Source organism: Aliiglaciecola sp. 2_MG-2023, from assembly GCF_030548145.1.
In the GTDB taxonomy this organism is placed as follows: domain Bacteria; phylum Pseudomonadota; class Gammaproteobacteria; order Enterobacterales; family Alteromonadaceae; genus Aliiglaciecola; species Aliiglaciecola lipolytica_A.
The window spans coordinates 288,356-346,026 of record NZ_JAUORY010000001.1 but is presented as its reverse complement, the minus strand read 5'-3'; the positions used below and the strand labels follow the sequence as shown (position 1 = coordinate 346,026).

General features: G+C 39.8%; 56 protein-coding genes and 1 tRNA gene (2 of these 57 running past the window's edge). 9 read left to right on the top strand and 48 right to left on the bottom strand.

The genetic code is table 11. The features are described from left to right. On the top strand, positions 1–627 hold the 3' portion of the coding sequence (locus tag Q4567_RS01420) for a Gfo/Idh/MocA family protein (RefSeq protein ID WP_303499071.1). The gene continues 327 nt to the left of window position 1, outside the view; only the last 627 of its 954 coding nucleotides appear in the window; its start codon lies off the left edge, out of view; its stop codon occupies positions 625–627. A 12-nt stretch (positions 628–639) separates the two neighbouring features. Here Q4567_RS01420 and Q4567_RS01415 read toward each other — a convergent pair whose 3' ends face one another. The 29 genes from Q4567_RS01415 to Q4567_RS01275 form a co-directional block, all read right to left on the bottom strand. Continuing rightward, the gene (locus Q4567_RS01415; RefSeq protein ID WP_303499069.1) at positions 640–1,692 is read right to left on the bottom strand and encodes a hypothetical protein; all 1,053 of its coding nucleotides are present in this window, start codon (positions 1,690–1,692) and stop codon (positions 640–642) included. Beyond that, positions 1,692–2,525 carry an FkbM family methyltransferase gene (locus tag Q4567_RS01410; RefSeq protein WP_303499068.1) on the bottom strand — a complete coding sequence of 278 codons (834 nt, stop codon included), beginning with the start codon at positions 2,523–2,525 and terminating at the stop codon, positions 1,692–1,694. Before Q4567_RS01410 ends, Q4567_RS01415 begins: the two co-directional genes overlap by 1 nt. Before the next feature lie 58 nt (positions 2,526–2,583). Then, positions 2,584–3,300: a class I SAM-dependent methyltransferase gene (locus Q4567_RS01405; RefSeq protein ID WP_303499067.1), complete on the bottom strand. Its 717-nt coding sequence runs from the start codon at positions 3,298–3,300 to the stop codon at positions 2,584–2,586. A 161-nt stretch (positions 3,301–3,461) separates the two neighbouring features. After that, a complete protein-coding gene (locus Q4567_RS01400) occupies positions 3,462–4,496 on the bottom strand; it encodes a glycosyltransferase family 2 protein (RefSeq protein ID WP_303499066.1) in 1,035 nt (344 codons plus the stop codon). Between the two features lie 73 nt (positions 4,497–4,569). Then, a complete protein-coding gene (locus tag Q4567_RS01395) occupies positions 4,570–5,796 on the bottom strand; it encodes a glycosyltransferase (protein ID WP_303499065.1) in 1,227 nt (408 codons plus the stop codon). Positions 5,797–5,806: 10 nt separating this feature from the next. Next, on the bottom strand, positions 5,807–8,110 hold the full coding sequence (locus Q4567_RS01390; RefSeq protein WP_303499063.1) for an HAD-IA family hydrolase: 2,304 nt from the start codon (positions 8,108–8,110) through the stop codon (positions 5,807–5,809). Between the two features lie 48 nt (positions 8,111–8,158). Continuing rightward, the gene (locus Q4567_RS01385) at positions 8,159–9,655 is read right to left on the bottom strand and encodes a CDP-glycerol glycerophosphotransferase family protein (protein WP_303499062.1); all 1,497 of its coding nucleotides are present in this window, start codon (positions 9,653–9,655) and stop codon (positions 8,159–8,161) included. Positions 9,656–9,730: 75 nt separating this feature from the next. Further along, entirely contained in the window at positions 9,731–10,189 is a 459-nt protein-coding gene (locus Q4567_RS01380; protein ID WP_303499061.1) for an adenylyltransferase/cytidyltransferase family protein, read from the bottom strand. An 11-nt stretch (positions 10,190–10,200) separates the two neighbouring features. Beyond that, positions 10,201–11,082: a LicD family protein gene (locus tag Q4567_RS01375; protein WP_303499060.1), complete on the bottom strand. Its 882-nt coding sequence runs from the start codon at positions 11,080–11,082 to the stop codon at positions 10,201–10,203. Between the two features lie 22 nt (positions 11,083–11,104). Continuing rightward, the gene (locus Q4567_RS01370) at positions 11,105–12,280 is read right to left on the bottom strand and encodes an acyl-CoA reductase (RefSeq protein WP_303499059.1); all 1,176 of its coding nucleotides are present in this window, start codon (positions 12,278–12,280) and stop codon (positions 11,105–11,107) included. Beyond that, the gene (locus tag Q4567_RS01365; RefSeq protein WP_303499058.1) at positions 12,277–13,383 is read right to left on the bottom strand and encodes an acyl-protein synthetase; all 1,107 of its coding nucleotides are present in this window, start codon (positions 13,381–13,383) and stop codon (positions 12,277–12,279) included. The genes Q4567_RS01370 and Q4567_RS01365 overlap by 4 nt, the downstream gene beginning before the upstream one ends. Then, positions 13,380–14,795 (bottom strand): AMP-binding protein, encoded by a 1,416-nt coding sequence (locus tag Q4567_RS01360; protein WP_303499057.1) that lies wholly within the window; start codon positions 14,793–14,795, stop codon positions 13,380–13,382. Before Q4567_RS01360 ends, Q4567_RS01365 begins: the two co-directional genes overlap by 4 nt. Positions 14,796–14,798: 3 nt before the next feature. Next, the gene (locus tag Q4567_RS01355) at positions 14,799–15,539 is read right to left on the bottom strand and encodes an SDR family NAD(P)-dependent oxidoreductase (protein ID WP_303499056.1); all 741 of its coding nucleotides are present in this window, start codon (positions 15,537–15,539) and stop codon (positions 14,799–14,801) included. Next, positions 15,517–15,762, bottom strand: a complete 246-nt coding sequence (locus tag Q4567_RS01350; RefSeq protein ID WP_216048262.1) for an acyl carrier protein — start codon at positions 15,760–15,762, stop codon at positions 15,517–15,519. Before Q4567_RS01350 ends, Q4567_RS01355 begins: the two co-directional genes overlap by 23 nt. An 11-nt stretch (positions 15,763–15,773) precedes the next feature. Beyond that, complete coding sequence (locus Q4567_RS01345; RefSeq protein WP_303499055.1) at positions 15,774–16,346, bottom strand: GNAT family N-acetyltransferase; 573 nt, start codon at positions 16,344–16,346, stop codon at positions 15,774–15,776. Positions 16,347–16,353: 7 nt separating this feature from the next. After that, positions 16,354–17,412, bottom strand: a complete 1,059-nt coding sequence (gene pseG, locus Q4567_RS01340; RefSeq protein ID WP_216048260.1) for a UDP-2,4-diacetamido-2,4,6-trideoxy-beta-L-altropyranose hydrolase — start codon at positions 17,410–17,412, stop codon at positions 16,354–16,356. A gap of 30 nt (positions 17,413–17,442) precedes the next feature. After that, on the bottom strand, positions 17,443–18,495 hold the full coding sequence (gene pseI, locus Q4567_RS01335; protein WP_216048259.1) for a pseudaminic acid synthase: 1,053 nt from the start codon (positions 18,493–18,495) through the stop codon (positions 17,443–17,445). Beyond that, positions 18,488–19,447, bottom strand: a complete 960-nt coding sequence (locus tag Q4567_RS01330; RefSeq protein ID WP_303499054.1) for a glycosyltransferase family 9 protein — start codon at positions 19,445–19,447, stop codon at positions 18,488–18,490. The genes pseI and Q4567_RS01330 overlap by 8 nt, the downstream gene beginning before the upstream one ends. Before the next feature lies 1 nt (position 19,448). After that, positions 19,449–20,141, bottom strand: a complete 693-nt coding sequence (gene pseF / locus Q4567_RS01325; protein WP_216048257.1) for a pseudaminic acid cytidylyltransferase — start codon at positions 20,139–20,141, stop codon at positions 19,449–19,451. Next, the gene (gene pseC / locus Q4567_RS01320; protein WP_303499142.1) at positions 20,138–21,283 is read right to left on the bottom strand and encodes a UDP-4-amino-4,6-dideoxy-N-acetyl-beta-L-altrosamine transaminase; all 1,146 of its coding nucleotides are present in this window, start codon (positions 21,281–21,283) and stop codon (positions 20,138–20,140) included. The genes pseF and pseC overlap by 4 nt, the downstream gene beginning before the upstream one ends. A gap of 27 nt (positions 21,284–21,310) precedes the next feature. After that, entirely contained in the window at positions 21,311–22,312 is a 1,002-nt protein-coding gene (gene pseB, locus Q4567_RS01315) for a UDP-N-acetylglucosamine 4,6-dehydratase (inverting) (protein WP_216048256.1), read from the bottom strand. 476 nt (positions 22,313–22,788) lie between these two features. Next, a complete protein-coding gene (locus Q4567_RS01310) occupies positions 22,789–23,097 on the bottom strand; it encodes a hypothetical protein (protein ID WP_216048255.1) in 309 nt (102 codons plus the stop codon). Then, positions 23,094–23,525 carry a flagellar export chaperone FliS gene (gene fliS, locus Q4567_RS01305; protein WP_216048254.1) on the bottom strand — a complete coding sequence of 144 codons (432 nt, stop codon included), beginning with the start codon at positions 23,523–23,525 and terminating at the stop codon, positions 23,094–23,096. The genes Q4567_RS01310 and fliS overlap by 4 nt, the downstream gene beginning before the upstream one ends. Positions 23,526–23,538: 13 nt before the next feature. Then, positions 23,539–24,999 carry a flagellar filament capping protein FliD gene (gene fliD / locus Q4567_RS01300; RefSeq protein ID WP_216048253.1) on the bottom strand — a complete coding sequence of 487 codons (1,461 nt, stop codon included), beginning with the start codon at positions 24,997–24,999 and terminating at the stop codon, positions 23,539–23,541. 19 nt (positions 25,000–25,018) lie between these two features. Then, entirely contained in the window at positions 25,019–25,444 is a 426-nt protein-coding gene (locus tag Q4567_RS01295; RefSeq protein ID WP_303499052.1) for a flagellar protein FlaG, read from the bottom strand. 92 nt (positions 25,445–25,536) lie between these two features. After that, a complete protein-coding gene (locus tag Q4567_RS01290; protein WP_216048251.1) occupies positions 25,537–26,361 on the bottom strand; it encodes a flagellin in 825 nt (274 codons plus the stop codon). An 861-nt stretch (positions 26,362–27,222) separates the two neighbouring features. Next, a complete protein-coding gene (locus Q4567_RS01285) occupies positions 27,223–28,050 on the bottom strand; it encodes a flagellin (RefSeq protein WP_303499051.1) in 828 nt (275 codons plus the stop codon). Between the two features lie 499 nt (positions 28,051–28,549). Next, positions 28,550–29,392, bottom strand: a complete 843-nt coding sequence (locus Q4567_RS01280; RefSeq protein WP_216048249.1) for a flagellin — start codon at positions 29,390–29,392, stop codon at positions 28,550–28,552. Positions 29,393–29,756: 364 nt separating this feature from the next. Then, positions 29,757–30,581: a flagellin gene (locus tag Q4567_RS01275; RefSeq protein ID WP_216048248.1), complete on the bottom strand. Its 825-nt coding sequence runs from the start codon at positions 30,579–30,581 to the stop codon at positions 29,757–29,759. 258 nt (positions 30,582–30,839) lie between these two features. Here Q4567_RS01275 and Q4567_RS01270 point away from each other — a divergent pair, with 258 nt between their 5' ends. Continuing rightward, positions 30,840–31,769, top strand: coding sequence for a hypothetical protein (locus Q4567_RS01270; protein WP_303499050.1), 930 nt, complete (start codon positions 30,840–30,842; stop codon positions 31,767–31,769). Between the two features lie 7 nt (positions 31,770–31,776). On the opposite strand, the gene flgL is transcribed toward Q4567_RS01270, so the two are convergent. The 13 genes from flgL to Q4567_RS01205 form a co-directional block, all read right to left on the bottom strand. Then, complete coding sequence (gene flgL, locus Q4567_RS01265; RefSeq protein ID WP_216048246.1) at positions 31,777–33,003, bottom strand: flagellar hook-associated protein FlgL; 1,227 nt, start codon at positions 33,001–33,003, stop codon at positions 31,777–31,779. 8 nt (positions 33,004–33,011) lie between these two features. Further along, entirely contained in the window at positions 33,012–35,108 is a 2,097-nt protein-coding gene (gene flgK, locus Q4567_RS01260) for a flagellar hook-associated protein FlgK (RefSeq protein WP_303499049.1), read from the bottom strand. Between the two features lie 24 nt (positions 35,109–35,132). Beyond that, positions 35,133–36,110, bottom strand: coding sequence for a flagellar assembly peptidoglycan hydrolase FlgJ (flgJ, locus tag Q4567_RS01255; protein WP_216048244.1), 978 nt, complete (start codon positions 36,108–36,110; stop codon positions 35,133–35,135). Between the two features lie 25 nt (positions 36,111–36,135). Then, positions 36,136–37,260 carry a flagellar basal body P-ring protein FlgI gene (locus Q4567_RS01250; RefSeq protein WP_216048243.1) on the bottom strand — a complete coding sequence of 375 codons (1,125 nt, stop codon included), beginning with the start codon at positions 37,258–37,260 and terminating at the stop codon, positions 36,136–36,138. Next, positions 37,260–37,949 (bottom strand): flagellar basal body L-ring protein FlgH, encoded by a 690-nt coding sequence (gene flgH / locus Q4567_RS01245; protein ID WP_216048242.1) that lies wholly within the window; start codon positions 37,947–37,949, stop codon positions 37,260–37,262. Before flgH ends, Q4567_RS01250 begins: the two co-directional genes overlap by 1 nt. An 11-nt stretch (positions 37,950–37,960) precedes the next feature. Then, positions 37,961–38,749, bottom strand: a complete 789-nt coding sequence (gene flgG, locus Q4567_RS01240) for a flagellar basal-body rod protein FlgG (protein ID WP_216048241.1) — start codon at positions 38,747–38,749, stop codon at positions 37,961–37,963. Between the two features lie 30 nt (positions 38,750–38,779). Beyond that, positions 38,780–39,523: a flagellar basal body rod protein FlgF gene (locus Q4567_RS01235; protein WP_303499047.1), complete on the bottom strand. Its 744-nt coding sequence runs from the start codon at positions 39,521–39,523 to the stop codon at positions 38,780–38,782. A 181-nt stretch (positions 39,524–39,704) separates the two neighbouring features. Further along, positions 39,705–41,087 carry a flagellar hook protein FlgE gene (flgE, locus tag Q4567_RS01230; RefSeq protein ID WP_216048239.1) on the bottom strand — a complete coding sequence of 461 codons (1,383 nt, stop codon included), beginning with the start codon at positions 41,085–41,087 and terminating at the stop codon, positions 39,705–39,707. A 40-nt stretch (positions 41,088–41,127) separates the two neighbouring features. Then, positions 41,128–41,814 carry a flagellar hook assembly protein FlgD gene (locus tag Q4567_RS01225; protein ID WP_303499044.1) on the bottom strand — a complete coding sequence of 229 codons (687 nt, stop codon included), beginning with the start codon at positions 41,812–41,814 and terminating at the stop codon, positions 41,128–41,130. Positions 41,815–41,840: 26 nt separating this feature from the next. Next, positions 41,841–42,263 (bottom strand): flagellar basal body rod protein FlgC, encoded by a 423-nt coding sequence (flgC, locus tag Q4567_RS01220; protein WP_216048237.1) that lies wholly within the window; start codon positions 42,261–42,263, stop codon positions 41,841–41,843. Continuing rightward, positions 42,260–42,664, bottom strand: coding sequence for a flagellar basal body rod protein FlgB (gene flgB / locus Q4567_RS01215; RefSeq protein WP_216048236.1), 405 nt, complete (start codon positions 42,662–42,664; stop codon positions 42,260–42,262). The genes flgC and flgB overlap by 4 nt, the downstream gene beginning before the upstream one ends. 106 nt (positions 42,665–42,770) lie before the next feature. Then, positions 42,771–43,607: a protein-glutamate O-methyltransferase CheR gene (locus Q4567_RS01210; RefSeq protein WP_216048235.1), complete on the bottom strand. Its 837-nt coding sequence runs from the start codon at positions 43,605–43,607 to the stop codon at positions 42,771–42,773. 29 nt (positions 43,608–43,636) lie between these two features. After that, positions 43,637–44,563 carry a chemotaxis protein CheV gene (locus tag Q4567_RS01205; RefSeq protein ID WP_216048234.1) on the bottom strand — a complete coding sequence of 309 codons (927 nt, stop codon included), beginning with the start codon at positions 44,561–44,563 and terminating at the stop codon, positions 43,637–43,639. A gap of 169 nt (positions 44,564–44,732) precedes the next feature. Here Q4567_RS01205 and flgA point away from each other — a divergent pair, with 169 nt between their 5' ends. The 3 genes from flgA (at position 44,733) to flgN (ending at position 46,421) form a co-directional block, all read left to right on the top strand. Beyond that, a complete protein-coding gene (flgA, locus tag Q4567_RS01200; RefSeq protein ID WP_216048233.1) occupies positions 44,733–45,464 on the top strand; it encodes a flagellar basal body P-ring formation chaperone FlgA in 732 nt (243 codons plus the stop codon). A gap of 150 nt (positions 45,465–45,614) precedes the next feature. Further along, the gene (flgM, locus tag Q4567_RS01195; protein ID WP_216048232.1) at positions 45,615–45,947 is read left to right on the top strand and encodes a flagellar biosynthesis anti-sigma factor FlgM; all 333 of its coding nucleotides are present in this window, start codon (positions 45,615–45,617) and stop codon (positions 45,945–45,947) included. Positions 45,948–45,995: 48 nt separating this feature from the next. After that, entirely contained in the window at positions 45,996–46,421 is a 426-nt protein-coding gene (flgN, locus tag Q4567_RS01190) for a flagellar export chaperone FlgN (RefSeq protein WP_216048231.1), read from the top strand. A gap of 25 nt (positions 46,422–46,446) precedes the next feature. Here flgN and Q4567_RS01185 read toward each other — a convergent pair whose 3' ends face one another. Then, entirely contained in the window at positions 46,447–46,911 is a 465-nt protein-coding gene (locus Q4567_RS01185) for an LPP20 family lipoprotein (RefSeq protein WP_303499039.1), read from the bottom strand. A 321-nt stretch (positions 46,912–47,232) separates the two neighbouring features. Here Q4567_RS01185 and Q4567_RS01180 point away from each other — a divergent pair, with 321 nt between their 5' ends. Next, entirely contained in the window at positions 47,233–48,411 is a 1,179-nt protein-coding gene (locus tag Q4567_RS01180; protein ID WP_303499037.1) for a flagellar assembly protein T N-terminal domain-containing protein, read from the top strand. A 144-nt stretch (positions 48,412–48,555) separates the two neighbouring features. After that, a tRNA-Arg gene (locus Q4567_RS01175) sits at positions 48,556–48,632 on the top strand. 38 nt (positions 48,633–48,670) lie between these two features. On the opposite strand, the gene Q4567_RS01170 is transcribed toward Q4567_RS01175, so the two are convergent. The 4 genes from Q4567_RS01170 to Q4567_RS01155 all read right to left on the bottom strand — a co-directional run bounded on the left by Q4567_RS01170 (position 48,671) and on the right by Q4567_RS01155 (position 54,054). Next, positions 48,671–49,120, bottom strand: a complete 450-nt coding sequence (locus tag Q4567_RS01170) for a response regulator (RefSeq protein WP_303499035.1) — start codon at positions 49,118–49,120, stop codon at positions 48,671–48,673. A 94-nt stretch (positions 49,121–49,214) separates the two neighbouring features. Next, complete coding sequence (locus Q4567_RS01165; protein WP_303499033.1) at positions 49,215–51,554, bottom strand: ATP-binding protein; 2,340 nt, start codon at positions 51,552–51,554, stop codon at positions 49,215–49,217. Beyond that, a complete protein-coding gene (locus Q4567_RS01160; RefSeq protein ID WP_216048226.1) occupies positions 51,547–52,158 on the bottom strand; it encodes a biliverdin-producing heme oxygenase in 612 nt (203 codons plus the stop codon). Before Q4567_RS01160 ends, Q4567_RS01165 begins: the two co-directional genes overlap by 8 nt. A 66-nt stretch (positions 52,159–52,224) precedes the next feature. Further along, entirely contained in the window at positions 52,225–54,054 is a 1,830-nt protein-coding gene (locus tag Q4567_RS01155) for a sodium:proton antiporter (RefSeq protein WP_303499030.1), read from the bottom strand. Between the two features lie 401 nt (positions 54,055–54,455). Here Q4567_RS01155 and Q4567_RS01150 point away from each other — a divergent pair, with 401 nt between their 5' ends. After that, the gene (locus Q4567_RS01150; RefSeq protein ID WP_216048224.1) at positions 54,456–55,070 is read left to right on the top strand and encodes a MarC family protein; all 615 of its coding nucleotides are present in this window, start codon (positions 54,456–54,458) and stop codon (positions 55,068–55,070) included. Positions 55,071–55,145: 75 nt separating this feature from the next. On the opposite strand, the gene Q4567_RS01145 is transcribed toward Q4567_RS01150, so the two are convergent. Further along, positions 55,146–57,053: a M1 family metallopeptidase gene (locus Q4567_RS01145; RefSeq protein WP_303499027.1), complete on the bottom strand. Its 1,908-nt coding sequence runs from the start codon at positions 57,051–57,053 to the stop codon at positions 55,146–55,148. 116 nt (positions 57,054–57,169) lie between these two features. On the opposite strand from Q4567_RS01145, the gene smrA reads away from it, so the two are divergent. Beyond that, a protein-coding gene (smrA, locus tag Q4567_RS01140; protein ID WP_216048222.1) for a DNA endonuclease SmrA crosses the window boundary here: on the top strand, positions 57,170–57,671 show its 5' portion. The gene runs 83 nt beyond the window's last position; only the first 502 of its 585 coding nucleotides appear in the window; it begins with the start codon at positions 57,170–57,172; its stop codon lies beyond the right edge, outside the window.

The following is a 57,671-nucleotide window of genomic DNA, read 5'->3' as shown; positions in this document are numbered from 1 at the left end:
AAGAATTTAATAACTTTTGTGACATATCAATTTAGATTTCATCCTCACATTCAGCTGCTAAAAGATTTATTACATAATGAAAACCAATATGGCGATGCTGTTTGGGCACAAGCAGAATGGTCTGAATATCTTCCAGATTGGCACCCTTGGGAAGATTACAAACAAAGTTATAGTGCAAAAAAAGAGCTTGGAGGTGGGGTACTAAGAACCCAAATTCATCCTTTAAATTATTTAGAGTATTTATTTGGAGACATTGAACACCTAACAGCAACAACTCAGAGTACAGGTATATTAGATATTGACGTAGATGATATAGCAGATATTCAGATTAGTTTTAAAAGTAAAATTAATGCCACAGTTCATGTTGATTACATACAAAAACCCCGAGTGCACAAATTAAAAATTGTGACAAACAAAGGAAGATTTCATTGGAATTGTCATTTAAATTCTTTAAAATTCATAAATTTAGAGAATAAGATAACAGAGTTTACCAATGAAAATTTCGAGAGGAATGATATGTTTGTTAAGATGCTGGAAGAATATATAGATTGCGTTAATAACAAAACGCCGACAAGTTTCTCTATAGAGCAAGCAAGCAAGGAGTTATCTTTATTGTTAGGGGAATGACCTAAAAAAGCCCTATAACTGAATAAGCTCAACAGATTTAGGCAACTTACTATAAAACAATCTCGTCACTTGACTATAATTATAAAGTGTACTTCCATAAACTTTGATATCTTGCATGTTATTAATCACCCTATCAGATGGTCGATAACATTTAAGTGTTATTTGAGGAAAGCACATATTAATTATAAAAAAAGCGGTCGATACATAACCATGAAACGTTGCGGGGGGATGTTGTTGCATTAATAACCATAATTCAATAGAAGTCGACGGTGCTATAAATTCAAATTGTGGGAACGTTGATTTTATTTCTGATTGATGGTCAGCTGACTCTCCTCGATGAGGGAAGTAAATAATTTTGCCCTTACAGTTGGAATTAATTTTATCCAGCATTTGCAAATATTCTGTTTTATCACAAAAGCCACGATCGACTATTTTAGCGCCAATAATGACCTCGGTAGACTTATCAATGTTTGTATATTGTCGATGTAATTTAGCTAAAGTATTCGGAAACACTTTTTTACCTGTAACTTTCTCTCGATAAAAAATTGTAAACAAATCAATATCAGAATCACTTTGGGGCACAATTCCATAGTTTAGTTTAATGTCCTCGGCGTATTGCCGTCTTGCCGATGTTCCAAAATTAGGTAATGCGAAAAAAGCGTTATTCGGTAAATGAAAATGAATGAATGCAAGTGTTATTGAACCATCATCAAGCATAATCCTTTTACTTTTTTGAAAACCATCAATAAGGTCTTTTTGCCATTGAACACGAAAATCAGAAAAAAAGACATACTGAAACGAGTTACGATCTATCTTACTCAATACGTCTCCATAGTAGCCTATGCGGTCTTCTAACGACTTTTTATATAAATAAGATGGCTCTAAAAAATGAATTGTTTTCTTAACGTTTTTCAAATTTTCAAGAACGCTTCGCATTTGACGACTAGCCTCTGTGTTCTCATCAGCGTGAAAAACAATATGCAATTCATTGATTTTAAAGTAATCAATAGCTTCACTTAAACAAATTATGTGAAATGGCGCACTAACAAGTGCAAATGCTTTCATTAGTCCACCTTACTAAACAATAACTCGACTGAGCGATAAAAACTAAAGTCACGAGGTAAATTAACGACTTCATAGCCAAGATTATTTAATCGAGTGATTAAGCGAGTGACTCTTAAATAGAAATCACAAAACTCTTCTAAGTTTGGACGTATGTTTTCAAACTCTGCCACAATTTGACTTGGTAAAGAAAACTCTTGCTCAAGGAGATCCTCAAGTAGAGGTAACGCAGCGCCTTCAATGTCCATTTTAAGAATATCTATTTTGTTATGACCTAACTCACTCATAATTGTCTTCAAGGATTTACAGGTCGCTTCAAATATCCCACCGTCGTGTTTAATAAACATAGAAGGGCTTCTTCCTCTATCTTTTGAATACATAAAAGGCATTTTGCTGTCTTTAATCCAAACACCAATAGGAAAAAAATGTAAATTTATATCCTTCTGTTTACTCATATACTCTGCAGCAATTGGAGCAGGATCAAACAAATAGACGTTTGTTTGAAAACGACTTATCGCAGCTTTGTCGAAAGAAATATCGGTCAAAACACCTAATGAATAAATTATTGGTGATTGCTTATATAGGATCCGAGAATCCAAGTAATAATTGCCAACTTTAACGTAATTTTCATTTATTGTGGGCAGGGACTTTTCAAATCTTTTAGCAATAACTCTAAATGGATCGAATTTATAAAGAAAGTAATCTTCAAGAGCAAAAGCAAGCTGTTGTTTTTTCAGTCGATAAAATCTCCTAAATTCTCCCTTAAGATATCGCTTAAGTCGTTTCTTTTTGGTGTAAAACTTAAGGTCTGAAATTAATCCGTGTTCAGTTGGCAAGTTTATATATCCTTCAAAAATTTAGTAAAATTAGAATTAAGAATTACTAACTCTATAACTAACTTGAGCTAACTATAAAAATTTTCTCTTCTTCAATAAAACCGAATTTGTTTTTTTTCTGAGGATATAATCTATCACTAGACTTCCAATCGAAAACTTGAACATCAAAACCTGCTTCTCGCAATTTATTTGGGTAATCTTGCCCATATAATCTTACATGGTCTTCCTGTCCAAAAGCATGTAGACGAGCCTCTTCGGTTTTTATAGTTAGATCTTCATATGTGTGTTCGCTGTTTAGAGAAATAGGTACCTGGAGAATTGCAACGCCAGTGTTATTTTTTAATACACGCTTAAGTTCATTCAACGCTTTTTTATCATCAGGAATATGCTCTAATATGTGATTAGCGATAATTAAATCAAAATGCTCTTCTGGGAAAGGAATGTCGGTCATGTCAATTGTCAAATCAACATTTCTTGCGTTTAAATCAGCTGTTATGTATTGTGAAAATATACTCTTTAATTTACGACTTAATACTGTTTCTGGTGCAAAGTGAAGAACCCTTATATTGTCACTTAAAAGAGATGTCTGGTGCTTTAAAAACATATAAATTAATCTTTCTCTATCTAAACAACCGCAGATAAAACATCGCGCATTTTCTCTTCTACCGCCGCCAACAACTTGCTTTTCATACATGACTGGCAAATCGAAGCCATAGGGCTTAAAGCTACCCATATAAAAATTACACATGGGACATTTATGTTTAAAACCACTCACTTCTTTCCAGCGTTTTAATCGCCTTATTAACCTCGCGAATTCCACTACTTTCCCTCAATATGACCATTTCTTTTAGAGTAAACTATGTTTATAAACAACTTATCGACCAATTTGTAAAATCAGTTAATTTATATGCTCAGCTAAAAAATAAATTGAATTCATTATTTCTTAAAAAAGTGTTTGACACGTCTATAGTCAAAGGCGATTGCTTGCTTCAACAGATCAAAACCGAAATTGCGGCTATTTTTCAACCCTTCAAATCCAAATAATTTTACAAACAACATTACTCCCATAAGCCCATTTCTCCATGCTTGACGTCGAAACATCCCCATTAACAATAGTCTTACTTGTTCTTGATTGTAATTCGATTTAGGCAATGCTTGTAAAATCGTTTTTATAATAGATGCAGAGCGCCTCATGTGAACTAAAGTGAAATTGAGGCTTAACTTTTGAGCTGGATATACCAACATCCTAGCAAGTACTTCTGTTTCAGCCTCGCAATCAAAGGCTTTTAGTTGAGATTGAACATTCTCTAAACACCCCTGATTTTGACGATATTTATGAGCGATAGTCTCTTGACCGCTATGCTCGCGATAAACCATTAACGGTTCCTCAACTAATCCAATTTTACCAAATTTAGACAATTCAACCCAGAATAGATAGTCGCTTGCTCCAGATATCCAGGTTCTAAATTTGATATTATTAATACGGCAAATGTCTACCCTAAACATGCTCCCAGGGTTGAAAACATAATTATAGAACAATAAGTATTCTGGGGATAAATAACTTTCAGAAACTGCAATAAGTTTTGTGTGTTGCTTGTTCTTCTTATAATAGTGACAGGTGCAATTGACATATTCTGGATGGCTATTTAAAAACCCTATTTGTTGTTCAATACGGTTCGGCTCCGCGATATCGTCAGCATCCATCCATGCGGCGATGTCTGTATCACACAATTCAAGTAATTTATTTCTACTAGCTATAATACCCAAGTTTTCAATATTACGATGGATTTTGACCCTTTCATCTTTTGCAGAAAACTGCTGGGCAATATCTAGAGTATTATCCGTAGAGCCATCATCTAAAACCAAAACAATCAAGTTTTGATAACTCTGTCTCAAAATCGACTCTAATGCTTCAGACAAGTATTCTTCAACATTAAAGCATGGTATTAAAACAGAAATGGGGACAGACATAGTTTATTTTGCATCACGAACTAGCAGAGCTAACTCATGTCCTTTTACTAACGGTTTTAGTCAACTAAATATACTAACTTAAACTATCGTTGTTTCTTAAGAGTTTTTTGTAAAGTGAAACCGTTTTATTGATAAAAACCTCATCAGAGTAAGACTCTAATGCGACATTCCTACTTGTTGTACTCTGTAGCTTTAGGTCCTCGATACGGAGCATGGCTATTTCGCTATATAATTCTTTCCAGTTTCCCGTTTTAACCAAATAGCCATTAATACCATTTGTTATCATCTCGACGATTCCTCCAGTTGCATAACCATATACAGGAGTACCTGCGGCTAGAGATTCCAATACAACGAGTGGGAAGTTATCTGCTTTGCTGCAATTCAAAAATATATCAGCCGCGTTATATAGTTTATTTAATTGCTCTTCTTCTGTCACGTAACCTACAAAGGTACAATCAAGCCCTTCAAAATGCTGTTTGTCAGTTGGTGTAACTTTACCAACAACAATAATTTGAATATTAGAGCCTAAGCTATGTAAAACTTTTAACGCATCATCGGTACCTTTAAATGGACTGTTAATGCGATACGCGATAATTAATAAAGTTAACTTTTGCGGGTTTAAGCCCAATGTTATTTTCACTTCACTTTTATCCATTGGAAAAAAGGTATTAGTATCAACACTGTTGTTAATGACTGATATTTTTTTTGGATCGACCCCGCTCAAGCTGGCTTGACTTTTTAAAAAAATAGAAGGCGAGACAAGATGTAATTTTTTACTATGTAGCCAACGTTTTAATCTTAAATGAAAGCGAGTTAAATCAAGTGTCCCTCGTACTGGCCAACTTAACTTTTGAGGACATTTTCCACAATAAGACGTGAAACGAGCGCAACCTAAAGGATTGATACAACCTCCAGTAAAAGGGGAGAAATCATGCATTGTCCAGACAATGGTAAAGTGTCTAGACAAAAGAGCTATCGTAATAGGAGAAAGCGCTGTAGTGATATCATGGAAGTGAATGATATCGATTTTCAAACGCTTCATTTCAGATTTAAGATAGGGATATTCCAACGGAACACTTTCTTGAAAGCCAAGACTTTGAAATCGATATTTAAGCCATTTAAAAAGCTTTTCATAAGGACCAAATAAATTACTTTGATTGGCCTGATAACCGTACTCAGAGTCCCTTCGAAAATGATGGCAAAAGTGGCCGTTTTGCTGCAGCAATCTAGCTAAAGTCGTTGCGACTTTACTGCCACCACCGCCTAAATTTGCTGCTTTAGAGATAATGGCTACTCGCACTGTAATTCCCCTACAAACTCAAAATTTCGAACATTTCACAGTTATTTTGGATAAATTGTTCGCGTAAATTTTTAGTAATTTCATCTTTAAACCTTTTGGAACATATAACGATTTTTTCGCAATTTGATTCTAAAGCGTGATTTAATGATACAACGTCATAACCTAAATGCTGGAATGGTCCATATACTTCAGCTTTACGGTCTATGACCATATCGACTTTGAGAGCATTTTTATTTAGGTGTGGCAGTAACTTTTCGAAGAAAACGCCAGCGCCGTATACGCTAAAGTTTGTCCATCCCCTGGCTAATATTCGTTCGGCTAAGTCAGCGGCATCATTTTCAGTGTCTAGAGATAATAACCCATGCTGTTTTTGCATAAATGTATCTGACAATAAATTCAAGATTGCTTGTGGCCAATGCAAATTATCAATTTTCCATTTAATATTTCTACTAAATTCAAGATAGGCACATTCAACCCCTAGCTGTTTAACCTGTTCGATTTGATTAGTACTAATTACGGCGTAGGCGTTACTCGAGCCAAAATTATCTTGTTGCATGATTTGGGTTAGTAGTTCAGCTTCCCCTTTAGTAGGGTATTGAACATACCGCAAGAGTATATTCATAACTTCTGCATTGCTAATGTTTTTAAAGCCTAATTGGTGATGGTTGTCCACATAGTCGATTGCGCCGTCCAAAAATGCATTTACTAGTGCGGTGTTAGCTTTTAACTTTGGGGCTAATATTGGAGTTCCAAGATGATCATCCGCGTAACGTAGCGTTGTACCACGATCACCTAATAAAAAGGTTTCAATACATTCAGAAGACCTACAAAGCAGCCTCCTTAAATTATGGCTATCGTTAGCAGCATTGATAAAACTATAATAAGCCGTCGTTTGTGAATTTCGATAAATCCTGTCGGATGAAATAAACAATAAATTTGCAGCACAACTTTGGCTAAATATCATTTGAAGATAATGCTGAATTGTCCCTCCATATCCAAAATCGACGACGGTACATTGCTCAAAAGGAGTGGAAATTTGCGAATTATAATAGGAAAAAAAGCGTTCTTTTTGCTGTTTAACAACATTTTTTATTTTGCCTATGTTCTCTTTCGCTAACTTATTTAGATGGCTAAGTAAGCTATTTCCTTGGTAATAAAGACCCTCAGCATTTTTTATAAGATCTAATTTAAATTCACCGTGCAGTGCATCCGGTGGTAGTTGAAAATCACGATAGAAATCATCAACTTTATATCCACGTCTAGAAAACATTAAGGTAACGAGTTCATTTAGCCAATTTTTTGAGTCAAAATTGATAGAGGGCCAAAGAGCAGATTTACGGGAAACAAATAGTTTCTTAACGTCTATATTTTCAATTTCTCTCTGTGAAAGTCTCAATGAGATAAGCGGGGCAAAAACTTCGGCTTCACGCATTAAACATAGAATGGTTGCGCTTTTTACTTTAATAGTTATATCTATCACCCAATCAGCGAAAGCGAAAAGAGCAGGCCCCCAAACAAAAGCACCTAACTCAAATGCTGTCCGCTCAACAACATGATCAGCGTTACTTTTTGAATAAGTTGCTACTATTTGTCGGACAGCATTTGAATTGCAGTTTAATGGAGAAATTGATCGTTCAGTTTTAAAAATTTGCACTGCACTGAGTTCGCCCGATGCATGAATAGCATGTAAGCCAACTTGTTTGGGTAATTCAAAGTCCGACTTTATATTGTCTCCTACATGTAACCATTGAGAATACTCCAGACCTAATTGTTGTTTAACATGTTTAAACAACAGTCCCGAAGATTTGTTTTTGCGATATTCTGAAGACACAAATAGTGGGACTTGGCGAATTTTTTCATCGTTATTAAGGAATGTATTTTGAATTTGCTCTTTACTTAAATACATATCAGACAAAAATATCACAAGGATACCTTTTTGACTTAGGGACTCAGCAAGTTTAACCATGGGTTGATAAAGAAAAGAATATTCAGCTTCAGTAATGAGTTCACTTTTCAATAGAGTCTGTTTTATTGACTCAGTGAACGGCATATAGTCATAAATTTCTTCTAACGTCACTTCTTTGCTGAACGACTGTTTTTTGGCTTTTCTTTCAGCAAACACTCTCAACTCTTGAAATTCTTTATTTTCAAGGCCTAAGAGCAGTTCATCTTTCACCTTGGTATACGCGAGAGAAAAAATATCAGCAGGTTTTGATACTTTCCTGAAAATTAACGTATCAAATAGGTCAAGAGAAACCACTTTAATATTATGGTTTTCAACAAAAGAATTAATGTCAGAGATCAACGAAAACATATAGCTTACCCGTTAAACAGCGTGAATAATAAAAGTCAAAGTTATTTATCAACATCGAGCAGCCAATAGCTTTAAAGCTTCATCAAAAATCACTGCAGAGCTTTTTCCGATATTGTTAGTTTCATACAGCTTTTCCTTTAGCTCTTGTCTTTTGCTTTCAAAGTCATCCTTGTCTAATGAACTTAAAATACTGGCAAATAAACTTGGTAAATCCTCAGGTTTTAGGCCGGGGGTGCTTTTCTCGAAATCGAGCATGAAGTCGCCGTGGCGCTTTACGTATTCCATTTTGTCATAAATAAAAAATACGATGGGCTTATCCAAAAGCAGATAATCAAAATAGATTGATGAATAATCTGTAATTAATAACGATGACATGGCTAACAACGGATAAATATCACTGGTACTGGGATAAAAAACAATATTGTGTTGATAGTCCGGTGTAAACTGATAATCATCATTTTCCATTGAGTCAAAAAATGATTCTGGACGAATGAATGGGTGCATCTTCAATACAATAAGTAAATCATGTTGCTTAGCAAACTTATTTAACTTGTCTAGATTGATGGGGTTGTTATCAAAAGAGTCCCCACGCCATGTTGGGGTATAAACAATCAGTTTATTATTTGAAGTTTTCGCCCAAGCATATATATCTTGATCAACCAGCGCTAAACTTTTTTTATTATCGCCTTGTTCAAATAGTACATCGTTTCTGGGATACCCAGAGTTAATAATTCTTTTATAATCAAAAATTTCTGAAAAGGCGTAATCTGTCACAAAATCTGAAGTTGATATAACTAAATCATATTTTACGGCTTTGTAATTAGCCAGATGACCAATTTTTTTAAGAGGAATACCATGCCATATTTGAATGGTTTTCGCGTCATTAATTGCGTAGCGTAAATCTTGGGTGATGGGGTTATGATCTAACACCATCAGTTTAGATCTTAGGCTGTAAAAAATGAATAACCATGAGTTAATGTCGATTATCTTGAAACCAAGAGGTTTTAACAACGCGATTTGATTTTTATTGTCGGTGGCTATTACCGCATTAATTCTTTGCTGATTTTCAAAGTACAAGTAGAGCTGTTTGATGTTAAGGTCAATGAACCCCTGCCCTAAAAATAGTACGTTGTTATCACGTTGCATGTATTTTTTAAAATGTCGCTGTAATACTAAATGGATTCCTGGCAAAGCATTACTTTTGGTTTTTTGCCACCAGAGTTTGAAGTTAGATATTTGTCGGAAACCCTCATTGTAAATCACCAACTGTCGTTTTGAATTGGCAAGGCCAATTTGTTTCAAAGCTTTGTTTATTTCTAGGCCATAATTAGGGGAAATAATAAGTACTTTATCGAACTTTTTCTGAGCTAAATCATCAGGAGAGATGATATCTTGCCCCTGCTTGCTTTTATCCACAAAACCTAAAAAATTGATACTGGAGTCTTGCTCAAGATAGCGCTTAAGCTTTTCAGACATTGGTGTAAATGGGGTAATATAAACGGACTGTCCAGGTTTGAGGCCAAGCAGCTCTATTTGTGGTGACATATTATTTCCATAACTGCTTTTTGACTCTTTCTCTTCGTCCAACATCTTGCAAAACAACAATCATTATAAAATCACCTATTCCAATGCTTTTACAATATCCAGCACACCATCCAAACCTTGTTTGATTTTTTGGATTGCTTCACTATCTATTTGTGACAGTGCTTTTTTTAAACTTGTTGTTGAAATACTAGGAGTACGTGGCAAATAAATGACCTCACACAACGTCTGAAGCTCATCAAATTTACCTTCCCAGTCAGCACCAATACCAAACACATCGACATCGTGCTGTTTGATATCCACGGCTTTTTGTGTCCAGTCATTTTCAGGTATCACTAAGTCAACGCAACGTAATGCACCGACTATTTTTGCTCTTTCTGCATACCCATAAATACATTGTTTACCTTTAAGCAGATTAAATTCATCGGTAGATACCCCGACGATGAGCTTATTGCCAAGTTCTTTAAGGCGCTCCAACATATTTACATGACCTATATGAAGGAGGTCAAAGGTGCCATAAGTTAGAATTGTTTTCACCGTAAATACCCTTAATAAACGGTAGATGATTTAATATCATCCAAGGTCCAATCTGATTTCGGGGTTTGCCAATCACCATAATGGCGACTCAAATATCCTTCGACATCATTTGGAATAAAAATTGACTTACCTCGGAAGGTAAATGGAACAACCTTTCGCATGTGGCGACTTGGCATCGAAAAGCCGCGCGATGCAATAGCATAGTCCATCACTTCTTGATCTAAATACTTAACGAAAAAGTCGATAAATGGAAGCCGACTAGAATTGTTCAAAGGTGCAAGTTTAAAACTTCTAGTCGCCCCCACTTTTACTAAACCGAATGGCTTCTCAGCAAAGTATTCTGTTATTCCCCAAGGTTGTTTAGAAACCGTCTCCAATGCAGTTAATAATGTTTTTTGCTGCTGCTTTATGGTTTCAATATCGTCACTCAATACTGCAAAATCAAAATCGTCATCCCAAGGAATAAAAGCATCATCGCGATATATACCTAACAATGTGCCGGCATCCACGTGATAGTGGATATCACATTGCGTTAACGCCTCACATAATGCCAATAATAATTGTTCTGAACTCTGTTGAATATCTTCACTGTCGCCAAAATGAAAGCGTTTTATTTGTGTCGCGTGAAGAATATTAATCTTATCTGCGGGAATATTTTCTTGCTGCTTTAACTGCTGATTAATTTGTTCAAAATACTCGCTGGCGATCATAATGAAATCATATTCAAGGCAGTGTAATTGATTAACTGAAATGATTGGGAGGCCATCTAAAACACAACCAACTTTACTTACGTCGTTATCACAAAAAGCTAAAATACAGAACTTGGACTGCAGATTTTGTTTTGCAGCAATTCCTGCTTGCCCTGCCCCAAAAATAATAACTTTCTGCTTCAAAATACTCGCCTCAACTGCTAATTCAACTAAATTCAACTGAACGTGAAAGTTGTTCAAATAAATTGTAACCATCCCAACGGCTAGAAAAATTGAGGGCGCGTCCTGCAGGTACAACCCTATCAATTCCTTGTATCGACGGATTTTGAGCAAACTTGATTAAGGCGTCTTGCTCAAGGCCCCAATAACTCAAGGTTTGTAATTTATTACTGCTCAATAAAGCAATATCTTCCAAGCTGTTGATTGGTAAAAGTAAAAAGTAACCTCCTCCCAAATGCCAATCTAGCCAATTTTCATCAAACTCGGTGACTGGAATAACGCCTATGGCACTTTGGATGATTGGAGCATCAGCTTTTGTAGTGCTTTTTAATAACTGACTAGTGACTAAGTGATCATTCAGACTATTAATCTTATGTCCACTTTGTTTTGCAACCTGATTTAACTGGCGGAATAATTCGAGCTGCAAAATAGAATCACCTAACCAATAAATCAACCTCGGTGAAGAACAAGCCAATTGGCCATGGGGCTGGGTATCTTGCCAAAGTGACTCGGCCAATTGAGGAATATTTTCAGTGGTTAATTGCTGCCCATTGATCACACAGGCTGAATACCTGTCAGCAAAACTAATATCTCGGCAACGGGGTTTGCATGGCAAGTTACGAATAGCATTCACACTGTCATCGCCACCCCAAATCACTCGAACGTCGCAGATAAGACTTAATTCAGCAGAGTACGCTGAGTGTTTATCATAATGCACAAAAAGATTGTGCTGGCCAATTTGCACAAACTCTGGTTTAGCAAAAAGAAGGTTGAGAATATTCAGCAAGCAATCTTTTATATCACTGCTTTTTGTTGCGACTCGGATAACGTTGTGATTGCCCATCAACAAAGAACAAATCCAGCTGTAAATGAACATGGTATCAACGTTTGAAGGGGTAAAATGCACTACCCAACCAAGAGGTTTTATCACCCCAGTAGGCGAAAGGCTTTGCATCTTTTTCAGGTTGGATTTTCGCAACCAAAACCCTAACGCCACCAGCTCAGGGTAGGTTTTCGCTTCGCTATTTTTTAATAACTCATTAGACAAAGATTCGATAAACGCTAAAACGTTTTCATCAAAACATCGAAAATAGGGAGTATTGTCGTTTATCACATCTAAACTGCCATTCACTGGAGCCAACATATTTAATGGCGACATCATAACTGCGCTCCATGTGTATCGCTGCACCCGCGCACTTCGGTTTTAGGCAAGCGGCCATTAATTGCAAAGTATTTCCCTTTAGCGCCGCAAGAACAGTTATCGACGCCCTTCAAAACACCGAGATCTTCGGTCAATAAACTGTGTCCTGGATAGCTACTTGGCAGTGCAGATAAGACTTGCACTAAACCTTGTTCGCCAATATTGCATTGTTTTAATGTAAAGGGATTGCGGATCAGCACATCGGCAAAGACAGGGGCATGTAAATGCCCTTTTTCACATTCCACAAAGATTGATCCGACCTGCTCCGCCATGCCGTAGAAATTGAAACAGCGTGAAATACCTGTAGTAGCGAGCAAGGTTTGTTTAAAAGTGTCATTATCAACTTGCTGATCAATCAGTTTTTTCCATCCACCGCTATGAATTAACACACCTTTGGGCAGAGAAACCCGTTTATCACTTTGTTGTAACGTTTTTAAAAAATAGAGCCACACCATAAAGGTAAAACCAAAAATCAATATCGGTTGCTGAGCGTATTTTTCACAAAATGCCTCAATCACTGGCCAGTTAGGCTGCATGTTTTCGTCTAACGCATAGGTATGATCACGGCCAAAAAATGCCAAACCTTGAATGCCCGCAGCTCGAGCGCTAAATTCCGGTTTTTTTAAAATATCGGGGGAATCAATTATCAGCATGGGCAAACGCTGTTTACCTATAGTCTGCTGGAGAATTTTCACTAGCACCTTACTTTGTCGAGCACTGGTTTGTTTATCTAAATAAATAGTCGCTGGGGTTTGACTCGTTGTGCCAGAGGATTGTAGGGTTTTAAAGACTTCTTTTTCGTTAATACTTTTTAAGTTCAAGTGTTTAAACAAACGCACCGCTAAATAAGGAAGTTCTTCAATACGTTTAGCATCAGCACTGTGCTGTTTAACAATGTTCCTGTATTCGTCGTTTTGTAATTGGTGAAGCTGATGCAATTGATTTAAAACCGGTAACAAAAGCGCTTCTTTTTTATCTTGTTCAAGGGAATATACACCGGCGCTTAGCAGGTCTTCGAACAACCTTAGGTACTCTACAAGGATTGGATTATCAGTATTTTTCATGAGGATTTTTGCAACCCCAATTTAAGCACTGCTTGATAATCTTTTTTACCATTTTCAGTCAGCGGCAAAACATCAAGGTGAATCACTTTTATAACACTCGGGTGTAGATCCAATAGTTGGCTTATCCGCCCTTTTACATCATTTGCAGATTGTTCAATACTCAAAGCGGTTGTGCCAATCACCAGATAATTATCGTTACCTGTAGTTAACCCTGTAATACCCAGTTCTAATAACTTTCTTTCAACTTCATCGAGATCAATTCGTAATCCAAATAATTTTAGAAAGCGGGATTTTCTGCCTGCAATAAAATAATCACCATCTTCATCAAAATACGCTAAATCGCCAGTGGCTAGCCATGCATTTTTAGATTGGCTTGAATCAGCGGATAATGCATTCAAATCGGTAATATTACACACATAACCAAGCATTACATTCGGTCCTGTGTAAAACAGTTCACCAACGCTATTGGCCTGCTCGATTATTTGATTTTGCTCATCGACTAATTTAAATCGTCCACCTGGAATAGCACAACCGATTGATTCAGGTTTTTGTAGGACCAGATCTGGATGTAAAAAAGCCATTCGAGGGCTTGCTTCTGTCTGACCATACATCACGAAAAACTGACTTTGATTGTTTTCAGCAAACTCACCTAAAGTTTTGACTGCATCAACATTAAGCTTGCCACCTGCTTGGGTAAAATAACGTAAATGAGGCAACTTTTTCTGATGGAAGCGCAATCTGAGAAGCATCTCATAAGTAAAAGGAACGCCCGCAAAACTGCTGATTTGATGCTCTTCAAATAACTGCCAATAATCACGACTAACTGGGCTTGCATCCGTAAAAACACAGCAAGCGCCCTTGTTTAAATGGGAATTGATGATAGACAAACCATAAGAATAGAAAAATGGCAGCGAACATAATGTTTTATCAGATGATTTTATCGGTAAATAGTCACAAATAGCATCAGCGTTAGATTGTAAATTATCCGCACTCAGTGCAACTTGTTTAGCCGTGCCGGTTGAACCAGAGGTGGACAATAGTAAGTTCGCCATACAATGGGTCAGCGAGGTTCTAGATTGATGATATTGAATAGTAGTTTGTTGCTTGGCTTCACAGCTTATGGTCACCGTTGGAGCAAACTGCTCATACAAATTCTGCAAATCTGAGGCTGCTGTATCTGGACTTAATAACATTGCACAATGGCCCTGTCTAAGCGCGCTTAAATAAGCCACTAAGGTAGACAAACCATTAAAGGCCATAATAAAAATCACACCTTTGCGGCGACCTAAATGTTGACTGAGGTCCCCTTCCAAACGTCTGCAAGCTTGTTCAAGCTGCGCATAGCTAAGTTGCTGCTCTCCTTCAATGGCAGCGATATTGTTAGCATGTTGGGAAAGTGCGTCATAAAACATGGTTTATAAGCTCAACCCACCATCAATACCGATAATTTGACCGGTAATAAATGAGGCATCATCTGACAATAAAAATCTAATTAATTTGGCCACATCTTCAGCTGAACCAGCTCGTTGCAATGAAGTAGCGGCAATTAACTCTTGGCGTTTTTGCCCTGCATAAGAAGCAGTCATGGCCGTATCAATAAACCCTGGAGCGACACCGTTCACACGAATACCTAAAGCCCCCAACTCTTTTGATAATGATTTGGTTAAACCTGATAATGCTGCTTTACTCATCGCGTAGGCTGCCTGCCCCGCGCTGCCGTTTTCACCGACGATTGAACAAAGGTTAACAATGCTTCCACTGCGATTCTTTGTCATCAGTCGCATCGCCAACTGGCTGTGGGTAAACGCTGAAACACTATTGACGGCAAATTGCGTTTGCAGCTCAGCTGACCGAGTTAGCATAAACCCACTATCCAACATACTTCCAGCGCAGTTCACTAAGCCGTGTAATTGCCCCGACTCTTTCATGATGCTTGAAAACCCTTGTTTAACGGCACTTTCATCGGTGACATCATAGGCGAGCACTTTGCTGTTAACTAACTGACTCGACAAGGCTTGCAGTTGTTCTTTATCACGCCCAGCCAGATACACAAATGCGCCTTGATTGGCGCATTCAATTGCAGTTGCCCGACCAATACCGCCGCTAGCCCCCGTAATCAATAGTGTTTTTTGATTAAGCATCAAACTCGATTTCATATTTAGCGAGAATTTCTTTTGCCTTAGCTACTGAACTCATATCTATTATATCGTCGGTATCCAACATTACGTTAAATTGGTTTTCCAATTCAGCAATTAAAATCATGTGGGCGGTGGAATCCCACTCTGGAATACTGTTATAGGCTAAGTCGTCACTCACCTTTTCCAAGGGTATAGCTAAACTGTCAGCAAATGCTTGTTTTACGAGTTGTTGGTTATTCATGTAAATTTCCTTTATGACTCCCTGTTCTTCCTAGGAGTACGAGAAAGTAAGGCTTTTAGTGTTTTGCTATCCCGTTGATAATCCTCGAAATTCAAACTAATTTCAATTAAATCACCTTGATTGACTATTTGATAACCTAATTTTAGATTGTAATTAAGCGCTGCCTGATTATCCGACTTTACTCTTGCTACTAGCTTTTTACACTTTAAGGATTCAAAACAATAATCATTAATTAATAACGTGGGAGAAAACGCGATTATGTTATTGCGATATTTTGCTGCGCCAATATACAATCCTGGCTCAATAGTGTGTGCCTGAGTAAGCGGTTTACCCAATACTCTCGATTTAATATTTAAACTACCTATGTCCTGATCTTTGTAGCCAATCATAAAATGCTGCTGGCTAGGGTCACGGCTCACTTTGCGGAACCAAGCAGATTGCTGTTCTTCGCTGATTTCTGCTTGGGAAATCATAAACTGACTAACCTCTGGGTCATTTCGCCAAGCTCGCAGTAGTGGCAGATCACTTTCCTGCACTTCACGTAAACTGACCTGATAACCTCTAAGCACCTGATTTTCGTCCATAATGATACTATTCTCCATCAAAACATAACTGCTTAACTTTTTCGATGATCCGTTGAGAACCGTTGGTGTCACTGCTTCCTAACGCCCTATTATGCATTTGAAGCAACCTATTATCATCAGACCATAAGACCAATAAACGCGCCGTAACGTCTTCAATAAGACCCAGCTTTTCGTTGTCACTTTGCATTTTGCTGAAATCCTCAGCAATACACCAACCTTGTTTTACAGCTGCTTGAGTAGCATTAAGCTGATTGTCAGCCACAGTGACTAAACAACTTGGTGTCGCAGTAGCATGTAATTCGAATTGACTGCCTCCGGCAGCGGAAATGGCCAAGCGTGTTTGCAAAAATGATTTAGCTATTTGCTGACAATCGTGTAAATGTTGAATGTCCAGCTCACTGACCTGAATACATTTATTGAGTTCTTGTAAATAAGGGTAAGCTGCGCCAGTAATCACTTTGAGCTTCCCATCAAAGCCTTTTTGTTCAATGCATTGCAACAAAGGCAGAGTCAAATTATTTGGGTCACTTCCGCCCATAATAATAGTGAAATATTCTCGCTGCTCAAATGTTTGTTGTTTGAACTCGCAAAATTCTTGGCGTAAAACCCGATAAGACTCACCTATGCACAAATGCGTGTTTGGCTGGTTGACGTCATATTTCAACTGATGTGCACTACCAGAACCATTGATGATGAGATCGGCATACAGGTTTCCTGAATTATTCATATCATCAAAGCATATTATTGGGTAATCTAATTGCGCTAACCGCTGGCGATACTGAGACGTAAAATGATAGCCATCAATCACGATTGCCACAACCGAATTGAGTCGGCAAAACTGAGCAATAAGGTCTATCTCTTGAGCATCCTCTGTGGTTTCGGGTATCACAATGGTTTGCCCTACCCAATCCTGACGAGCATTGCTAATTTTTGACGCTTCAGCGTTAAGCATAAATACAGGAGTGAGTTGATTTTTTGCTGCAGCTTGAGCCAACGCCAAACAACGCATCAAATGTCCTAAACCAGAGGACACCCCGGCATTCACTCTGAATAAAATATGCTTCATAAAGTAATTAGAAGGTTATTATGACGGTGTTCATTCAAATAAGTCCCAATCAAGGGCTGTGCCAGCAGGCAAGTTAGTTTTCGCCTTTTTACCCAACACACTATCCCAATGTTTTGGCGCAAGACCACTTGCAGGACGTACAATTCTTAGATTTTCACGGCTTAAAGTTTGGCCTTTTTTCACATCAACACTGACAAAAATAGAACGTCGATAATGCTTTGACTTTTCTTCTGCCGCACTTCCCCCATAGGTCACTTTACCCATAGCATCGAAGGCTCGCGCACTCTCCTCTACCAGCGATTTCAATTCCGCAGGCTCTAATGAAAATGCGGCATCTACCCCCCCGGCATTTCGATCGAGAACAAAATGTTTTTCAATCACAGTTGCACCTAGTGCGACTGCTGCCACCGAGACTCCGATACCAGCAGTGTGATCAGATAGGCCTACTTGTTGATTAAATGAACCTCGTAAGTGAGGAATAGTCACTAAGTTGGTATTGCTCGGTTGTGCTGGATAAGTGCTAGTGCATTTGAGCAGTATAATATCTTCGCATCCTGCTTTTTTAGCACAATCTACCGCTTGTTCTATTTCAGCTAAAGTTGCCATGCCCGTTGACATAATTAACGGTTTTCCAGTTGCCGCAGCTTTGCGTATCAACGGAATATCAGTTAATTCAAAAGAGGCAATTTTATAACAAGGGACGTCTAAGGTTTCCAAAAAATCCACCGCAGCCTCATCAAATGGCGAGCTAAAAGCTTCCATTCCAAGGGCTTTTGCACGCGCAAATAACCGACTATGCCACTCATAAGGTGTAGATGCTTTTGCATATAAACTATGTAGCGCTTCACCGTGCCATAAACTGTCTTTTTCTTGAATCACAAAATCAACCGAATCGACGTTTAATGTCATGCTATCGGCAGTGTAAGTTTGTAATTTTATTGCGTGAGCACCGGCCTTTGCGGCAGCTTCAACCATAGCAACGGCAAGTTCAAAATCTTGACTATGGTTACCGCTTAGTTCTGCAATAATGAAAGGCGGATGTGAAGGACCAATTAATCGCTCTCCAATGGCGATATCATGCATTTTCTTGGGCCTCAAATATTGACGTAATACTCTGCGCAAGTTCATTAGTCTGAGGAAACTCACTGTTTTGATCTGTTGCATAATCAGGCATCAAAATGCGAGGATCAAGTTGCCCTGGTATTAATAAAGTAGGTGTCTCAACACAACTGGCTAAAGAGAACATTGCATTAGGTAAGCAAACTAAAAGATCACTCGCTTTCAAGCCTTGTAGACGCAGCCCCAAAGTCTCTTGTTCGTCGTCTAGTATAACTAGGTATCCGTTATTTTTTAGTATTGTTTCCAGTTCATGTAATTGTGGGTAAGGATGCTGTATATCATTCAGTGCCAAATAGATAATGCGCTGACTAACATCTTGATATTTTTGAGCTGGTTTAACCTCAATATGCCAATCCATAGACATATTTTTAAAACCACAACAACGAGTCAGATAAAATTCAGGGTAGCCCCCATCAGGCAGATTATCACTTGTCCACCATTGACTATGCCAGCGGCTCATCCCCATAAACGTACTCTGCATGTACTCACCCGCGTTATTCACGTATTCAGGTTTCAAACTTTGATTTTGAATCTGTTCGAGAAGGCTTTGCAGAGGTATACTCAAATAATTACCCTGCACAGGTTCACCGGCATCTTTAAGAAATCGAGCCAAAATACAAGGCATGAATGCAGTATCTAAGTTTAGAATTTGTTCAAAGCCAAGCTCAATAATTTGCTCGGCTAAACCAATAAAAGCTTCTAAAGCATGCAGAATATTATCTGGCCAATGCTGGTCAGGTAAACTCAATATTTTCGCATTAGGGACAGCAAGTTGCAGTACATCTACACCACCGCCATGGGTCAAACAGTAGACTTCAGTATCTGGATTTTGCTGCTGAAGCTGACGAATAGTGGGTACAGCAATGCTAGCGACATCGCCCATTTCTAGCATACGGATTACTAAAACTTTACTCATGTTAAATTCCTTTGACGTAGGCTTGATACATCAATTCTGCACGTTGCCAATCTTCGGGGGTGTCAATGTCTTGAACCAAATGACGAGGAAGAACAATGGGCACACTGTGTTGCGAAAATATGCCTTTTTTAGACAAATAGTCATCGGTTCGGCCCCAATAAAATTGTCCAGCATCGTGATAAGCTTCTTCTAAATCTTGTGAACGCTTAAATATATCTTGCTTGAACATTGGTTCAACAATACCTTGTTGAACACTGATAGCTCTTTGAATAGGAAATGCAAAACTGGTGACTGCAAAAGAAAAAGATTTATCTTTATCTTGCTGCAAAGACACTAAACCTTTTTGCAAATACTCAGCTTGCAAAAAAGGCGCTGTAGCATAGATACAGCAACAAAATTCTGGTTTTTCAAAATTATCGATACAATATTGTATCCCATGATTAGTCACTGGACGCGTTCCAATGACATCATTGGATAAATTTTCTGGTCGCAGAAAAGGTACCTCTGCACCGTATTTTATCGCAATATCAGCCACTTCTTGAGAATCTGTAGATACCCAAATTTTATCAAACAAGTTTGCTTCCTGAGCTGCTTGAATAGAATAGGCAATAAGCGGCTTGCCCGCAAAATCACGAATATTTTTTGCCGGTATACGTTTACTTCCGCCTCGTGCGGGAATGATAGCTAGATTCAAGCTAATACCTCATTTAATGCTTGCACAACTCTGTCTTGATCATCGGCTGTCATGCTAGGAAATAAAGGTAAAGTTAACGCATTTTGATAATAAACTTCTGCATTAGGGAAATCCCCCTCAGAAAAACCAAGCTTTTGATAATAAGGCTGCAGATGTATTGGGATATAATGCACATTAACGCCGATTCCCCGTGCAATTAACCCATTATAAACTGCACTTCGGTCGTGCTGTTTAACTTCAATCATATAAACATGCCAGGCACCATAATCGGCATTATCCATGTCTGGTAATTTTAGTGGTAAATGTTTCAACAAGTCTTGATAACGATGGGCTAGATTCTGACGTTTTGTAATAAAACCGTCTAATTTTTTGAGTTGCGATAAGCCTAAAGCTGCGTGTAGATCACTCAAGCGGTAGTTATACCCGAGTTCTACTTGTTGATAATACCAAGGTCCATCAGATGGCCCTTGCATTTGTTTCGGATCCCGAGTTACCCCATGCTTAGCGAACAGTTTAGCGCGCTCATGCAATTCTTCATTATTTGTCAGCACAGCACCGCCTTCAGCGGTGGTAATAGATTTAACCGGATGGAAGCTCAAAACCGCCAAATCAGAGTATTGGCAACTGCCGATTTTGTAATTCTGATAACTTCCCCCCAAACCATGCGCCGCATCTTCAATAATCTGCACTTTGTATTGCCTACAAAGTTTTGCAATTTCTTGCATCGGGCCACTCGCGCCAGAAAAGTGTACGACGACAATAGCTTTGGGTAATCGATTAACGTTTGCAGCTTCTGCTAATTTGTTTTCAAGGGCTTCAACGCTGATGTTTCGCGTCGCACTATCAATGTCCACAAAATCAATTGATGCACCACAGTACAAAGCACAATTTGCACTGGCAACAAAGGAAATGGGAGAAGTCCAAACAACATCTCCTTTTCCAACGCCAAGCGCTAAACACGCCACATGCAGTCCAGATGTACCACTATTCACTGCAGTGGCATATTTGGCATTAGTATAATCGGTTAATGCTCGCTCGAATTTAGGAACAACACAGCCTTGGGTTAGGAATTGGTTTTGCAGGACATCAATTACAGCAGCAACATCGTCGTCATCAACAAAGTGCTTACCGTAAGGAATCAAATCATTTGGATTATTCAATATTGGGCCTTAATCTAAAGTTAACTTATCTAAGGCTTCAAGTTCTTTAACGGTTAAAAAGTGTGGGTTGGTACCAGAGTGATATTCAAATTTATCTTGTACTGGCTGCCCTTTTTCCCCCAATTTGTTTAACCGATAATCGACGGTTTTATCAAAAAACTTAATTGCAGGTGTAATCACATAATGATCGTCAAATTCAAGGGAATGATGGGCCATTTCTTCAGGCACCATAACTTCATGCAGCTTTTCTCCAGGCCGAATACCGATGGTTTCGTAATCACGACCTCCACTCATGGCTTCGACAAGATCCAAAATGCGAATCGAAGGGATCTTAGGCACAAAAATTTCGCCACCCTGCATACGCTGGAAGTTGGTAATAACAAACTGAACGCCTTCATCTAGGGTTATCCAAAATCGCGTCATTTCATCATGGGTTACTGGTAGCTTGGTTTTACCTTCGGCGAGCAACTTACGATAAAATGGAACGACCGAACCTCGGGAGCCCACAACATTACCGTAACGTACTACAGCAAATCGCGGCCCAGTTGCACCGGAGATATTATTTGCGGCAACAAATAATTTATCAGACGCTAACTTGGTGGCGCCATATAAGTTAACTGGATTGGCGGCTTTATCTGTAGACAAGGCAATAACTCGGCGAACATCAGTCTCAATGGCGGCATCAATTACATTTTGCGCACCATAAATATTGGTTTTGATACATTCATTGGGGTTATATTCTGCCGCAGGAACTTGTTTTAAAGCAGCAGCATGAATAACGTAATCCACATCTTTCATCGCTGATTTTAAGCGGTGCTTATCTCTTACGTCACCAATAAAATAGCGCATACAAGGAGCATCAAATTGCTGCTGCATTTCAAATTGCTTTAGTTCATCGCGGGAATAAATTATGATTTTTTTAGGCTTTTCGTTTTTCAATAGATGTGAAACAAAACGCTTTCCAAACGAACCTGTTCCACCGGTTATCAATATAATTTTATTTTCAAACATTTATCTTGTCTACCTAACACTGTTGAAACGCGAAAAGATGTAACTGCGTTTTTGCTTGTAATTTTATGTTGGTTTATATGTGTTTCTAGCTATATGTCTATTTAGTTTTTCAACCGCTAATAAACGCAGCAACGACTTAATTGATTTAAATGTAATCACTATTTGGTAGTTTGCAATTCAAATCCAATAAGTAACGTCAAACTTTTGAAACTATACCTCTATATAGTCATAACAAGCAATTTCCATTCCTATTGGTTTAAGTGACACAACCTAAACTCAGAGCTATCAATTATGAAAAATGATTATCTAATACTGCGTTCAAAAATCCAGTATAAGTAATATATTAGCTTATGAGAATTGCGGCATAACTAAAATGTTTCGGAGATTATTAATAACGAAAGGTTTTATAATTGACTAACTTTGCAGGCTGAATTTTTAACGCTATTTGGACAGTAAAGAACATTGATATTAGTGAATTATTTGTATTTGTTGACTATTTTCTTGCCTCTAATTAATCCACTTAATTGTGTTAAAGATTCTTTAAGTTGGCTTTCTACTATCGTTGAAAGCGTATTGTTAACTATTATTTCATGCTCAGCAAAAACTTTTTCATTGTCTCGCTCTAGGGATTTAAGGTGATTTGTGACCACAACATCGCGTTTTATAATTAGTTGCTTGAGCAACTCATTATCAAGTTCTTTAGCGTCTAAAACAGCTTCAATTTGGCCATTGATATCTTTAAGGTTATCTGGTGTAAATCGATGATTTAAGGTTAGTTTACTCACACGACTGCAGTACGTTTTTGCCTTTGCGCTTCATAAGCTTCTTGTTTCGCATCTTCGGGGATACTCGCCCAGGCATTCTTAATAGGTAACAACAGATTAATCACTTCATCCATGATCTTCAAGTCATTCTGAATATTAGCGTCAGTTACGCGCTGGATCATGTAGTCATACAAATTAAATAAATTCTGACTCACTTCACTGCCGATTTCTAAATCTAAGGTATCCCGAAGATTCATTAAAATAGCGGAGACTCGAGATAAGTGCTCTGACTTACCTTCAAAATCTCTGCGCTCAATGCAGCCCTTACCATAGGCCATGCGGTCTAAAGCGCCCTGCATCAACATCAGGGTAATTTTGTGAGGATCCGCAGATGCCACATCTTGTTTTAAATTGCCTTTTTTATAAGCATTGATGCCTTTAAGCGCCATAAATTACAACTCCTTATGCTTGACCTAGCGATGCCAATAACGCACTACCGGTTTGGTTCAGTTTAGTTACAGTTTGGTCAAGATTTAAATATTTATCACGTAAAATTTCTTCAAAGCCGAGCATGCGAAGCTCGAATTGTTCTCGCTCATCAGACAACAGATCTTTTTCATCTTTTGCTGAGCGCTCTCGAGTAGCTAACAGCCCACTAAAAGTAGTGTATTCTTTAGTATAGTCGTACAATCTAGCGGCTATACCATCCTCATCATCTGTAAATAGTGCTGCGATATCATCAAAATTATCTTCCAATGCTTCAGCCAGACGATCTTCACCGCTACCTAGTCCAAACTCATCATATGAACTAATTTCCAATTTACCTTCAGAATTAAGCTCTACTCCGATTGCGAATAAACCACCCAAAGCAGATGATTCCACACTAGAGCCGATAATACTCGTTAAGCCAGAAGTAATGCTTCGCGCCATAAAATCACCGGCCAACACGCCGTCGTCTTCTAGTTCAGAGGTACCATATTTGGTGAGCGTATCGATCTCTTTGGCAAGTGCATTAAAGTTATCGACAAAATCTCGAATTTTTTTATCTAAACCTTCAGTGTCGTAACCTATTTTTAGAGTGGAAGTCTGAAATTCCCCTAAAGAATCTTTAGTGGAGAGCGTTGATGCTTCAAACGAAACACTTGAAATAGTATTTTCAAATTCGTTAGTACTGGATTCCACCGCAATGCCGTCGATCGTCGCTTTCGCATTTTGTGCACTTACCACGGGCTCTAGATAGGTTGCAACTTCAGTAGAATCTGTGGTGGAAACTCTATCCAAATCGGCCAAATTATCATTATTGACAATGACTAAATCATTTCCTTCACCTGTAGTTGATGAAGTTAAAACCAGCTTAGCGCCACCAGATGCAGTACCAGTATCAATAATACTGGCGTTAATACCGAAATTATCATCTGAGCTATTGATTGCATTGGCAAGTTGTTGGAGGGTTTGACCCGCAGTAACATTAATATCGAAACTATCGCCGCTGCTATCAACTTTAAATGTAAGACTACCGCTACCTGAGGATAAAACAGAGTCGCTTTTGCTTGCAAAGCCGCCATCACTTGCATCCGCAGTTTCTAACCGGCTACCACTAGCTAATTGAGTAATAGCTACTTGATATTCGCCTTTAACAGCACTATTGGCAGCTTCAGCAGTAAAAGGCTCGATGCTATCATCTGGGTTGGTAATCTTAGGCTCACGCCCTTGCAAATTATTATCGCTGCGCAATTCATCTACGGTGTCTAAAAAGTCACTCATTTTGGATTTTAGCTGGCCAATACCAGAAATTTCCGCGTCTAAGGCCTCTTCTTTGTCGTCTAAACGAGTCTGTTTTGGTGCTCGCTCAGCCGCAATTAGCTGAGTGACTAAATCATCTAACGCCAGCCCAGAACCTACACCTAACGATTGAATAGTCATAACGAACCTCTTTTAAAAACTAAGCTTGTTTGTTTAATAATACCCCTACTGCGCTGCCAACGTCAGACTGGAGATCTTTGATTCTCTCAGACAAAGCAAGTACTTCTTCAGAGGGGATTTGTCTAATCACTTCCCCAGACTCTGAGTCGGTTACTTTAACCACTTGTCGTTCACTCTTTTCATCAACAGAAAACGACAGTTGACGATTAGTTGCCTGTAGAAAATCACTTATTTCACTAACCGCACTTTCAATGTTCAAAGAACTTTCATTGTTTGATGCGTTGTTATCGGCCTGCCTTTCTTTTTCTTGACCATTTTGCGCAGACTCGGCGACCGCTTTCTGTTCGTTTCTGAGTTGATTTTGTTCAGATACGTTTACAGAAACAGGTGTTGATACCTCTTGCTGTGCAAAATTCTGGCCATACTGTGAAAAATTGACATCCATCTTCCACCTCCACTTAAAAGCAATTTGCCACTAACTGTATAGAGTATAGTGGCATTATCATTGTTAGACTAACCTTAAAAAAGCTAATCAAATTATCCTAGCAAAGACAACGCCGACTGAGGTCGCTGATTTGCTTGGCTAAGCACAGACAAAGAGGCCTGTTGAACAATTTGATTACGGGTTAGTTCAGCTGTTTCCGTTGCAAAGTCTGTATCACGAATACGTGAACGTGCACCGGCAATGTTTTCTGAAATATTGCTAAGGTTACGAATGGTTGATTGGAAACGGTTTTGCAACGCACCTAAATCGGCTCGCACAGCACCCACTGTTGATATTGCATTATCAATCGAAGTTAGTGCACCAGATGCACCTGCGATAGTGGCAACTGAAAGAGAACCTATATTCAAACCAGAAGAACCGTAACCGCCAGAGCGAGATAAGTTCACGGATATAGTTTGTCCGCCATTTGCTCCAACTAAGAAAGCTGCCGAGAAAGATCCCTTCAAAATATCAACACCGGCGAATTGTGAATCGGTTGAGATACGTGAGATTTCCGTTTTCAATGCAGAAACTTCTTTTTGCAGTGCTAAACGGTCAGCAGATGTATTAATCCCGTTTTGAGATTGTACCGCCAGAGTACGAATACGTTGCAATGATGATGTAACCTCACCTAATGCACCTTCAGCTGTTTGTGCTAGTGAAATAGCATCGTTTGCATTACGTACCGCTTGGTTTAGACCTTGTACCTGAGTAGTAAGACGATCTGAGATTTGTAAACCGGCCGCATCATCTGCTGCTCGGTTGATACGAAAGCCTGACGACAATCTTTCAAATGATGTGCTAAGTGCCTGTCCTGAATCAAACAACTGGCGCTGCGCATTCAAAGACGACACATTGGTGTTTACATATAAACCCATATTTACCTCCTGAGAACTACCTATTAACTGATAAGGTAATTCGCCTCAATTTTGACTTCCAAGAAATAAATCTTGTAAGCCTCCTCTCTTTGTTTAAGAATCAGCACCTCTACCGATTCTCAACATAAAATTCTTTAAAAAGAATTCCCCTCAACTAATGTTATCGACCGCTACTTGAAGATCTTTAGTTTTTTTATTATTTTTTCGTTAAATGTAAATAATTGAAAAATAACAACTTTTATATAAAGATGAAAAATAATGAATATTTATTTTAAAAAGATAAGTGAATAGCAGGAGATAAAAAGGTGTTTAGGCTGGTTTTATGTAGGAAGCCCAATGTTTATTTTTCAACGCCCATTTAATTGGTTTGAACTAAATATTGCGCATTGAGTCAGAGTCACCTCAAGGAAGCAAAGTTAAATGCGATTTGGTTAACGTAGGTGACCGCCAACTGAGCAATATTACTTTGTTGTAATTTAAATGTGTTTGTTACTTTGAATATTTCACTTTTAGACTTGAGCGAGTTTTGGCACAGCGATTGCTAAGTTATGCAAGTATAAACGTGAGACAAAATAGAAAAGCCATTTTTTTGGCATAAGAATAAAAAAAGGCCAGATCAAATGACCTGGCCAACTTGCTCACGTTAGGAGTACGAGCAAATACTGTTTCTGTCCGGCTGGCAGGGTTAGAGAATGAATACTGGCCTCTCAACCAAACTTCTACACTCTCAGTCCTGTTAGTCGGCTTTTTATTTAGGTGGTGCCGACACCACCGCCATCCCTGGCCTATCTAGACACATTTCCAATGTGCCTCTGGGTTGGCCTCTCATTTCCTACCCTCAGAAATTTGATTATCTCTATATTACCCGAGCAACTGTGATGCAGCCTGAGGCCGTTGATTAGCCTGGGACAAAACAGTTAAATTGGCTTGCTGTAAAATTTGTGCGCGGGTAAGACTTGCCGTTTCTGTGGCAAAATCTGTATCTTGAATACGCGATCTTGCCGCTGATACGTTCTCAGATATATTACTTAAATTACGAATAGTGGATTGAAAGCGATTTTGAATCGCCCCTAAATCAGCCCGCTTAGCATCAATAATGGAAATCGCTTGGCTTACTCTGGTTAACGCCGCTGAAGCCTGAGCTTCTGTTGCAACCGAAAGATTAAATCCGGCAAATAAACCCGAAATACCATATCCACCCTCTCGGGATATATTGACACTAATCGTTTGACCAGCATTGGCCCCGACTAGAAATTTTGAAGAATAAAATCCATCGAGTAAGTTTACTCCGCCGAACTGACTGTAGCTGGCAATACGGCTTATTTCAGTTTTTAATGCCGACACTTCTTTTTGCAGGGCTAAGCGATCCGCTGAATTATTAATCCCATTTTGAGATTGTACGGCTAAAACTCTTATACGTTGAAGCGCTACCGTGCTTTCTGCTAACGCTCCTTCTGCAGTCTGGGCTAAGGAAATGCCATCATTTGCATTTCTCACCGCCATATCCAAGCCTAAAATTTGTGTGGTTAGACGATTAGATATTTGCAGACCGGCTGCATCATCTTTAGCGCCATTAATTCTAAAGCCAGACGATAAACGTTCAAAAGCGGTACTTAACTCATTATTGGTGGTAATTAATTGCCGCTTGGCATTAATTGATGAAATATTTGTATTCACAAACAATGTCATTATCCACACTCCTAAACTTTAACTAACTTACTGTTTATCAAAAGTTTTATAATAGAATAAGTGTAGGCAACTCAGTTAAATGTAAATTTGGCACACATAATGCTAAATCCATATTGTCAGTCATTACCATGGCTGACAGTTTTGCCAAACAATTACGTTTGACGAAGCTGTACAAAAAGCATGAGCGAAAGCTCAAGTCGACGGGCGGGATTGATGGCCTATACCTCAATACCCCTCACTACCTCCTGGCTTCTTTTCTGCCCAGTCGACTGCCCATTAAAAAAGCCTAAGGCTTTATTATGGAGTGAGAATTCGCCCGCGCCTTTGCATAGCGTGAGTTATCTAATTGTTCTAGTAAAACGTTCCTTCTTCGGTCGGTTGCAGCCTGCCCCCACAATTTGCAATCCGACCGTTTTCTTTTGTTCAATCAATCTTCAATGTTGCAGCCTGCCCCTTTTGCTTGCTCAGCATCATATTTCATGATTTTTCTCTACTTATATTATTGCAACAGTTGCAATGCAGCTTGAGGACGTTGATTCGCTTGTCCCAACACTGTAATACTGGCCTGTTGAATTATCTGCCAGCGGGTTAGTTCAGCGGTTTCAGCCGCAAAGTCTGTATCGCGGATACGAGATCTCGCCGCTGAAACATTTTCTGAAATGTTGCTTAAGTTTCTGATAGTTGATTGAAATCTATTTTGAATCGCACCTAAATCAGCGCGTTTAGCATCGATAATAGAAATTGCACCTAATACAGCCGTCATAGCACGAGACGCATCGGCCTCAGTAGCAACAGATATTAAATTTGCTTCAATACTCTGAGAACCGAATAAGCCGGAAGTCCCGTATCCACCTGCTCTAGAGATATTGACACTGATAGTTTGACCTGGATTAGCACCCACCAAAAAGGCGGACGAATAGGCACCACCAAGAATATTAACGCCACCGAATTGCGAAGTTGCGGCAATTCGACTTATTTCTTGTTTTAAAGCATCTACTTCTTTTTGTAGTGCTAATCGATCTGCCGATCCATTAATACCATTTTGAGATTGCACCGCTAATACACGTATGCGTTGCAATGCAGATGTAGTTTCGGCCAATGCACCTTCTGCAGTTTGCGCAAGCGAAATACCATCATTTGCATTTCTTACAGCCATATTAAGGCCCAGAATTTGCGTGGTAAGTCGATTGGAGATTTGCAGTCCGGCGGCATCATCTTTCGCATTGTTTATGCGCAAACCTGAAGATAAGCGTTCAAACGCTGTACTTAAATTATTGTTCGACGTGAATAGCTGACGACTCGCATTCAACGACGACACATTTGTGTTGACGTATAAAGACATTTTTTTCTCCTAACGATTTAAGCAATCCGCCAAACCTATTATTATTATTAGTGGTTTTTGCGGTGATTCTAAGTGCGCTATTATTAGTTTTATTACGTCACTTATTTAGGCGTGTACTTATTATTTTTTTATTTTGTACATCGCTCTTGGAATCTTTATCGAACAGGATCGAAAAATCCTTTAGCATAAATTTAAGCTAAATTATTATCCCTATTAATATCAATTAGTTAGGTTGAGAAAAAAGCCGACTAAATTAGTCGGCGAAGCGCTCTCACGTTAGGAGGGAAAGAGCGCACTCTCTACGTTATGGGCCATTAAAAGCAGAATCACTACCCCCTGGCTTTAATTTCCCAATCGTATTCTATTAACCTAGAAGCTGAAGCGCTGATTGTGGACGCTGATTAGCCTGAGACAAAACAGTTAAACTTGCCTGTTGGATAATCTGATTACGTGTCAATTCAGCAGTTTCTGTAGCAAAATCTGTATCACGAATACGTGAACGAGCTCCAGCAACATTTTCAGATATATTACTTAAGTTTCTGATAGTTGATTGGAAACGGTTTTGCAGAGCACCTAAATCGGCACGTACAGCTCCTACAGTTGAAATTGCAGCAGTAATCTCTGTTAACGCTGCAGATGCAGATTCAATACTCGCAACTGACGTAGCAGCGATACCTAGGCCAGAAGCCCCAAAACCACTAGTTCTAGACAAATTAACAGAAATAGTTTGACCACCGTTTGCACCCACTAGGAATGCAGCTGAAAATGCCCCATCAAGGATGTCGACACCGGCAAACTGTGAAGTTTGAGCAATACGTGAAATTTCAGTTTTAAGTGCTGAAACTTCTTTTTGTAGTGCTAAACGGTCAGCAGAGGTATTAATACCATTTTGTGATTGGACTGCAAGAGTACGGATACGTTGAAGTGAGTTTGTAACTTCTCCTAACGCGCCCTCAGCAGTTTGTGCTAAAGAAATCGCATCATTGGCATTTCTTACAGCTTGGTTAAGACCTTGAACCTGGGTGGTTAAACGGTCGGTAATTTGCAAACCAGCAGCATCATCCGCTGCACGGTTTATACGGAAACCAGAAGACAAACGCTCAAAAGACGTGCCTAAACGGTTAGATGAATCAAATAATTGACGTTGCGCATTCAAAGACGAAACGTTGGTGTTAACGTATAATCCCATGGGATATCTCCTACACTCTCAGTCCAGCGTTTCGCTGGCAACCGATAAAAATCGGTGGTTAAAAAACACATTCAAGAACATCAATCTTAGTCAAAACTAGATCGGTGTTACTGGCTCTCTCAGATAGGGTATCGACGGGTTAAAAAATCCCTTTAACTAAATTTTGCCGTTTTTTATAAAAACGGCAAAAAATTTCCGCTTTGCAAATTGTAATTAATTGAGATTCAATAGCTTTTTAGATAAAAATAAATTTTAAAAATGATGATTAATTGGACTAATTCGATTTGGAAAACATCTAAACACAGCGCTTTTACCGATCTTTGTGAGTTTGCTGACAAACTATTTGTTAGTTTTAGAGAAGCGTCAGATCACATGAGTCAAGATGGTGACATACGCATCGTTACTTGCGACCTATTTGGTAAAAAAATTAACAGCACCACCCTTAAAATGGCAAATTGTGATTTGCGAGATCCTAAGTTAACGGTCATGCCCGATGGCAAATTACTGATGACTGCCTACGCTCGTTGTTATGATGAAACTGGCAAGTGGCGGCATAGTCGTTCGTTGTGTTGGTTTTCCCAAGATGGATTAAGTTGGTCGAGTCAACATTGGTTTGCAGAAAAAAATTGGTGGGTTTGGCGAATACGCTGGCAAGGAGAACAAGCCTATGGATTTGCTTACAAACGTGCTCAACAACAACTGAACCTATATAAAGGTAATCCATTACGCACCTTTGATTGTGTAAAACCTAATGTGCTTAGTCTAGCCAGTCACGGACTTGGTTATCCTAATGAAAGTGATTTGTGTTTTATGAAAAATGGCGATGCTTATGCCGTGGTTCGCAGAGATGCTGACTCGTTTACTGCGCAATGTGGCTTTTCAAAACCTCCCTATAACCGTTGGCAGTGGTTTGATTTGCAACAATATATTGGTGCTCCTGTTATCATTTCACATGGTCCGGAAAATATATTGATTTGTGGTAGGGCTTGGTTGAATGGAAAATTTAAAACTGCGCTTTGGCAAATGAACATTGAAACTAATAAGTTGATCCTAAAGGTTGTTCTACCCTCAGGTGGCGACTGCAGTTATGCGGGCATGGTGCGCTATAATGAAAAAATATACGTTAGCTATTATTCAAGTCATATCGACAATCAAAGTCACATCTATTTAGCGCAGCTAAACCTTTGATCTAAAATTAAATATAGTCAAATAACGTTAGTCCAGTTACGCGCGAAAAAGTTGCTTGAGCTGCTTGCAATGCGGTTTCTTGTTTACTCAATTCAGAAACGGCCTCTGCATAATCCACATCTTCGATGTTCGCACGGGCTGTTTTATTGGCGATTTCAAGATCCAAATTCGATTCATAAACCGACTCGGCAACATTCATGCGGCCACCTAAGGATGAAGTTGCATTAGCTAACGCCTTTGAACCATTATCAATACCCACCAGTGCATCGGCTATGGCTTCATTAAGTCCTTTATCAGTCAAATCGCCATTATTCAGCGCCAGATAAAAGTTGTTTAATGTTTCGGCTATATTTTTCTTTTCTGGCTTATCTAATTCAAAGTCAAAGGTATTACCGACACTTCCTTCAACATTAAATTCAATGCCATTAAACACTAGGGGTTCCCCAGAAATAAAATTAACTGTAGCAATTGTATCGCCGCTACCCAAGTTATCAATTTGCAGTTGATTGCCCGCTAGTATAGTCGCTTGAAACTGGTTGTTCGCCGGGGTCACAGCATCGTAATTATTTTTATGAAATTTATCGAAAGCAGCTTGCTCAGTAATAACAGAGGAAATTGACGATATACCAACGTCTCCGGTGACACTAAAATTAAGCCTAGCTTGTACATTTTCAAAAACAGATTTTCCAGAGCTATTAGACTGAATACTCAGCGCGTCGGAGACTTGGATTTTTTTCACTCCATCATCCCCAGAAAACGTATACTTTTCACCGACCGCTGAAGGATTATAAGTAAACGCTTCGGTTTGAGATTGATAACCGGCGAAAATAAATTCACCATTGGAATTTTGGGTATTCATCAAACTAAATACTTCGTCTCGAATCGCACCAATTTCAATTCCAATCGCTTGTAAATCAGATTCGTCGTAAACTCCATTGCCTGATTGAACCATTAATTGCCTTGCTTTATCCAAAGCACTATTAATATTCCTTAGGACAACTTCTTCCTGCTGCAATGAATTGGCCAGCAAATCATTATTTCGTTTGAATTGGGTGATTTTGTCCAGGTCTTCGGTTAATCGAACAACTTGAGCGGCGCCAACTGGATCATCAGAAGGTCGTAATAGTTTTTTCCCTGAAGACAATTGCTGCTGCACATCAGACAAGGTTCCCTGGTTCTGCGTAATAGTATTAATGCTTCTGTCATACAACTGATTAGTGGATATTCTGGCCATAGTACAATTTACCTTGTAGCACTATAAATGGTGTCAAACAATTCGTTTGCGGTAGTTAAAATTCTTGCTGCCGCCGCATAAGTTTGTTGAAAACGAATCAAGTTTGCTGCTTCCTCATCTAAATTCACCCCAGATACCGATTGAAACCAATCACTGGATTGAGTTTGCATGGCTTCAGCCGCTTGCAACGAAATATTTGCAGAGGCAGTCTTTGCACCGATAGCACTTACAATATTGGCGTAAGATTCATGGAAAGTAACCAAATTACTGCCACCGTTGTTGTTTTGTTGCATGATATCTTGGTCTTGCAAACCAGCCAACTCTAAGCCATTACGGTTATCATCTACACCATCGGTGTTATAACTAATTGTAAACTGATCCCCAGCAACTGGTGTGCCTTGTAAACTAAAGTCATAGCCGGGAAAATCCGCTAAAGCTGAGAATGGCCAACTGCCATCACTTGCGGCTTGTTGCATTAAATTATTGTAGTCAGTAACCCCTGACACCACTAACAATGAATTATTGGCTTCGTCAAAAATTTCAAATTCAGATTCACTATTAAACACAATACTTGCTGGACTACCTGCGACAAATCCGCCACTACCATCGAAGGTGGAGGCTCTAGCATCGGTCAATGTAGTATCGACAAAGGTATTGGTAACAGTAGATGCGGTTAATCGAGCATCCCCCAAATTATCCAAATTACTATCGACTCGAAATGGCGAAGCTAACGCGATGTCTTCGGGTCGGGTCATCACCACATCTATTGCTTGCGCTGTGCTTTTGGTTGGCTGAAATAAATACCGATCTCCCACAGCGTAACTATTTCCATTGGGAAATTCCAACTCAAGACCACCGAGCACTTCGGTAAATTTATCGGCTTGTGCTTCTAAACCTGAGTAAGACTGCGTAAGTGTGTTGCCATCAACATCGGTGACGTAGGAACCATCGGGGTTGACTAAGGTCACGCTTATATCAACGGTATCGGGTGTACCTGGTGAAGTCCCGGTAATTTCAACTAAATAATCAGCCGCGGTGATTTTATTCGCGCCATCTTCAGCCACTCTACCGTTCATTGTTAACGACAAATCAGAATTGGCAGAATAATTTAATCCCTGAAATTCAGGGTTCGAAAAGATGTTACCACCAAGTTGCTGGTCAAAATCCATTCCCAGACGATTTTGTTGATTTACAGCACTGGTCAATGCAATGGATATTTGTCCAAGTTCTCGCTGGCCTTCCGCCAAAACCTCATCTCGATAGCGGAATAATCCGCCCATTTGGCCACCTAAATTTTGCTCAGGTAATCTCAATGTGGTTGGTTTACCGGTGCTGGCTAAATACAGGTTTCGATAATCGGGATCTGGATCACCACTTAGCTGAAACAGATTAAACGATCCGTCTTCCAAAACCAGTGATTCTCCAGATGTGAGATTCACCATTAATGAACCGTCATCATTGCCATTGTCGCGGGTTTCAATCGACATTATCTCAGCCAATTCCAAAATCGCATTATCGCGCTGATTTTTCAGCACGCCAGGCTCGTCAAATATATTGTTGCCCTCTGCAATCCGAATATTCGCATTAAGCTCGGCAATGGTCTCAATCAGTTTATTCGCTTGGTTGATTGTTGCATCTAATTCTAAGTTAAGTTCTTTTTCTTTATCGTCCATAAACTTAGACAAAGTACTCACTTGGCCGACTAAGGCATTTGCTTCACCTAAAACGAGCTGTCGAGCCGCCATGTTTGTGGGCTCATCAGTCGCTGTTTGCAATGAACTGAAAAATCGACTCATGCTGCTTGATATGCTATTTGCTTCGCTAGCAAAGATATTATCTAACACACTAGAGCGCTGGAAATAGGTTTCGAATTCGCCAACTTGTGTCGTATCTCGGCGCAGTTGATTTTGTGCAAAGGTGTCTAAAACACGTTCGGTGGTGCCACGACCAACTCCGCCCACTAATTGGCTTTCAAAGGTTGTGCGCTCTCTAACATAGCCCTCGGAGTTAACGTTCGCTATGTTGTTACTGGTAGTGGCAAGCAGCTGATTACTGGCGCGCACACCACTGGTTGCTATCGTGTATAGATCGGCAGCTCTGATCATCTGTGTGACTCCCACTGAAATCCGTTATTCAGCATTTTGCTTTCCAAACGCTAATGTGGACAACGCTGATTTAAACGTATCACTGTTTAATACCGACAGAATTTTGTTCGCGTATTGAGGATCAGTAGCATAACCAGCGGATTGCAAAGCACTAAAATAGGCTTGAGGATCTTTAACGTTTTCCAACGCTTGTTGATATCTTGGATTATCGGCCACAAAAGACACATAATCATTTAAGCCATCGGCAAAAGAATCATAGGTTCTAAACTGCGCTTTTTGTTGCTTAGCCACACCTTGTTCAAACTCAACAGTGTTGATTGCGGTTGTCTCTCCTTGCCAGCGATTATCAGCTTTGATGCCAAATAAATTATGTGTATTTTGACCACTTCCGGTATGGATCATATATTGTCCCCAGCCTGTCTCAACGGCTGCTTGAGCTAATAAAGCCTTAGGATCAATACCTATTTTTTGTGCTATTTCTTGCGCATGGGGCAACAATGTTTGCATAAATTCAGACGGAGAAGCGAAGGCGCTTTGTTTAGTCGCATTTTGGCTTGGTTGTACAGCAGCACTGTCGTTCTGAGTGCTTGAGTACTCCATACTTGCTTGACGAACCATATTATGCAAATTGGCATTTTCACGAACCGCACTGGCCGGCATGAATCCGTTTTCGCCAGGGCTGAGTTGTTGAACGATCAAATCCGCAATCCCTACTCCGCCTCTTGACGATAAATCAACAGCCAATTGTTGATCGTGCATATCTCGGTAAAATTTAACTTGTTGAGAATTGAACGGGCTGTCTTTGTCAGCCAATGCATCTTGGGCTTTACGCATTGATTTGAGCATCATCTGCACAAATATCGCTTCAAATTGTTTAGCCGCTTCGTCTAATGCTTGTTTATCACCACGCTGGGCAGCCTGACGCAAATTATCGATGCCCTTTAAATCGTGGACATTGCGCGATAATTCAAGTTGTTGATCAATGTGGTTGTTCATTTCCATAATAAATTCACTGATTCACAAACAATTAAATAACGATGAGTTCGCCTTGCAAGGCGCCCGCTTGTTGTAAGGCTTCAAGAATGGCCATTAAATCTCCAGGAGCCGCGCCGACTTCATTCACAGCACGAACCAGCTCATCTAAACTCACTCCAGGATCAAATTTAAACATACGGCTATCATCCAAACTCACGTCAACAATCGACTGATTGGTGACCGCAGTTTGTCCTTGGGCAAGAGCATTAGGTTGAGAAACGGTTTGATATTCCGAAATTGTGACCGTGAGTCCACCATGGGTAATGGCAGCAGGCAATAAACGCACATCTTTACCGATAACAATAGTGCCGGTACGACTATTAATAATGACTTTTGCCGGTGCATCAGCTGGGGTAAAAGTGAAGTTTTCTAGGGTAGCCACAAAGTTAACCCGTTGCCCTACGTCCCTTGGCGCTGACACTCGCACCGACGCGGCATCAATAGGCGTGGCTATCAAATAACCCATTTCAGGATCTGCTCCCAAACGTTGGTTAATTGTATCCGCCAAAGATTTGGCGGTAGAAAAATCCGGATAATTCAAGTTCAGAGTTAAAAAGTCATTTTGCATAAGTCCACTGGGAACCGCTCTTTCAACTAAAGCACCATTAACAATGCGTCCAACCGTGGGTGTATTAGAAACGATTTTAGAACCATCAGCGCCTTCAGCACCAAATCCACTTACCACCAAGCTCCCTTGGGCTACGGCATACACTTTGCCATCTAACCCTTTAAGAAAGGTTTGCAATAAGGTTCCACCGCGCAAACTGGCAGCCTCACCTACAGAAGAAACGGTGACATCGATTGTTTGGCCAGGTTTCATAAAAGCGGGCAATTCTGCATGCACGGCGACAGCCGCTACATTTTTTATCTTTGGTTTCACACTCGACGATAAGCTAATCCCAAAATTGCTCAACATGGTACGGAAACTCTGTTCAGTGAATGGACTCTGTTCACCCGTTCCTGGCAGACCAACTACTAAGCCATAACCTACCAATTGGTTACTACGTACCCCTTGTATGGAAGCAAGATCTTTGATCCGCTGTGCATGGGCAAAAGGCGTGACCAGAACCACCATCAGCAAATAAATGAGCGATGAACGTAACGTTGAATTTTTCATTAAAATGGCCACCACTCAGAGGAAAAGAATTTATTTAACCAGCCTTGTTTTTGGGCATTGGCAAAGGTTCCTGTACCACTGTATTGAATACGGGCATTGGCAATTTTTGTAGAAACAATTTCATTAGTAGGACTAATATCAGCTGGACGAACGACGCCCGTTAAGCGGATGTATTCATCGCCATTATTTAAGGTCAGCCACTTTTCTCCGCGCACCACTAAATTTTGATTCGGCAGAACCTGAATAACGGTGACAGAGATATTGCCACTCAAGTTATTGCTTTGGTTGGCCTGTGCATCGCCAGTAAACTCATTGTCGGCACCAACACCCAATTGAATGCTTTTACCACCAATATTCAACGCTTCACCGCCCAAACCAATGATCGTATCAACGTTAACATCCGTTTCTTTTGAGGTTGAAGTACCTGCCGACTTGGTAGCGCTGGTGTTTTCCTGCAAATTCACGGTGATAATATCGCCGATGCGTCTAGCCTTTACATCTGAATAAATGCTGTTTGCCATGTCTGCCTGAAAAATTGCCCCATCCTGAGTTAACTTTTGGCGAGGCATGTCAGGTATAACTGGCGCATAACTTGGATCATTTGGCAAAGGGCCGACCATAGGTGAACTTACACACCCAGTCAGCACGAATAGAGTTAATGTAGTCAGAAAATAAGTTAACTTAGCCATAATTAAGCTCACTATAGTTGCTGAATTACCTGACCCAACATTTGGTCAACTGAAGAAATCACTTTCGAGTTCATTTCATACAGTCTTTGACTTTCAATTAGGTTAACCAATTCCTCGGTAACGTTGACATTTGAAGTCTCTAATGCCCCTTGAACGATGGTGCCCAAACCTTCCAAGCCAGGTACGCCTTGTATCGGTGCTCCGCTTACCGCAGATTCAACATACAAATTTTGGCCGATAGGCTGTAAACCAGTTGGATTAATAAAATCCGATAAACTGATTTGACCTAAAACTGTAGGATCCGCCTGTCCACGAATAGAAGCTGAGACTTCACCATCTTGTGAAATAGTTATTTGTTGCGCGTCTTCAGGAATTGTGATGTTCGGTTGCAATAAAAAACCGGCACCGGGTGTCACAATTTGCCCTTGATCGTCCAACGTAAATTGACCATTTCGGGTATAAGCTATAGTGCCATCAGGCTGCAGTATTTCGAAAAAACCGCGTCCTTGAATCGACATATCGAGTGCATTATCAGTGGTCAACATATTCCCTTGGGTGTGGGATTTTTGGGTCGCAACCACCTTACTACCTGCACCTAACATTAGTCCCGAGGGTAGTTCAGTGTCAGCAGATGAACGTCCACCTGGTTGGTTGATGTTTTGATAGAGTAAATCTTCAAATATCGCTCTATCTTTTTTGAAACCCACTGTGCTGGCGTTAGCCAAGTTATTTGAGATAACCGATACATCTGTTTGGGCTGCATCGAGTCCTGTTTTACTTATCCAAAGTGCTGGGTGCATAATTCACCTCCGCTATTTTAAGTTTTAGTACTAAATAATTCTGAGTAGTTGATTGCCGCGCATATCTAGCGTATCGGCCTTTTTCATCATCTTGACTTGCAGTTCGTAGTGACGTTGCAAGCTGATCATATTTACCATTTCGTCAATCGCATTTACGTTACTCCCTTCCACCATGCCGGTACGAAGTCTAACGTTGATATCTTCATTTGCTTCTTGACCATTTTTAAGTCGAAATAAACCGTCTTCACCGCGCTCCATATCTGCGACATTCGGATTGACCATTTTTAATCTGCCAACTTCTTCTAAAACGGTTTCAGGCGCGCCTTGTGGTCGTACTGAAATTGTTCCGTCGTTAGCAATATTGATGTTGGATAAAGGAATCGGCAAAAATATGCCTCCGGCATCGCCTATAACCGAATTTCCGTGGGCATCTTCGAGACCACCATCAGCGCCTAATTGCAAATTTCCAGCGCGGGTATAAGCTTCGTTTCCTTGTGCATCCAACACGCTAAACCAGCCGTCCCCTTGGATAGCAACATCCAACTCACGATCAGTTTGGATCATTGCGCCACCAGCGTAATTATTAAACGGGGATTCAGTCATGGAAAAGACCCGAGTCGGCAAACCTTCGCCGTATGCCGGCATCGCTCTAGCGTTTTCCAACATGGCTTTGAAGCCATTGGTTTGTGCATTTGCTAAATTGTTCGCTCGCACAGCCGTGCCCAATAGGTCTTGGCTGGCTCCGCTGGCTGATATATAGAGTAATTTATCCATGACAACTTATTGACTCTGGTTAACGTAACCTAAAAGATTGCAATAAAGATGCCATTGGCACATAAAAACAGAATTAAAAGCGTGTAAATGCAGAAGGCTTGATGAAGTTTCTGTATTCCTTTGAAATTTAACAAAAAAATACCGCTCTTGATTAGAGCGGCATTGTTAAATTGATGGCAGATTATCGAATATTTAAGATAGTTTGGTTAAGTTGGTTATTCACCTCAAGTGCCCGTGAATTCGCTTGGAAGTTACGCTGGGCGATAATCATATCGATTAACTCCGTGGTTAAATTCACGTTCGCTTGTTCAAGCGCTGAAGAGTTAACATCACCGAAGGTACCGGTGGTCGCTTCCCCTGCTAGCGCTTCGCCAGACAAAATACTTTCTTTCCACTGTGTACTACTTTGTTGGGTTAGGCCTTGTTCATTTGCAAAACGAGCTAGGGCAACACGAACTACAGGTTCAGATGTACCATTTGAAAAAGTAGCGCGCACTAAACCATCCGGACCTATGTCAATACCTGTAAGTCTTCCAACGGCTAGACCATCTTGTTCTAATGACGTAACTTCGAACGAAGAGGCAAACTGAGTCGGTTCATCTGCCGTTGCACTACCAACTTCAAGCGCGAAGTTGGTTGTAATCGTCTGAGTTGCATCAGAACCGTTTATCAACGGCGGGTTACCTAACTGAACAGTCGTCACATCGCCGGTGGCAACAGGGGTACCATCACCATTTTGAATACCAATAAAATCACCGCCGCTACTAAACTGCATTCTAAACCCAGAGACCGCATCAGCTCCTAAGGATACTGAACCTGCAATGTTATTAGGATCTGTACCAGCAACGTTTTCAGTGTCACCTGCTATATCAATAGCAGTGTCATCCACATAATTAACTACTACCCATTCATTGGTTGCTGCAGAATCTTTCATAAAGTAATAGGTCATCACATGACTATCACCCAACGAATCATAAACGGTAATAGATGTAGCTGCGTTATAGGTAAGTGGATCGTTAGGATCAAAAAGTGTTATATCTTTAGCATCATCACCTGCTGGCAAATTAAAGCGAGGTGCAACTTCGGTGGTTTGTTGTGGTGAGCCTGAAGAGTCTGGAATTCTCACCGGAATAGTTGTGCTCAAAGCCACAGATGAAGAGGTACCATCAGCGTTGACCGGGAAGCCCATTAAGTTATCACCGTTGGAATTAACCACAAAGTTATCTTGATCAAGCTTAAACTGCCCTGCTCGAGTAAATGAAAAATCACGAGAGGTTATTTCAGGAGTCGTGGCAAAAAAACCATTTCCAGTAATCGCCAAATCCAGTGCTGTATTGGTAAACTGAAGACTACCTTGAGAAAATTGCTGAGCAACATCTTGGGTTAAGACACCGTCGCCAACTTTTGTATTACCGGCTGCCAATAGCGACGAAGCATAAACGTCACCGAATTCGGCACGAGATTCTTTAAAACCGACAGTATTTACGTTTGCAATGTTATTTGCAGTGACATCTAGATCTTTTTGAGCAGCTGAAACACCGCTTAATGCTATGTTAAAAGACATCGTTTATTCTCTCCTAAACTAAAGGGCTAACATTTTTTAATTAACCACCGATTTGAATGACATCACTCAAATTGACACTTGTTTCGCCATCCAAATTTAAAATGACACCTTGATTGTTACTCGCAAAACTAACGCTATCCACATGCCTATTGACCGCTGTAGGTAAGGTTGTTGACTCGCCGTTTTGTGTACCTTGTGCATAAACTGCATAATTGCCGGCTGGCAAAGGATTGCCGTTAGCATCTTTACCATCCCAACTAAATTCAATATTACCTGCCGACTGTGTACCAGCATCAATGGTTTTAATTAATTCGCCGGCTTCAGACTCAATGGTAATTTGTAAATCTTGAGTGGTTTGATCGGAAATAACCACCCCGGTTACGCCGTTACTAGTATCGCTTAAATATCCAACGTTACCTTGTAATAAGACATCTTGACCAATAAGGCTGGAAGCCTGTAATGCTTGGTTTGAGGTCATGCTAGAAGCAAATTCAGAAAATTTAGTATTCAGTGAATCAATACCTTCAGAAATACTGAAGCTGGTCATTTGTGATACCATCTGATCGTTATCTACAGGTTTGGTAGGATCTTGATTAGCTAATTGCTCAGTTAGCAAAGAGAAAAAGTCTTCCTGACTTAACCTTTCATTACTGCCATCATCAATAGGCACGGTTTCTTCTTGTACATACAGGCTAGAATCTAATCCTGTCGATTTTGATATTTCCACGTTACTTTCCTCACTAAATCAGTGATTTATTGACCCTGACCAAGTTGCAACACACGTCTGAATATACGTTTTGTAGTGTCTGCCAACTGAACATTGGTTTCATAAGATTTTGACGCTGACATCATGTCAGCCATTTCCTCAACCACATTCACATTTGGCTTGTAGATATAGCCATTACTGTCTGCCATTGGGTGACCTGGGCTGTATTCGATTTGCAGTGGCTTTTGGCTTTCAACAATACCTAATACTTGTACACCTGCGCCTTGAGATTGTGACTCTGTTGCACGTTGCATTTCGGCAGCAAAAACAGGATGGCGAGCCTTGTATGTGGCGTCATAACTACTACTGACGCTATTTGCATTGGCAATGTTACTGGCCGTTGTATTCAATCGAACACTCTCTGCAGACATGCCAGTGCTTGCAATATCCATAACTCTAAATAAACTCATGCGCCTTGCCCTCCAGCTAGTGCTTTTTTCATACCTTTAATCTTGCCAGTCAAAAATTGGATGCTTGCCTGATAGCGCATTCCATTTTCCAAAAAGGCATTACGTTCAGCTTGCACCTCTACCGTATTACCATCACCAGTATCAGGTTGTAATGGAATTCGAAATTCAATACTTGCTTGAGATTGCATTGAACCTTCAAAGTGCTTTTCATGGGTACGTGTCATATTTTGCTGACGCTCTTGATTTGCTGATTGCATGGCTTTCTGAAAATCTACGCCACGGGCTTTGTATCCTGGTGTATTAGCATTTGCCAAATTTCCAGAAATAACTTCCATAGTTTCGGTTCTAACCTGCATTGCTCGGTCGTGAAGTCCGGTTAATTTATCAAGACTGATTGCCATGTTGTTCTCATCTTAAAAACTCGCTTGTGAGAAATTTAGCAAGGGTTATGCCAAGACATAGGGAGGTGGATAAGGATGAACCGTGGATATTACATAACAGTATGTATTAGTTAGCTTTTTTAATATAAAATAGACCGGGATTATTGCGCACCAAACTGAATAATTGATTCAATTCAGCGATAGATTCAGATGCGCCAAGAAATAAAGCCCCATCGTTTTGCAGGCAAGCGGCAATTTGTTGCAGTATTTTCCGCTTATTGTTTACAGAAAAATAAATCAGCACATTTCGACAAAAAACCACGTCAAATCGGCCTAGCCCAGAATAACTATTTAGTAAGTTCTGAGGTTTAAAATTCACCATAGAGACGATTTCTTTATCCAATTGCATGTGGTTGTTATCGACCGCTTTAAAAAAACGCTCTTTACGTTCCTCCGACAAACCTCTGCTAATCGAAATACTATCAAACTTGCCGGTTTTAGCCCGCTGAAGCATATCAGTTGAGATATCGGTAGCAACAATCTCCACGCCTAACGGGAAGGCTCTAGGATTAGCTCTTTTATATTCTTGAATACACATTGCAATGGAAAATGGTTCTTGCCCGGACGAACAAGCTGCGCTCCAAATTCTCACTTTACGCTTTGCTTTAGAAAGCTCAGTTAACAATCTATTAGATAGAATTTCGAAGGGGTATTTGTCACGGAACCACAACGTTTCATTAGTAGTCATAGCATCAACGACTTTTTCCCGCATCTTGGGGGAATGGCCGCTATACGCGATCTTCAGTAACTCAGAAATACTTGCCAAGTTTTCTTGGCGAACCAAGGGTCCTAGGCGACTATAAACTAAATAGCTTTTTTTCTCATTTAGTACAATACCGCACTGACGCTCTAAAAAATGCGTAAACTCTAAGAATTCGTGCGGCGCTAATTGATCTAATTTCAAACATTAATTTCCGTAGGTAAAGTAGAGCTTTATTTGTTAAACCATTTTTGCACAGCTGACGCTAGCTCATCTGGGTGAAATTTAGCAATAAAGTCGTCTGCTCCAACTTTTTGTACCATTGCTTGATTAAATACACCGCTTAAAGAAGTATGCAATACTACTTTGAGTTTGCTTAGCTCCGGTGTGTTTTTGATCTCTGCAGTAAGTGTATAACCATCCATTTCCGGCATTTCTATGTCAGACACCAACACACCAACTTTATCGGTGACGTCGCCAGTTTCTGCGGCAATTTCTTTTAAACGATTAAGCGCTTCAAGTCCATTTTTAGCCACTTCAATGTTTAATCCCAACGCAGCAAGTGCTTTTTTAACTTGGCTTCTTGCCACTGATGAGTCATCAGCGATAAAGATAATTTTATCATTTGCAGGAGATTCTGACATATTTAAATCCGCTGCTAAATCTTCACTGACTTCAGTTTTTAATGGTGAGATTTCATTTAGAATCTTTTCCACATCAAGAATTTCAATCAACTCATCATCAACTTCCGTCACTGCAGTCAAATAACTTGCTTTCCCGGTACCTTGAGGAGGAGGCATAATTGCATCCCAATTGGTATTGATGATACGTTCAACTGAGCCGACTAAAAAACCCTGCACTGAACGGTTGTACTCAGCAATTATAATAAATGCGTTGCGAACGTCTTCTATTTTTCTGCCGCCGGTTGCCATACTCAAGTCAATTACTGAGATCGTTTGGCCACGAATATGAGCAACACCTCGAATTAACTTATTTTGCTTAGGTATTGAGGTTAACTGGGGGCACTGCAATACTTCACGCACTTTAAATACATTGATGCCAAATCGCTGTCTGCCATTCAATCTAAATAGCAGCAATTCAAGTCGGTTTTGACCAACAAGTTGTGTGCGTTGATTAACTGAGTCAAGAACTCCCGACATATACCACCCCAATTAAATTTAAAGTAGGCACAATTGTTGCGTTGTCCCTATTAGAAAACCAAGTTTAACTAATTTTAGCGCCAAAAATCGTATTTGTGACTGAATTTTGACGTTTATCTTTGTTTGCTTAACGATTTAATAAGCATAGACAAAACGGCGGCACCTGAACATGAAAATATCGTTAATTCGTACAACTGGTAAGTTATTAAGTGTTTTCTTCAGCGCCTGTTTAACTCTCAACAGTGGTTTCGCTGCGGCGTCCAGCGACACTAACCCTGCTCACCAACAACTTAGTCAAGCAGTAGAAAATTACGTTAATACGCAGCTGAGGCATATAGCTGCAGCAAGTGATGATAACTTGCTAGTAAAAGCGATGCCATTAGACGAAAGGATAGTCATTCCTGATTGCCCTACTCCATTTACCATATCGGCTAGTAAAGAAGCGCTAGCGCAAAGTAACATAACGGTGAGAACCAGTTGTGAACAAACGAATTGGTACTTATATATGATGGTAAAAGCCACTCGCGTGCAACCCGTAGTCGTGCTCACCACCTCGGTCAGTCCTGGCACTGTTTTAAATGAGAATGATGTTAAAGTTGTGATGCTTGATAAAAACCTAATAAGAACGAGTACCTTTGCCGATATCAGCACAGTGGTAGGCGCTCGAATGAAAAAAAGAAGTCGACCTGGCCAACCCGTAGTCCCCGGTCAACTTTGTTTTGTATGTAAAGGAGACAGTATTCTGATTACCGCTGATACAGGCGGGGTAAGCATTAAAACCAAAGGTATAGCCCAACAGGATGGTAACCTTGGCGATACGATTGCGGTGAAAAACAGCAAGTCGAATAGAGTGGTGCATGCACAGGTGGTGAATACCCATCAAGTAGTGGTGCAGATTTAATATAATTAGCGTAAACTATGGGTTATTACATCTGGTTAGCGCAGATTTGAGCTTATCTAAATAATATTTAATTTTTTTCTACATTTAGCTAAAGGTCTTTAAGTTCCGGCCGATAAGATAAGTGAGGCAAATTAGGTATTCGAGGTCATTATGGCAATTAACAATATAAATAGTGGAAATCAAAAGCCACAACTTGAGAATCAGAGGCTGAATCAACAGCAATCTCAGAGTCAAGCGACTGCGCAATCTGCTGCTCAGCAATCTAAGTCTGCAGAAGCGCCACGTCAAGATTCAGTATCACTCACGCAATCTGCTCAGCAGCTTAGCCAGGTTCAAAAGAAATCTAGTGATACACCTGTCAATCAGGAAAAGGTCGACAAATTGAAAAAAGCCATACAGAATGGAGAATATCGCGTTAACCCTGAAGTATTGGCGCAAAAAATTAGCAAACTCGAAGCTCAAGTATTTGGCATTGAAGATTAGAATTTGATGCCAGATTGGTTTAGCTTCTCAAAATAAAAGCAAAGCTAAATGAAAAACCTAATTGCCCTCCTCCAAAAACAGAAACAACAACTTGATTCACTTATTTTATTGCTTGAGTCTGAGCTGCATTTAATCAGTACGCGAGACGCTGAATCACTCACTTCCGTTATCAATGAAAAATCGGAATTGTTAGAATCGATTGCCAGCACTGACAAAAGCGTTGAGCAGGAAGTTGAGAAACAACCTGAAGCAACATCAGAGCAAGCTGTAACAGACTTATTTGATCAAATTAATCAATCTTTGTCCCAATGTAAATTCAGAACCGAGATCAATCAAAAAGCGGTAGAACAAGGTCAGTTGCGCTTGCAACATCTTCGCACTTTGCTGTTAGAATCCCGAGCTAAAGAAACCATGACTTACGATAAAAGCGGCAAACCTAAAGGTGGTTCTTCAGGTAAGAGTGTGACCGTTTAAAAGTTCGTTCTCAAAGGAATAGAATTTAATAATAACGAACTTTCTTCACTTGTTTCGGCTTGGCAGTACTCAGATATAAATCATGCACTAGGCTAAAATCCAACTCCAACTCTGTGGCATAAGAGTCATTGCCAATGGGGTAGCTTTTTACTACTCGTGCACCGCGGATCACACCTTGAACACTGGCCATTAGTTGAGTATCAGTGAGCACAAGATTAGCCAAAGACTGTTCACCGTCAATTTTTTGTCCATAAACCTGCTCAGTTAGCTCACGGTAAGCATCCAGTTTCGATGCTTTCACTGCCATTAGTACTTTCGCTGAACGGTTACTTCCCCGTTGAGCATCTATTGGCGCATAGCCGATAGAGCGAATAACAGGATAAGAATCAGGTTCGATGGTTTCCCACTCTACTTGTTTGTCTATGATGTTTTGACAACCGATTAATCCGGCTAGACATCCCGCAATCACAAAGGTATAAATTAGTTTCATATTTTTCTCAGTAGTATCTTTACAGCGCATTGTTAAGCTGCATTAGGCTTCAATTGATAATTCAAAACCATTTCAAACTGTCTTCAAGATTTTTCACTGCAATATTTGTTCCTTATCACAAAAAAATTGAGACCCAAGTAAGTAGACCAACTGTGATAGAAGAAAATTGGTTACTGATTAACCGCCATCTGAAAACAGGTACAAAAGATGCATTACCTGATTTACTAACTATAGTAACTAAATACGTAAAAAGTGGCTACGCATGCAAATACACACGTTAAAGCCGTTTTGAATTTAAGCGTTAATTGGATATTTTTTGAAATGAAGCCCATAAACTGCCAAATTTTTTCTGTTAAGTTAATCACTTTGTTCTGTGCCTTTTGCGCAGCACTCTTTTCAGCGCAGTCGTTGGCAGCTTGGTTCGAGTCCAGTGGTCAAGCGGCAATAAGAAACGGCAATATTGAGTTAGCGCGGCAAAATGCGACCCAAGAAGCAATTAAGCAAGTATTGTTATTTGCCGGAGCTTCGGTACACAGTGTGCAAAAAATGGCAAACGGCGTATTGCAAAATGATGACTTAACGATTCGCGCCAGTGGCGAAGTCAATAGTATTGAATTAATAGATGAAGTTTTTAGAGATGGCTACCTCACAGTTTCCTTGCGGGCAGATATTTTCCCTCAAAAAAACACATGTCAATCATCAGAATACCCTAAAAGTATAGTTACCACTTGGCACCCAATAGACAACCGAGAGCAAGCCACTACCGGCAATCTATTTGAAATAGGTACTAGGTTGCCAGAAGTACTTCAACAAAACTTCGAAGACTTCGCACAGCAATCGAGTATTCAAACCATATTACCTTTCTACTATGCGCAACAACCGCTTTCAATGATCAACGATGCAATGGCACTAGCCAAACAATCAAGCTCTCAATATGTGCTAACTGCCACCGTTAAGGATCTAAGTTTAAACAATGTTAACCAGTCTAAATGGCAATTTTGGAATAACCCTACACCAATAAGAAATTTCAGCTATCAAGTTGCCCTTTATGACGGTTACACTGGTACATTGATGTGGCAGAAATTATATTCTTCAAACGCACCATGGGACTTCGATACTCATCAAAGTGTCGACATAAATAGCGGCCTGTTGTGGCAAAGTGCTTACGGTGTGGCAATTTCCTCGATCATGCAGGATATTGCTATTAACGTTGACGAAAAGTTAGCTTGTTCGCCTACGTACGGACGCATAATACAAGTAAGAGGTGATCAACTAACCCTCAATATTGGTAGCAACCAAGGCATTCAAAACGGTGATGAATTCACCCTATTTCAGCTGCAACAGAAACACAACCCTCAGGGCCAAACCTTTACCCAGTTTAATCTACACCCTACCCCAGTGCGAGTTGTGAGTGTTTCGCCAGGGACTGCGGTTGCGGTATCAAAAGACGGTACTTTACTGGCCAATATTCAAGCCAATGATTTTGTTTCCAAACAATAAATTAGGGGCTTGCGATTAGATTATTGATGTCCTTTTAAGCACATCGAAATTGCTATTCGATTTCTCATTAAAAACCAGTAAACCCAGACTTGTCTTAATACTGCCAAATTTAGTATAGTCTTGCCCGCTCTGATGTTGGAACATGTCCCCTTAGCTCAGCTGGATAGAGCGACCCCCTCCTAAGGGGTAGGCCAGAGGTTCGAATCCTCTAGGGGACGCCATTTGATTAGAATGTTTATAAAGGGGGAGTTTGTTATCGTTAATCGATAACCATTTGCGCTTGGCAAAACCAAAAGTTAATTAGGTCTTTCATTAATGCTACAAGATCAAAGTAGTTGTTTGGTTTAGTTAAATAAGCGTTACTGCCCAGAAAATAACACTCTTTGATATCAATTTCAGAATCAGACGTTGTGAAAATTATAACCGGTATATGTTTGAGTCTTGGATCTTGCTTAATTTCTGCCAGCGCTTCTCTCCCCGATTTACGCGGCATATTTAAATCTAGCAGTATCAAGTTTGGCAGCACTTCAGCGCTATTAAGCACCGATATTAGCTCTTCGCCATCTTGCGCAAACTTAATTTTATCCAATGTCAGATTATTTTCAGTTAGCGCGTCACGGATCAGCTCTTGATCATCCAAATCATCTTCCGCCACTAAAATGTAACTGACCGCTCTAAGTTTTGTCGCTACTGAACTTATATTATTCATGACTGGAACCTGTTTTCCCTTACAAAGGTCTTTGTTATTATTTTTAATCGCGAATATATCACAAGGTTCTGATTGTTAATAACGATAACGTACACTAGTTAATTTTAGGGTCAATAAGAGGCACGGTTATGAAAAATGTAGCGCCTTTTCCAAGTTCTGAATCTGCCCAAATTTTACCGCCATGACGGCTCAATATCTTTTTACAGATAGCTAATCCCAAGCCTGTGCCTTCATACTCTGACTTACCATGAAGCCGTTCAAACAAACCGAATATCTTTTGCATATGAATACCATCGAAACCTACCCCATTATCTTTGAACGCAATAGTCACAAATTTTTCATCTTTATGGGTGACATCAATATCAATTTTTGGCTGTGTTCCTTGTGAAGTAAATTTGATGGAATTTTGAATTATGTTTTGTACCACACGACGTAATTGATTTTGGTCACCATAAACTTCGCCAATGTGAGCGGTATTGATAATCACGTCTTTTTCCGCGATTAACATTTCCAAATCAAGAATAACCTCTTGAATTAACTGATCAAAACTCAAATTAATGAATCCATCATTGGCACGATGAATACGCGAAAAGCTCAGAATACCTTTTATCAACGTTTGCATTCTTTGCGCTGAAGTCATCATTTTTTCGAGATAAACTTTGCCTTTATCACTTAATGTTGACTCCGAATATTCAATTCGTCCACCAAATGATTGAATCTTTCGCAAAGGTTCTTGTAAGTCATGGGAAGCAACAAAAGCGAAACGCTCTAGTTCTCGGTTAGATTCTTCAGATTTCGAGAGTGCTTCCACAAGTTCGAGTTGAGCTCGCTCTTTGTTTGCAATTTCTATTCTGAGCTGCTCTGTCCGCGCCGCCACTTTCTGTTCCAAGGTTTCGTTTATTTGCTCTAAACGTTCCGATTTAGACAGCACATAATTAACCACAGTATTTCTAAATTTTAGCGCACAAGACAACTCTATGGGTTCCCATGCCAGCGCTTGATTTTTCACATTCTCGCGCCACAACCTAAATGAACTGCGTGGCATCAGACGGTGACTACCGTCATCGAGAAATTCAATCATTTTTTCTGGTTTTCCTCCCCAATCTTTGGTTTGTTCTACTTCTTTTCTAAACCAAATAATAAATAGATTACTGACTGAGGAAACTGACAGAATAAAAACACCGCTGGCAATATCGCTGATATCTGCAAATTCGGGGTAGTCTTTACTCAATGTGTTAGTGTAATAAATGGTATCGTTGATTAATTTATTAGACGTCGCCCACTCATAAAGTGCTTCAATACGCTCAGTAGGAGGTGTTACCCCGAAACACTCGGTTTTATCTTCTAAACGCCAAGCTACACCGGTTGAATTCATCATTCGTTTTAAATTTTTTGACTCTTCACGCAACCCGTCCGTAAAGAAAATATGTTCCGCCATTTTTTCAGTAATTGAGGCGTTTAGCGAACGTACGACTGAATCTCGATGCTCGGCGTCCGCCTGCACTTTTAAGGAAATGATATATGACAGCATTAAACCAAAATAAAGCGCCACTTCGCGGGTTTCAAAATTAACAACGTGAGGTGAATAGTGATGACATGCGATTAGCCCCCATAACTTGCCAGAAACAATTAAGCTAATGGACATCGACGACTTTACGCCCATATTACGAAGATACTGACAATGTATCGGAGAAACACTTCTTAGCACCACTTGCCCAAGATCCACAGGTTGGTCTTGAGGATAGAGCGGCGATTGAATCGCATCCACATCTGCTAGTAAGCGAATTGGATTTTTTATATAAAGTTCTCTAGCCTGTTTAGGGATGTCAGATTCAGGGAAATGTTGTTTTAAAAATGAATTTAACGAGTCTACTTTGGATTCTGCAACCACTTCACCGTTATAATCTTGATCAAACTTATACAGCATCACTCTATCAAAACCTGTGATATCTCGTATTTGATCGACTGCATGCTCGAATACACTCTCAATATCGTGGGTTACCATCAAGTTATTGAGTGACAAATTAATCAAGTTCTTTACTGGATTAAACGAGACAGCATCCTCATTAATTTTAGGTTCTAATTCAATAATTAGAAATCGCTCATTAATGCTCATCACCGCATTAAATTTTTGCGCGCTAGATTGTTGAGTAAGAAGGCTTACACGTTGAGGATTGATCTCACTGAATCCATGCTCGAACTCCAGTTTCTTTAGAAGCTCTACAAAGTCGTTGTCCAGCAACTTATCTAGTGGTATTGAAACCAATTCGGTCAACGGAATAGCTGTCAACTCTGCCATATTTTCACTAACGTAATGCACACGAAAAGTCTCAGGATGCACCACTAGCAGGTAACCATGAGGCTGTATTGAGCCAGGTATATGAATTGGTTCTTTATGACAATTATCTATGGTTACATCGAATTGCTCATTCATTAAGCGCTCCCCTTAAGCAGCTTTGGATACAATGAAACGCTTTTTGCGCACCTTTTTGAATATCCAACTCACTCAAAACATTTTGTTGATGGAACATTTTGAGCGCTTCGCTAAACTCGCGCCACTTTGCTAAACGAAAATCACCGTAACTTTTGAAAAATGACAGACCTGCAGATTCACTAAGCCAATCATGTTTATTCAACCGTAGTTCAATATGCGCTCCCCCCAAGGTAGCTCCTTCCATGACATATAACATTCCCATCGCCTCAGCACTGCTGGAGGCAACAATTTCGATGTTTTGATTAACAATGGCGGGAATGGTTTGCAACTGTGACGACAAATATTCAATATCATTTTGTAACCATTGCAACTTGCTTCTGCCCGCGATTAACTCGTTAGTCTCTGGGTAGTCACGAAGCACATTTTCCATTGCCGCATAACTTGCATAAAATGCCTGTAGAATTTGCAAATAGGTATTGCAGCTCAGGTTTCTAAGAAATAGAAACCTAGACAAATCACTTTCTACTGAACGATGAAGTTCCGCTGTTTCAGTTTTTACAAATACACCAATATCCATACTTGGGTTATTAATTCGGTTATTCATTTTGTGAGTACGTAACTAGCAAAATGATGGAATTTTTCAGGGTAATATATAAATTTCTCACCATCTTTATGACTTATCATCCTTAGATTTAACAGCCGTTTCTGATTCTATTTGTTTGGGGATCACTAAGCTCATTATTCGCCACCCAGCTTTAGGTTCTAACGATTTTTTGTTCGTAATCATGCGTAATTTATTGTGACTATCAAATGCGCACAAAAGCAATAAATTACCTTCGTATTCTTGCAAATAATCTTCCATGGAAAAACTTTCCGTTAACCGAGTTGTTTTGATTTTGGCACCTTTGGCCACCCAACTTGCTAACTTTCCATAGGTAATTCCGTCCGAAAATAATCCCAATTTTTTCGCATAGGATTCTGATACTTGATGGCTAGGTCTTTGTTGTTGCTCATTATTACTTAAACCTAATACAGTTCCTTTCCCCATTTCATCTTCGAAATGAAAGGTCACCATAGGATTTAATTGGCGGTAAGGCGACATGACCAGCACTCTGCCAAATAGGGTGAAATCCAAGGTCCGTGAAGCATGTTCAGACATTGGATTACCAAAGTAAGTGGGAATATTCAGCATTCTAGCGGACCGAATAGAGTCCCAGTTTGTATCGGCTACACACACATTTACATCATTATCCATCAGTTCTTTGGCAAACATTCTACAAAATTCACCCCCTCCAAAGATCAAATACCCATTTGGTTTAGGGGCACGAATGCCAAGCCATTGGGCCACGTGAACGGCGGTTAAACTCTGCACCACAACGGTAGAAATGATCACGAGAAAAACTAAAGGTACTAGTACTTCAATATGCGCATAATTAAGCGCCTCTAACTTCAATGAAAACAAAGCAGATACTGCCGCAGCAACAATTCCTCTGGGTGCAACCCAACTTAAGAATGCTTGCTCGCGCCAATTTAAACCTGTTTTCAAGGAAGAAACCATCACCGAAATTGGCCTGACAACAAACATTATTGCCAATAAAACAATGATCGCGCCCCAGCCTACATTGAGAATGGAATCCAACTGAATCCTCGAGGCCAATAAGATAAACAAGCCAGAAATTAACAGTACACTTAAGGTTTCTTTAAATTCTAGTATGTCATCGACATCAACATCGCGCATATTAGCCAACCACATCCCCATAATTGTCACAGTGAGTAATCCAGACTCGTGAGCCATCATGTTTGAACCGGCAAATGCGCCTAACATCAAGGTAAGCACAGCGGTATTGCGTAAATAATGAGGAATGAGATTTCGTCTCAGGGCAAGTCCGAGCAAATACCCCATTACAGCGCCAACACCAAGACCTATCCCTACTGTTATGCTAAATGCCCATAGAGTGTGACTCAGCGCATCCTGCGTAGAAATAATATATTCGTATACCAAGACTGCTAACAAGGCGCCTATAGGATCAATAATAATCCCTTCCCAGCGCAGAATATTTGCTAATTTATTGCTTGGTCTGACGGTACGCAGCATGGGAACAATAACGGTTGGTCCAGTCACGGTAACAATTGCACCAAATAGAAATGCCATTTCCCAAGACATATCTAAAACTAGATGAGTGATCACAGCCACTAAACACCAGGTCAAAACCGCTCCTGATGTACACAAATTTCGAACCATCGAACCGTGTCCGCGTAAATCGTCAAACCTTAGTGTTAACGCACCTTCAAAGAGAATAATCGCGACAGACAACGACACCACAGGAAACAATAAGTCACCAAAGATTTGATCGGCATTAATCACACCGGTAACGGGGCCAACTATAATCCCAACAATTAACAGAGGTAAGATTGCGGGTAGTTTTATGCGATAGGCAAAATATTGACAAAAAATGGATAACAATCCAACCAAAACCAGTCCAGCAGTAATATCAATCAAGTACTTTCCTTAATATCTTAGTTAAACTTTCCAATAATTTTCTTAATAGCTTTTAATGCCAGTATTAAGCATTTTTTAACTAAATGACGAACAGATATAGTTGTAAATGAATCAACAAATCCCATTTAAACAATAACAAATGGTAAGTAGCATTTATACAGGTTACTCAGCTTCGATACAATCCAACCGATGACCAATTAATTTACGAAAAGTGAGGCAAAAAAGTTTACAATTGCGCTTAAGTTCTAGTTGGAAATTAGTTTGTAAGATTTTGCTATCAAGAACTCAAGCATAATACCTGCCTTGAAATAGCCTTTTTGACCCCATTTTTTAACCGATGATCAAACTATCAGGTTTGATGCGATCAACATTCGATATTTTGACCGAGAAGTAAATACAGCATGATGGAACAAACAATAAATGACTTTTTAATTATTTGGGCAACTGTTGACCCAATAGGCACTATGGCGCTTTTTGCTGGGTTAACCAGTAGCCTTACGCCAGCAGAGCGCCGTAAAACAGCATTCAAAACAATAATTTATTCCAGCTTGGTACTTTTGGGAGCAATTGTAGTTGGTCAAATCATCCTAACGGCAATGGGAATTAGTCTGTTGTCTTTTAAAGTGGCCGGCGGCATCATTTTATTTCTGTTTGGAATTAAAATGATTTTTGATGATAATTCAAGCCGTAAAGAAATGGATAAAGATCATGATATGGCCGTGTTCCCTTTGGCGATTCCAGCTACTGCCTCTCCAGGAGCAATTTTAGCGGTTATCCTATTAACCGATAATTATACTCATCCTATTGAAGAACAAATTACTACCGCTTTGGTGATGTTAAGTGTATTGCTTATCACCCTTGTATTGTTGCTGCTGTCTGGAAAAATCATACGCATTATCGGCTCTGGTGGAGCCTCTATTCTTACCCGCATTATGGGGATGATTTTAGCCGCACTTTCTGTTGAGTTTGTGATTGAAGCATTATCTATTGAGAAGTGGATTAGTAGTTTCTCTTAAGTAACTAAATAAAGATCAAAAAGGGAGCCTTATCAGCTCCCTTTTTATTTAAAACAACTTCACTGCTGCCCTTTGTTATTCAACAAATCCCTGATTAGCATGCACTGTCAATGGATGATAACCAGGCTTAGCCTCTTCAAATGCGCGTTTGGCAAATGCTTTACCTTCTGCAGTTTTAGCTAACTCTCGATACAAAGGTTTGACTAACTTATTGCGACCAATTCCGACCAAATAACTATAGAGTCTCTCATAGGCAGGTTTATATTCATTTTTCACTGCGATTAATAACCAGCTGTGAGCAATTTCATTGTTCTTACTCGCCGTTAATTGGAAGGTACTATCAAGTTCAACCAACTGCATATCGTTTAGCTTCTGTGGCATATTATTTAAAAAGTACAGCCATTGATGAACAGTCCAATCTTGAGTATTAATCTGTTTAGCGCTTAAACTTCCCTCTAACCAAGCATCACGTACTGTATCAACTTTACTAAATGCATCTGATTCTGGCATGGGTGCTCCATCTGGAATACCCGGTTCAAAAATCCATTGATGAATACGCTCTTTGTCTAAAACATCTGCGTAAGTAGTCAGTAACGTTTGATCCAAATAGCTCACAAATTGATCGGTTGTAATACTTTTGAACGCAAAATGATTAAAATATTCAAGTAGAAACTTATCGAAATTATCTCGCCCTACTTTTTGTTCGATTTCGCGAAGAAATAAAGCGCCCTTTTCGTAAGGAATATTTGAAAATACGTCATCAGGATTACGTCCTCGTAAATCAATCGCCAGAATTTCATCATTTTCAGGTAACGCAGCAATATCGGCTTGTAAGTCTTGGTATCCCAAAACCGCTTCCATATTGTAGCGGTCTATTCCGTAGATCATTTCCATAATCCGATAGGTTAAATAAGTCGTAAAACCTTCGTTTAACCATAGATCCCGCCAAGTCGCATTCGTCACTGTATTGCCAGACCAACTGTGCGCAAGCTCATGAGCAATTAGAGACACTAGACTTTTGTCTCCAGCAATAACTGTCGGTGTTATAAAGGATAAACGCGGATTCTCCATTCCACCAAAAGGGAATGACGGCGGTAAAATCAATAAATCGTAACGATCCCAACTATAGGGCCCATAGGTCTTTTCAGTCGCTTCTAACATACTTTCGGTGTCTTCGAACTCACTCGCCGCGGCATCAAGGATTGATGGCTCGGCGTAAACACCTGTGCGCTCGCCCATGGCTTTGAAATGAAGGTCACCTATTGCCAATGCGATTAAATAAGACGGTATAGGTTGCGGCATATTAAATTCATAAACGCCGTCTCGGGGTGTAACAGGATCATTTGCAGCACTCATTACCGCGAGCAATTCTTTAGGTGTGCGAATAGTGGCTGTATAGGTCACTCTCACCTGTGGTGAGTCTTGTAATGGAATGAAACTACGAGCATGAACAGCCTGTGCTTGGGTAAATAGAAATGGATACTGTTTACCGGCAGTTTGTTCTGGTGTTAACCACTGAGCGCCTGACGCATCTTTTGAGGTGTGGTAACTTATGCTGACTTGATTACCTTGTTCGGGCAACGTAATGTGCAGCGCTGAGCCCAGATTTGGAACTTCTTTTTGAAGCTCAAAGGCAACCGGTGTATTTCCTGAAGTCACCTCCAAAATGGTTAATCCCCGAGTATCCAAAATCAGGGTTTTCCCTTGCTCATCAACTTTTTGATAAGTAAGCGTTGCCGTGCCTATCAATTGTTTTTTGTCAAAATCTGCGGTCAAATCTAAATCGATGTGTGAAACTTTCACAACATCCGGATTAGCAAAAGAATGATAATCTTTAGCATGGTCTATTTGCGTTTGTTTTGATGTTTGCTGTGGTGTTTTCTGTGGTGTTTGTGGTGCTTTGATTTCAGCGGGTTGTTCAGGATTTGAACATGCCAGCAAAGTAGATATCCATAAAAATGCAAGATAACGAATACTTTTCATTTATTTTCCTAGTGAACTTTTTAGCTAATTGTGACATAAAACTAGTTAGAACCGAAAGCATAGCCGTTAATTTAAAGCTAGGTTAAGTGAAACATTAATTGTCGACAGGGGGAGTTATGGCTAAACAAAATGAACAAGATATTTCGACGTTTTTGGATGCGATGCAAGATGTTAAGCCCCTCCCTAAACAAGATACAGTAACCACCTTGAAAACCAAGCCAACCCTCGCACAAAGCTTAAAACGAGAGGCTTTGCAAAGAGAGTTAAATTTAGCGCAAAATCATTTAAGTACCGAGTACGTAGAACCTTTAGACCCCTACGATCACCTTATTTACAAAAAGTCGGGAGTTCAAGAAGGTGTATTTAAAAATTTACGTTTAGGCAAATACAAGATCGACGCGACCCTTAATATGCAGCAGTATAAATTTGAACAAGCTAGACAAGCACTGTTTGAAACAGTTCTGCAATCCCAACAAAAGGGTATTAGAACGTTATTAGTAAAACATGGAATAGGTTTGAATAGTCAGCCTTTCCCTGCATTTCTAAAAAGTTATGTGTACAAATGGTTACAGCAAATGCCGCAAGTTTTGGCCTTTCATACGGCGCAAAAACACCATG

Coding starts and splice junctions, on each gene's coding strand:
- Q4567_RS01365 (WP_303499058.1), bottom strand. CDS start 13,383: ATGAAAAATACTGATAATCCAATCCTTGTAGAGTACCTAAGGTTGTTC.
- Q4567_RS01170 (WP_303499035.1), bottom strand. CDS start 49,120: ATGAATAATATAAGTTCAGTAGCGACAAAACTTAGAGCGGTCAGTTAC.
- Q4567_RS01275 (WP_216048248.1), bottom strand. CDS start 30,581: ATGGGATTATACGTTAACACCAACGTTTCGTCTTTGAATGCGCAACGT.
- Q4567_RS01250 (WP_216048243.1), bottom strand. CDS start 37,260: ATGAAAAATTCAACGTTACGTTCATCGCTCATTTATTTGCTGATGGTG.
- Q4567_RS01290 (WP_216048251.1), bottom strand. CDS start 26,361: ATGGGTTTATATGTAAACACCAATGTGTCGTCTTTGAATGCGCAGCGC.
- flgC (WP_216048237.1), bottom strand. CDS start 42,263: ATGAGTTTATTTAGAGTTATGGATATTGCAAGCACTGGCATGTCTGCA.
- flgH (WP_216048242.1), bottom strand. CDS start 37,949: ATGGCTAAGTTAACTTATTTTCTGACTACATTAACTCTATTCGTGCTG.
- pseI (WP_216048259.1), bottom strand. CDS start 18,495: ATGCATGATATCGCCATTGGAGAGCGATTAATTGGTCCTTCACATCCG.
- Q4567_RS01355 (WP_303499056.1), bottom strand. CDS start 15,539: ATGAAATCGAGTTTGATGCTTAATCAAAAAACACTATTGATTACGGGG.
- flgB (WP_216048236.1), bottom strand. CDS start 42,664: ATGGCAATCAGTCTTGATAAATTAACCGGACTTCACGACCGAGCAATG.
- Q4567_RS01415 (WP_303499069.1), bottom strand. CDS start 1,692: ATGAAAGCATTTGCACTTGTTAGTGCGCCATTTCACATAATTTGTTTA.
- flgJ (WP_216048244.1), bottom strand. CDS start 36,110: ATGGAAATGAACAACCACATTGATCAACAACTTGAATTATCGCGCAAT.
- Q4567_RS01330 (WP_303499054.1), bottom strand. CDS start 19,447: ATGAGTAAAGTTTTAGTAATCCGTATGCTAGAAATGGGCGATGTCGCT.
- fliD (WP_216048253.1), bottom strand. CDS start 24,999: ATGACTATTCAATCGTTAGGTGTAGGTTCTGGGCTGGCGTTAGATGAT.
- flgK (WP_303499049.1), bottom strand. CDS start 35,108: ATGATCAGAGCTGCCGATCTATACACGATAGCAACCAGTGGTGTGCGC.
- pseG (WP_216048260.1), bottom strand. CDS start 17,412: ATGAAGCATATTTTATTCAGAGTGAATGCCGGGGTGTCCTCTGGTTTA.
- flgG (WP_216048241.1), bottom strand. CDS start 38,749: ATGCACCCAGCACTTTGGATAAGTAAAACAGGACTCGATGCAGCCCAA.
- flgL (WP_216048246.1), bottom strand. CDS start 33,003: ATGGCCAGAATATCCACTAATCAGTTGTATGACAGAAGCATTAATACT.
- Q4567_RS01180 (WP_303499037.1), top strand. CDS start 47,233: ATGAAGCCCATAAACTGCCAAATTTTTTCTGTTAAGTTAATCACTTTG.
- flgN (WP_216048231.1), top strand. CDS start 45,996: ATGAAAAACCTAATTGCCCTCCTCCAAAAACAGAAACAACAACTTGAT.
- Q4567_RS01160 (WP_216048226.1), bottom strand. CDS start 52,158: ATGAATAACCGAATTAATAACCCAAGTATGGATATTGGTGTATTTGTA.
- Q4567_RS01145 (WP_303499027.1), bottom strand. CDS start 57,053: ATGAAAAGTATTCGTTATCTTGCATTTTTATGGATATCTACTTTGCTG.
- Q4567_RS01280 (WP_216048249.1), bottom strand. CDS start 29,392: ATGTCTTTATACGTCAACACAAATGTGTCGTCGTTGAATGCGAGTCGT.
- Q4567_RS01400 (WP_303499066.1), bottom strand. CDS start 4,496: ATGTCTGTCCCCATTTCTGTTTTAATACCATGCTTTAATGTTGAAGAA.
- Q4567_RS01205 (WP_216048234.1), bottom strand. CDS start 44,563: ATGTCGGGAGTTCTTGACTCAGTTAATCAACGCACACAACTTGTTGGT.
- Q4567_RS01235 (WP_303499047.1), bottom strand. CDS start 39,523: ATGGATAAATTACTCTATATATCAGCCAGCGGAGCCAGCCAAGACCTA.
- Q4567_RS01150 (WP_216048224.1), top strand. CDS start 54,456: ATGATGGAACAAACAATAAATGACTTTTTAATTATTTGGGCAACTGTT.
- Q4567_RS01345 (WP_303499055.1), bottom strand. CDS start 16,346: ATGGACGAAAATCAGGTGCTTAGAGGTTATCAGGTCAGTTTACGTGAA.
- Q4567_RS01295 (WP_303499052.1), bottom strand. CDS start 25,444: ATGGATGTCAATTTTTCACAGTATGGCCAGAATTTTGCACAGCAAGAG.
- flgE (WP_216048239.1), bottom strand. CDS start 41,087: ATGTCTTTTAACATAGCATTAAGCGGTGTTTCAGCTGCTCAAAAAGAT.
- Q4567_RS01185 (WP_303499039.1), bottom strand. CDS start 46,911: ATGAAACTAATTTATACCTTTGTGATTGCGGGATGTCTAGCCGGATTA.
- Q4567_RS01385 (WP_303499062.1), bottom strand. CDS start 9,655: ATGTCACCACAAATAGAGCTGCTTGGCCTCAAACCTGGACAGTCCGTT.
- flgA (WP_216048233.1), top strand. CDS start 44,733: ATGAAAATATCGTTAATTCGTACAACTGGTAAGTTATTAAGTGTTTTC.
- Q4567_RS01350 (WP_216048262.1), bottom strand. CDS start 15,762: ATGAATAACCAACAACTCGTAAAACAAGCATTTGCTGACAGTTTAGCT.
- Q4567_RS01390 (WP_303499063.1), bottom strand. CDS start 8,110: ATGTTTTCGTTGATCTCTGACATTAATTCTTTTGTTGAAAACCATAAT.
- Q4567_RS01270 (WP_303499050.1), top strand. CDS start 30,840: ATGATGATTAATTGGACTAATTCGATTTGGAAAACATCTAAACACAGC.
- Q4567_RS01370 (WP_303499059.1), bottom strand. CDS start 12,280: ATGATGTCGCCATTAAATATGTTGGCTCCAGTGAATGGCAGTTTAGAT.
- Q4567_RS01165 (WP_303499033.1), bottom strand. CDS start 51,554: ATGAATGAGCAATTCGATGTAACCATAGATAATTGTCATAAAGAACCA.
- fliS (WP_216048254.1), bottom strand. CDS start 23,525: ATGGCGCTTAAAGGCATCAATGCTTATAAAAAAGGCAATTTAAAACAA.
- Q4567_RS01285 (WP_303499051.1), bottom strand. CDS start 28,050: ATGACATTGTTTGTGAATACAAATATTTCATCAATTAATGCCAAGCGG.
- Q4567_RS01360 (WP_303499057.1), bottom strand. CDS start 14,795: ATGTTTTATGACGCACTTTCCCAACATGCTAACAATATCGCTGCCATT.
- pseB (WP_216048256.1), bottom strand. CDS start 22,312: ATGTTTGAAAATAAAATTATATTGATAACCGGTGGAACAGGTTCGTTT.
- flgM (WP_216048232.1), top strand. CDS start 45,615: ATGGCAATTAACAATATAAATAGTGGAAATCAAAAGCCACAACTTGAG.